The organism is Candidatus Krumholzibacteriota bacterium, from assembly GCA_016931295.1.
Taxonomy (GTDB): Bacteria; Krumholzibacteriota; Krumholzibacteriia; order Krumholzibacteriales; family Krumholzibacteriaceae; genus JAFGEZ01.
Genome location: JAFGEZ010000042.1, coordinates 1 through 57580, shown reverse-complemented (window position 1 = coordinate 57580; position 57580 = coordinate 1). Strand labels below are relative to the sequence as shown.

Here is a 57580-nt window from a genome sequence, read left to right as displayed (position 1 = left end):
GTCACCCTCACCGCCGGCGAGACCTACGTCGCCATCGCCAACGGCGTCCTCGATCCCGCCGCCTTCGCGGCCAACCCCGACGGACGCGACACGGGCTTCACCCTGCTGCTGAAAACCGGCGCCCGCGAGGCCGCCGAGAATCCGACCAAGGTGGAGTTCTTCACCCTGCACGGGGTGACCGACGCGCCGATGGTGGACGTCTACGTCTTCTTCGGCAAGCTCGTCGTCGACGACGCGAAGTACGGGGACATGACCGGCTACCGCTCTCTCGATGCGGCGCACAACCGCGCGCTCGTGCTCGGAAACTACAGCGGCGTCGGCGATTGGAACTTCTCGTACTACGGGCTCTACGACATCGACCTCACCGGCCTGGCCGGCGGCGCGGCCGTCGTCTTCGCCAGCGGGTTCCTCGATCCCGCCGCCAACGGCGACGGCGAGGCCTTCGGCCTCTTCGCGGCGCTGCCCAACGGCGTCGTCGTCGAGTTCCCGCGCAAGGTCTTCTCCGCCGAGCAGGCGGAAGCGGTCCTGTCGAAGGGCGAGCGCCCGCGGCTCGGCACTCCCGAGGCGCATGTCTACGGGCTCGGCCAGAACCACCCGAACCCCTTCAACCCGGTCACCACGATTCGCTTCAGCCTGCCGAGCGCGCAGCGCGTCTCGCTGAAGGTCTACGACGTGACCGGCCGCGAGGTGGCCACCCTCGTCGACGGGAACCGTCCCGCCGGCGAGCACGCCGTCACCTTCGAGGCGACGAACATCGCCTCCGGCATCTACTTCTACCGCCTCAACGCGGGGGAATTCTCCGCCACGCGGAAGATGATCCTGCTGCGGTAGGCCTGAGCGTTCCGGAGCACACGCGAAGCGGGAGGGACGGCGACGTCCCTCCCGCTTTTTCGTGCTCGACGATGAATCCGTGCGAACCGTTCTCTCTCGCAGTCCCGCCGGCCGCAGCGCCCGGCGCTACCGGAAGCGCAACCGGTTGAGCTCGGCCTCCGCCCACCACTCCGGTTCCACGGGGTCCGCGTGCCGGTGCCAGTAGCCGACGAATGACGGCTCGCCGTCGATCACGCGGACGTACCAGTACTCCTTGTGGATGCATCCGCTCGGGCAGTCCCCCGATCCCCGGTAATACAGGTACGAGCGGCCGCCCTCGATCGTGCGCGGAAAGACGTTCGAGCCGTCGCCGCAGATGCCGTTCGGCCCGGCCGTCACGATACCGGGCAACGCGGCGTACCGCTCGCCGAGGGGCACCGGGTGCAGGAAACCGCCGAACCGGAGAGAGCACCAGCCGTACCGGATGATATGGGTATCCATCTCCTCGAGATCGAACTCGTCGTTCAGCGCGTCCCACGCATGGTAGGCGTCCTCTGCGATCGCCTCGCGCGTCGGCTCGTCGACGTGGAGGCTGATAACGCTCGGCTGCCACGGCAGGTGGAACCCCCCGTACCCGAGCATCGGGTAGTTTTTTGCATAGACCGCCGCGATGCCCGCGAGCTCGTCGTGGATCTCCCCGGCCAGTTCCTCGGGAGGTCTGATCCTTCCTGACAGGTAGAGGGCCATGAGGGTCGCCTGTTCGGACGGGAAGGGCTGGATATCGACGACGGCCCCCGGATCATCCCCCGCCGGCTCGGTGCCGGAGTTCTGGCAGCCGAGCATCGAGACGGCGATGACGAACATGACGGCGATCGCGCGATGACGCGGCATTGCTGACCTCCTCGCGTGCAAACAAATCGTCGCTCCGCCCGCGTTCCGGTGGGGATGGCGGCATGTCAATCGGGGAGAACCGGATCGGTTCTTCCCCGCCGGGAATCCAATCCATAATGCACCGTGTTCCGGATTATCTCTATCGCCTCGTCGTACCATCCGGGCGTCTCTTCCCCTCCGTGCCGGCGGTAATGATCGACGCGCGAGAGCCGCCCGTCCATGACGACGGCGTACCAGAGATCGTCGCTGTCCAGGCCCGCTTCGATGTCAACGACGCTCTTGACGAAGACGTAGGCCCGCCCCGTTTCCGTCTCGCCGACATATATGTTCTCGCGGCCGCGGTACGCCGGGGTGTTCACGTACGAATCGTATTCCGGATTTCTCTCCAGGATGACGCGGAGAATGCCGTCCGTCGCCTCGAACGCCCGGGCCGGGGGGACCGGATTGACGACGTCGTCGAACGCGAGATCGACATACCCGCACGAGACGCCGTCCGTCACGGAGACGGAAACCCCGCACGTCTCGTCGAGGCGGTTCAACGGCTCCCACGTGCCGCTTTGGATCGCCGCGAGCGTCCCGGTATCGACGATCAGCCTGAGCTTTCCGGGAACATAGCGAAAGGTATACCGCACGTCACGCAGGTCGCGCCGGAGAAACCTGATCTCCTCGATCTCATGCGAGATCGCCGCGACGAGCCCCGGCGGCGCCGTCGCCTCGTCGGCGAGAAAGGACGCCACCATCCGTGCATCTTCCTCGGGAAACGGCAATCCGGATTGCCCGGTCGCGGTGGGCGACGTTCCCGGATCGGAACACCCGCACGGCAGCCATGCAGCGAGCACGCATGCGACGACGACCATCCTTCGAAGGAGCATCGTGAACATCCTCTCGCGATGGGCGCGGATCATCGCACCCGTTCAGTAATGGTGGATACCATATGGTAATGCATTTCGCGGAAACCATCAACGTCCTTTCTTCGATCGACCTCCCGCGGAGACGCCGATGAACGATTGAACCGTTGCGCTCGAGCGAACGGTTGGGGCATACTTCCCGAATCATGACCACGGCAGACCGCGGTATCGGATCGCTTTTCGCCGGTGACCGCAGGGCGTGCATCGCCCTCGCGGCGATCGCCCTCGCGGCGCGCATTCCCTTCCTCGACGCGTTCGATCTCGTCACGAACGACGGCGTCTCCTACATCGGCCAGGCCCGCGCGCTCGCGCACGGGGCGCTCAAGGCGAGCGTCTTTCCCGTCGGCTACCCCGCCCTCGTCGCCCTTCTGCTGCCGATCGTCAGGGACGGCGTCCGTGCGGCGCAGGCCGTCGCCGCACTGGCCGGCGCCGGGGCCGTCATCGTGTTCTTTCTCCTCTGCCGCCGTTGGCTATCGAGGACGCACGCGTTCACCGCCGCGATCGTCCTCGCCATCACGCCGCTCTTCGTCCGTCTCTCGTCGATGACGATGTCGGAGACGGCGTACCTCTTCTGGATCCTCTTCGGCCTCCTCCTCTTCGCGAAGGAACGCGACCTTTCCGCGGGGCTCGTTTTCGGCATCGCCGCCATCACACGCCCCGAGGCCCTCGCGATCGCCGGCGTGCTCGGCCTCATCAGGATGCGCGCCCCCCGGCGGCTATTCCGGTTCGCCGGCGCCTTCGTCGCCGCCTACGCCGTCAACGTCGCGGTCCAGTCGATCGCGCGGGACCGGCTCGTCCTCTTGACCAAGACCGAATCCTTCGGCTCGAGCGCGGGCTACTGGAAGCTGCGCGAGGCGTGGATCGACTTCAGCGGCCGCGAGGAGGCGATCGCCGATGTCGTCCGCGAGGGCGGGGAGGCGGGGATTCTGCTCACCTGGCTGCGGCGTCTCCCGGCCGAGATACTGCTCCTCGCCCGACACGCGACGCCGGCGGTCTTTCTGCTCGCCCTCTACGGGATATGGCGGCGACGGCGCAACGTCCTCCTCGCCCTCTTCGCCACCTTCCTCTTCTATCCTCTCTTCACCGTGAGGAGCGAGGCGAGGTTCGTCCTCCCCTATATCCCGGCCCTTCTCTTCTTCGCCGTCGCCGGGCTCGAGTCGATCCAAACGAAGCGGGCGGCGCGGATCGCCGCCGCGTGCCTCGCCGTCTCCGTCGCCGCGGGTCTCTACGTCAACCGTGCGCAACTGACCGAGCCCGTCTCGGCCGGCTACGCGTGGACGAAGCCCGCGGCCGCCGCCTTCCGTCCGTCGATCGAGGAGGGCGCCCTCATCGCCGACCGGAAGCCCTTCTTCGCCTTCTATGCCGGCGGCGAATACGTGGAGATCCCCGCCGCGCCCTACGACGACATCCTCGACCATCTCCACGCGCGCGGCGTCGATTACCTCGTCCTGCACTACGAAACGATCGGCAACTACCGCCCCGTTCTCCTCACCCTCCTCTTCGACCAGGCGGTGATCACCGGCGAGCTGCGCTACCGGCAGTTCTTCTTCCACCCCGGCGTCCTCGTCTACCGCCGGAACCCCCTCGCTCCCGACGCGTCGCGTCGCGAACTCGCCTCCCACGGGAACCGGACGATCTACGGCCCGGTCTGGTCCCCGGACGGCGGATCGATCGCCTACCGCGCCTACGACGACACGGGGCGCGGAGAGATCAGGATCGTCTCCCCGCACGGGGGCGAGTCGAGAGCGATTCTGCAAACGCCCGCGTTCGACGATCCGGTCTCGTGGGAACCCGATTCCCGGAGCATCGTCTTCGCCACGATCGCCGGGGGGAACATCGATCTCTACCGGTACGGCGCCGACGGCCGCCTCGAGCGATTGACGACCGACCCTGCCGTCGACCGGTCGCCATCCATGTCGCGTGACGGCCGCACGATCGTTTTCGTCTCGGATCGCTCGGGTACGGCCGCGGTCTGGATGAAGGATCTCGAGAGTGGTGCGCTCGGGATGATCGCCGGCTCGGAAGGAGGCGCCTACCCGGCGATCTCGCCCGGCGGCCGGCACGTCGCCTGGGTACGGATCGACGGAGGCCTTTGCGTGAGCGATCGCGTCGACGGCGGCACGGTCCGCCTTCCCGCCCCGGAGAAGGTCAACTTCGCACCGGCCTGGCATCCCGGGGGAAAGGCGATCGCCGTGACGGCATCGGACTGGGGCTCGACCGACATCTACCTCGTCACCCCCGACGGCGCTCAGGTGGCGCTCCTGACGAAATCGATGGCGAGGGAAGGACAGCCCGCATGGAGCCCCGATGGCCGGGAAATGGCGTTCGTCGTCTTCGACGGAACGCGGATGTCGCTCGTGGCGCGCGCCGGTCTTGATGCGCACGTCGACCGCCTGCTCGATCCCGAGCCGGTGCGCGTCTTCGAGACGGCGGGCGATCGGCGGCGGTGAAAAAGTCGGACCCGTAATCGCGAAGCGACGTCCAGGTTCCGGTCACCGTCGGAAATCGACCGAAACAACCCGTCGCCCGGGACGTATCATTGATGAATGGGGGAACTGCTCACGGACAACGAACGACTCGTCGAGCCCGGACGACCGGTACGCCGCTTCCCGTCGGTTGCCAGTAGAAAGGATTTCGTCATGAGCACCTTCCGTTCCGACGCGGCGTTACTGCTCTCGACAATCCTCGTCGGCGCGCTCGCCGTCTCGTGCTCGCCGGATTATCGCGCCGTCTTCCCCGCCGACCTCGTCGGCGACTATCTCTTCGACTGCAGGGATCACGACGCCGTCTTCCTCGTCCACGTCGAGGAAGCCGCGGGCAGCCTGGTGGCCCTGTTCGATCTCGCGGACGATCCGATCCCCCTCGAACGGGTCGCGCCCGGCAGCCACCTCTTCCGCATGCGCGGGGAATGGATCGGCGAATACGAGCTCGCCTTCGAGCGGGGGGAGGGCGACGGCATCGAAACGCTCGTGATGACGAGAAACGGCGGCGATATCGTGATGCGCGGCGAGCGGACGACCGAGCCGGCCGCCACGCTCCGCTCATACCGCGGGGAGATGCCTTCCCCCTACCGCTACCGGCAGCCGATCGAATGCGGCGACGGCTGGCGCACGTCCGACATCCGCAACTCCGGCATCGACGTCGCGGCGATCGAAAACCTCGTGAACGAGCTCGCCGGGAACCACCCCTGGATGCACAGCATCCTCGTCGTCCGGAACGGCCGGATCGTCCTCGAGGAGTACCTGAACAATTGCGATCCCCTCAGGCTGCACCGCGTGCAGTCGGTGACGAAGAGCGTGACCTCGGCCCTCGTCGGCCTCGCCCTGCGCGAGGGGTGCATCCGGGATATCGACGATCCCGTGTACCGGTACCTGCCCGGGTACGATTCCCTCTTCATTGGCGACAAGCGGAACGTCACGATCCGGCACCTGCTGACCATGTCGGCGGGGTTCGAGTGGAACGAGGGATCGACGTACCATGCCGACCCGGAGAGATGCGATTCGCACATCGCCGGCGCGACCGGCGACTACATCGGGTACGTCCTGGCGAAACCCCTCGCGACGAAGCCGGGCGCCACATGGTGTTACAACAGCGGCTACCCGAACATTCTCGGCCACATCATCGAACGGACCTGCGGGATGAGCATCGTCGAGTTCTCGTACCGGTACCTGCTCGATCCGATCGGCGTCAAGCGGTTCCAGCTCTTCGACATCGCTGGCGAGGACAGGCCGAGCTGCGCGGGAGGCTGCCGGATGACCTCGCGCGACATGGCGCGCTTCGGGCAGCTGTACCTCGACGGCGGCAGGTGGAAGGGCCGGCAGGTCGTGCCGGCCGCCTGGGTGGCGGAATCGATGACGCCCCGCTACGAGACGCCCCACGGCACGGGATACGGCTATTGCTGGAAGACGATGACGAGCCCCGACGGCAAGCACGAGTTCTTCTTCGCGAGCGGCACCGGCGGGCAATACATCGTCTGCATCCCCGACCTCGATACGGTCGTCGTGACGACGGCCCGCTTCGACACCGACCGCGGCGACGCGATCGCCGGCGTGCTTCTCGAGAAGCTCTTGCCGGCGCTGTAGTAAACCGCCGACCTCCGTTCGCCCGTTTCGGGCAGGCGGCGTCACTCCCCGCCGGCCCGGAGCGTGTCTCTCACGAGGGCGGTCTTTTACCGGAGCAGCACCATCTTCCTCGTCTCCTCGAACGCTCCCGTCCTGAGGCGGTAGAAGTAGACGCCGCTCGCCACGCGATCGCCGGCGCCGCTCAGGCCGTCCCACGTCTCGTCGTAGACGCCGGCCCCGCGCTTTTCGTCGACGAGTTGACGGACGAGCCGCCCCGCCGCATCGAATATCTCGAGTTGCACTCGCCCGTCGCGCCTGAGCTCGAAGGCGATGCGGGTCGTCGGATTGAAGGGGTTCGGGTAGTTCTGCGCGAGACGGGTCGCCTGCGGCGGCGCGGGCGCCAGATCGACGGCCGAAGAACCGGTCGCCACCATGGACTGCCAGTCGACGAGCGGATCGGCCGTGTGGGCGATCACCTGGTAATAATAGGTATAGTCGTCGGCCGGCGTCGTGTCGGTATACGCGTAGCGTTCGAGCTGGTAGGCGTCGATCGACGCCACGGTCTCCCACGCGTAGTCCATGACGGGGCTGCGCAGAACCTCGTACCGGGTGACGACCTCCTCGGGAAACGCGTCCACGCGCGAACGGTCCCAGGAAAGAAGAAGGCGTCCGCCCGCGTCGTTCGGCACGTCGTCGACACCGGTGATGCGCGGCGCCGGGTTCCCCCAGTAGCCGTGCCGGTCGATCCGCTGCGCGAACACGTCGTTGCCGCTGTCGAGGATCCGCTGATCCAGCCATGAAAGGATCGGGCTGTAGTCGTTCGTCGTGACCAGATCGATGGATCCCTGCGAGCCCGGCCTGACCGCCACGGGAATGCCCCCGGAGATCCAGTAGTTGATGCCGTCCCCGTCGATGTGCTGGATGAAGATGTCCTGCTGGTAGTTGCGTTCGTCGATCCAGGCGATGTACGAGCCGCCGAAGTAGTCGGGGATAACCCGCGGATAGGTCTGGTTGCCTTCCTGGCTGCAGATGTACGCCCCGTTGCCGCTCCACTGCGGCGTCCCCGCTGAATTGAGCCGCTGGGCGAAGAGGTTGGATCCGCTCGCCGTACCGTGGCTCCACGCGATGATCACGCCGTAGTTCCATGGATCGTAGGCGATGTCGGGCTGGTGCTGGACGTAATCGGTGTAGGTGACGGCGATGCCGTTCGCCGTCCATTGCACCGAGCCGGCCGAGTTGATCCTCTGCGCGTAGATGTTGCTTTTGGGACCGCGGCTGTCCGACCAGGCGATCACCGCGCCGCCGAACCCGTCGCGTGCGATCTTAGGGCTGCTCTGCGAGGAGGCGAGCTCAACGCAGATGCCGGCGCCGTCGATCGCCCACTGCACGACGCCGCTCGAGTTGACGCGCTGGGCGAAGATGTCGCCGTCGAAGTCGTTGCGCTTGTCGTGCCACGTGATGATGACCCCGCCCGTGCCGTCCTCGATCATCTCGGGATACTCCTGGTTGCCCGGGGCGGTGCAAACGGGGATGCCGTTCGCCGCCCACTGCGGGACGCCGTCGGCGTCGATCCGCTGCATGAAGAGGTCCCTGCCGTTCCCCGCGTCCCGCTCGTCGATCCAGGCGACATAGGCGCCGCCGTACCAGTCGGGGGCGATCACGGGATAGAGCTGGTCGTTCGACGCGCTGCAGACCACCGCCCCCGTCACGGCCCACTGGATGGTCCCGTCAGGGTTCACGCGCTGGGCTTTGATGTTGAAATTCAGCATGTGGTTGTCCTGGTAGGCGACGATGACCCCCCCGGCGGCGTCGTGCGTGATCGCGGGGGCCCGCTGATCGACGGCGAGCATCCCGGTGACGTCGACGCCGTCCACGGCCCAGAGCGGGTCGCCGAACGGCCCGAGCCGCTGGAGATAGACCTCGTAGTGGGCGTTGTTGCGGTAGTCCTCCCATGCGACGTACGCGCCGTCGTTCCAGTCGGACACCATGCAGTTGTACGACTGGCTGTTGGGCTGCGCGACGACCGGAACCCCGTGCTCTGCCCACTGCGCGTTCGCGCCTGGAGCGGCGAGGCAGATGAGCAGACATGAGATCGCCGCGGCGAGGTAACGTCTCTTCATCGAAGGACCTCCTTCTCGTGTCGTATTCGTCGTTGTCATGACCGTCTTCCCTTCTCTCCATCGGGTTCGAACGCGCTAGCGCGACAAGACCATCTTTTTCGTCTCGACGAAGTCTCCCGCCCGCAGGCGGTAGAAATAGACGCCGCTCGCCGCGGGGCGGCCGTGGCGGTCGAGGCCGTCCCACGTCTCCGCGTAGGCGGCCGCCGGGCGCCGCTCGTCGACGATGGTGCGTACGAGGCGGCCGGCGACGTCGTAGACGCGAAGCGTAACCACCGCCGGGGCGTCGAGACCGAAACGGATCGTCGTCGAGGGATTGAACGGGTTGGGATAGTTCTGGTCGAGAAAGCTCGCGGCGGGGGCAGACGGCGTGGCGCCGCCGGTGATGTCGTCGCCGCGGATCGTGTCCCCCGCGCTCTCGTTGCCGTGGATGTCGACGGCCGTGACGATGTGGTAGCTCCCCTCCCACCACCGCCAGGTGTCGTCGAAGTACGTGGTCTCCGTCGTCGTCGCGAGGAGCTCGACGACGTCGGCGGCGGCCCGAAGACCGCCCGAAGAACCCGGTGTCGCCTTGTAGATCCCGTAGTGCGAGAAGTCGGGGGCGTCGCTTCCGTTCCACGAGAGATCGAGCCCCTCGGGATCGTAGCTCTGCTGGCCCTCGCCGCTGCTCGGCGGGGCCGGGGAGAGGTTGTCGATCGAGTAGCCCGAATCGACGGGGGATTCCCAGAACCGGGCCTGGTCGATGGCGTGTGCGATCACCTTGAAGTAATGCCAGCCGGCGTCGCCGGGAATCGAGTCATGATGTGTCGGCGCGTCGTACGTGTACTGCGGCGCCTCCGTGGCTTCGAGATAGTCGAGGAACTCCCAGCCGTACGTCATGCCTCCCGCCGTCGTCACGTGGAAGACGGGGCGGTCGGATTCCGTCCGCATCGCGCCGGGCCGGGCGGGATCCTCCGCGTTCTGCAGTTCCCCGATTTCGACGGGCTGTGCGCCCCGCGCGAGCAGCGCGGCGAGTTCCTCGCCGGAGAGCCGTCGCCAGACGGAGTACTGCTCGACCACGCCGCCCCCGCCGCCGTCGAGACGCGAACGGTCGAAGGTCACACGCACCGATCCTCCCTGATCGCCGGCGATATCGTCGACGCCCGTGATCGTCCCCGCCGGCCATCCCCAGTAGCCGAACCGATCGACGCGTTGCGTATAGACGTCGATGTCGTCCCGGTAATCCGCCCAGGTGCCGATCATGCCTCCCCGCCCGTCGGCGCAGAGCCGGGGCTCCATCTGGTTGCCGATGTCGGTGCAGAGCGACACCCCGCCGAGGACCCATTCGATGGTGGAATAGTGCCCGACGCGCTGCGCGTAGACGTCGGGATTGCCGCTCCGGTAGTCGCGCCAGGAGACGATCGCCCCTCCGGCGCCGTCGGACACGATCCGCGGAGTGTCCTGATCCCCCGAAAAGTTGCAGATCACCATGCCGCTCGATCCCCAGCCGGCATTCCCGTTGCCGGAAATCCGCTGCACGTAGATATTGCTGTTGCTGGAGCGGTTGTCTTCCCATGCGACGATCGCCCCGCCCTCGCCGTCGCTCGCGAGGCGCACGTCGTAGACGTCGCCCAGCGTGCCGCTCAGCAGCACGCCGTCGGTCGTCCACAGCTTGGCGCCGGTCGAACTCACCCGCTGCGCGTAGGCCGACCAGTAGGAGACGTGCCGCTGGTCGTACCACGCGATGATCGCCCCGCCGGACCCGTCCGCGACGATCTGGGGAAAGAAGAGGAGGCTGTTGTCCTGGCAAACGGGGGTGCCGTTCGCCGTCCAGCGGATGTCGCCGTCGTGGTCGACCCGCTGCGCGTAGATGTGGACGAAGTTGCGAAGATCGGTCCACGCGATGATCACGCCCCCCTGGCCGTCGGAGCAGATCTCCATCTCGTACTGGTGCTGCGTCGCGTCGCAGACGAGCATCGGCTCGATCCCCCACTTCGTGACGCCGTCGCCGTCGACCCGCTGGGCGTAGAGGTTGCTGTAGGTCAGGTAGTAGTCCTCGTAGACGAGGATGCAGCCCCCCGCGTCGTCGGAAACGATCCGCGGGTTCCACTGGTCGCCGCCGAGGGTCGCGATGCTGCGGGCCCAGAGGGTCGTGCCGTCGCCGTCCACGTGCGCCAGGAAGATGTCGTCGTCGAGCCAGTACTCCTCGCTCTCGTAGACGACGAAGACGCCGCCGGCGCCGTCCGTGCAGATCGACGGCTTGTCCTGGTCGGTATCGGCGGTGGTGACCGGCACGCCGTCGGGGGCCCAGAGCGCCCGCCCGAACTCGTCGATCCGCTGCGCGTAGAGGTCGTGTTCGGTGATCTGCCAGTTGCGGCCGTCCACCCAGACGATAACGGCCCCGCCCGCGCCGTCGGGGATGATCTCCGACGCGTACTGGTAGCCATTCCCGGTGAAGATGTTGATGCCGTTCAGCGCCCACTGCGCGTTGAGCGGCGCCGCCGCCGTGCACAGGAGGATGCAGAGGCAGGCCGTGAAGGCTGCGAATCTACCCATTGATGGGCCTCCTTCTCATAGATGCCGCCGAGGCGGGAGGGTATCTGTCGTATTTTAGACGGATTGAGCCGCGGAAGGATTGTACGCGATAGTCGGGAATTATTCCAGGGGATTATCGAAACGAAGACGCGTCCCGCGCGGACGCTCCGGACCGGAGATGCAGATGATCCGCTTCATGCTGTCCCCTTTCGTTTGGGCAGCTCGGCGCCCTCCCTGAGCTTGAAGGTGATCCCGCCGTCCCCGTCGACGGACTTCTGGTGGTCGACGTCCCCCGACAGGATGTCCTCGGGGATCCCGTCGGGGAAGGCTTTGCAGGTCAGCGGGACCTTCGTCAGGTCCAGGTGGTCGCATCGGTCACAGAGTTCCGAGACCGTGACCAGGTAGATGTATCACCCGCCGAAGACCCGCCTGAGCAGGTCGGTCGTGCGGGCCATTGGGTCCTCTCGGATCTTGCGCTCCTCCTGCCCCAGCACGGTGAAGAGCCCGTCGAGGGCTCTTTCCGTGACATAGTCGTCGAGATCGACGAGCCGGTCCGCGTTCGGGGGAGCGATGCCGTTGTAGGCGTCGGCGATCTGCCCGTAGACGCGCGAGAGCCCGATCTCCCCGATCTTCTCTTCGACGATCGGCCGGAAGCGCTCGCGCAGGGCATCCCCCGTCCTGGCACGGAAGTATTCCGTGGCCGCGGTGTCATGTCCGCGCAGGATGCCGAATGCATCGGAGATGCTCATGCCGGTGATGGCGGTCCAGAAGATATCTCGGGCCTCTCCCGCGGCGAGCTCGGCCGCCCGGTTCATGCCGGCCTCGAGCTCGTTTACCTGCGAGCCGAGTCCGATCGTCCGCAGGGTCGAGGCGGCGGACTGCAATTGATCGGGGATCGCGATGCGGATCAGCTGGTTGCCCAGGTAGCCGTCCACCTTCGATGTCGAGATGACGGTGTTTCCGGTCCCGATCCGCAGGGCCTCCTTGAGGCCGCGGGCGACGGTGCCCTCGTCGAGATCGCCGCCGGAGCCCGCGCCGGAGCCGAGCACCGCGGACAGGTCCTGCTGCAACGCGGCGCAACCGAACGTGAAGACGAGCGCCGCCAGGAGCAGCGACGCTAAAAGACGTTTCGTTGATCTCACGGATCATCTCCCCGGTAGAGTATGGACTATTCCTGCTTCTTCGCGCTGATCCGCCCCGTCCCCGCCCCCGTCACCCGGCCGATGACGGCGGCCTCGAGCCCCGCCGCCCGCAGACTCGCGGCGTAGCGTTCCGCCTGGTCTTCGGGGAGGGCGACGAGGAGGCCCCCCGAGGTCTGCGCGTCGCAGAGGATCATGCGATCGATACGCGAGAGTCCCTCGTCCCAGTCCATGACGGGCGAGACGAATTCGTGGTTGTTGATCGTGCCGCCCGGAATGATGTCCGCGAGCGCCAGTTCCCGAACACCGGGGATGACGGGGACGGCGGCGGCCCAGACTTCGACGTCCACTCCGCTTCCCTCGGTCATCTCCTTGAGGTGACCCATGAGGCCGAAGCCGGTAACGTCGGTGCAGGCATGGGCGTCGAACCCGTCGAGCGCCTCGGCCGCCGCACGGTTCAGGGCGCTCATGACCTCGATCGCCCGGCCTGCCACCGCCGGCTCGGCCACCCCGCGCTTCATCGCCGTCGCGATGATCCCCGTGCCGATCGGCTTGGTGAGGACGAGGGCGTCCCCCGGCTTCGCGCCGCTGTTCCGGAGGACCGTGTCCGGATGGGCGACGCCCGTGACGGCGAGGCCGTACTTGGGCTCGTTGTCCTCGATCGTGTGGCCGCCGATCACCGAGACGCCCGCCTCGGCCGCCTTCTCGAGCGCCCCCTCGAGGATGGCGCGCAGGACGTCGAGGGAGAGCCGCTTGTCGGGGAAGGCGACGATGTTGAGGCCGAAGAGGGGCCTGGCCCCCATCGCGTAGATGTCGCTGAGGGAGTTCGCCGCGGCGATCGCCCCGAAGAGGCGCGGATCGTCGACGATCGGCGTGAAGAAATCGACCGTCTGGACGATGGCGATGTCGTCGGCGATGCGGTAGACCGCGGCGTCGTCGGCCGTCGCCGTCCCGACGAGGACGTTCGGATCGGTCGGGACGGGCAGGCCGGCGAGGACCTTCTCGAGATCCTGCGGGCGGAGCTTGCAGGCGCAGCCGAGACCGTGGGTGAAGCGGGTGAGCTTCACTTCCTCCGTCGCCGCGCCGGGAACGCAGGCCGGCGCCCCGTCGGGGCGGAGCCTGGCCACGGCGGCCGTTACCGTCTCGATCGCCGCGTCGATCTCCGCGGCGGTCGTCGAACGCCCGGTCGTGAAGCGGATCGTCCCCATCGCGTACTCGACGGGCACCTTCATCGCCTCGAGCACGACGGAGACGTCGATCGAATCGGTGTGGCAGGCGGCGCCGGCCGAGGCGGCCACATCCTCCCCGATCTCGTCGAGGAGGGTGTTCGCCTCGACGAGCGGGAAGCTGATGCTGAGGGTGTTCGGCAGACGGTGCTTCCGATCGCCGTTCACCCGCGCGTCGGGGACGGCTGCGAGGAGCCCCTCCTCGAGACGGTCGCGAAGCGTCCGCATGTGCGCCGAGTTCCCGTCGAGGTCGCGGGTGGCCGCGGCCGCCGCCGCGCCGAGCCCGACGATCTCGAGGATGTTCTCCGTGCCGGCCCGCATGTTGGCCTCGTGGTCGGCCCCGTGGATGAGCTTGTCCACCGAGACGCCACGGCGGATATAGAGGGCACCGATCCCCTTCGGGCCGTAGAACTTGTGCCCGGCCACCGAGAGCAGATCCACGCCGAGGTCATCGACCCTCACGGGGATCTTCCCCACCGACTGCGCCGCATCGGTGTGGAAGAGCGCGCCCCGCCCGCGGGCGATTGCGGCGAGCTCGGCGATCGGCTGGATCGTGCCGACCTCGTTGTTCGCGTGCATCACCGAGACGAGAACCGTTTCGGGCGTGAGAGCCGCTTCGAGATCGGCCGGCGAGACGCGTCCCTCGCCGTTAACCGGGAGGGTCGTCACGCGGAAGCCGTTCCGGGCGAGCCAGGCGCAGACCTCGCTCACCGCGGGGTGCTCGACCGCCGAGGTGACGATGTGGTTGCCGCGCGCGCGGGAGGCGAAGACCGCCCCCTTGATCGCGAGGTTGTTGCTCTCGCTGCCGCCGCTCGTGAAGACGATCTCCTCGGGGGCGCAGCCGAGGAGCCCGGCGAGTTGCCCGCGGGCGGCGACGATCGCCTGCTTCGTCTGGACGCCGTACCAGTGCGAGCTCGACGGGTTGCCGAATCGCTCCTCGAGGTAGGGGCGCATCGCCTCGGCCGCCTCGTGCGAGACGGGGGTCGTGGCGTTGAAATCGAGATAGATCGGCGGCACGGTTCGTTCTCCCTTCGTCCGGGCCCGAATGGCGGCGCGCCCGGCGAGGCGGGCACCGCTACAGGATATACGAGTGCGTGCCTCGATGCAACGCCTCCCGTGGATTCGGGGAGCGTCCCGCACCGAAGGCGTTTCCTTCGAGCGACGCGATTCGCCGGCCCCATGGCCGATCGCCCGCGCGGACGCACACCCGGCTTGACAGCGGCACCGCCCTGCGGGACACTGGTAAAGAACTCGTTCAACTGCAATCGGAACGGCACCACGGGCTGGAACGATGCTCCATCACCGAGAAACACGGACGTCTCCATCGCGAACGCCGCGCGCCGCCGCCACGCGGCGATTCCTCCGGCTCATCGCGGCCGCCGGGCTCCTTTTGATCGCGCCGGCCGCCGCCCGTGACCAGGCAGTGCAGCCACCGGTCGCGCTCACTCCGCCGGAACGGGCCTGGCTCGCCGACCACCCCGTCATCCGCATCGCGCCCGACCCGCAGTTCCCGCCCATCGAGTCCTTCGACGACGAGGGCGAGTACGTGGGCATCGCCGCCGATTTCATGCGCATCGTCGAGGAGACGACCGGGATCCGCTTCGAGGTGGTCCGCTGCGACGACTGGGACGACGTCCTCCTGAAGGCGAGAAACCGCGAGGTCGACGCCCTGCCCGCCGCGGCACAGACGCCCGAGCGATCGAACTATCTCCTCTTCTCCGAGCCGCACATCGTCCTGTCCGGCGTGATCATCACGCGGGCCAGGGCGGAAGAGCCCGTCACGCTCGAGGATCTCACCTCGATGAAGGTGTCGATCGTCGAGGGATACGTCTGGCAGGAGTTCCTGGAGAAGGATTTTCCCGGCATCCGGCTCGACCTCACCCCCGATCTTTGGACCTGCCTCAACAAGGTGGCCCTGGGACTCTCCGACGCCACGGTGGCGACCCTCCCCGTGGCCCTCTACTACATCGAGAAGGAAGGGGTGACGAACCTCAAGGTGGCCGGCGAGACCGGCTACTTCACGAGGCTCTCCTTCGCCTCGCGAAGCGACTGGCCGGAGCTGGGCGCCATCGTCAGGAAGGCGCTGGACGGCATCCCGCCGGAACGGAAGCAGCAGATCCTCGCGCGGTGGATCCACGTCCACGACCGCTCGCCGTTCAGGCGGAAGGAGTTCCTTCTCGCGGGGATCGTCGTCATCGGCCTGTTCGCCGTCGTCATCGCCGCCGTCGCGACATGGAACGCCTCGCTCAGGCGGCAGGTGAACCGGCGGACGGAGGAGCTGCGCGTCCAGCTCCGCGAGCGCAAGCTGGCCGACGAGGAGCGCGGGAGACTGCAGGCCCAGCTGATCCAGGCGCAGAAGATGGAATCGGTCGGCCGGCTGGCGGGGGGCGTGGCGCACGACTTCAACAACATGCTCGGCGTCATCCTCGGCCACACCGAGCTGGCCCTGGCCGAGGTGGCCTCGTCATCGCCGATCCGCGAGGATCTGCAGCAGATACACAAGGCGACGCTGCGCTCGACGGACGTCATCCGGCAACTCCTCGCCTTCGCGCGCAAACAGACGATCGCGCCCCGCCCGCTCGACCTGAACGAGGCCGTCGAGAGCATGCTCAAGATGCTTCGCCGCCTGATCGGCGAGGACATCGAGCTGGCCTGGCTGCCGGAGAGCGCCCCCTGCCCGGTCAAGCTCGACCCGACGCAGCTCGACCAGGTACTGGCGAACCTGTGCGTCAACGCGCGGGACGCCATCGCGGGCGTCGGCCGGATCGTCATCGAGACCGCCGCCGTCTCCGTCGGCGAATCCGTCGCCGCGAACCTGCCGGACGTCCTCCCCGGCGCGTACGTCATGCTCTCGGTCAGCGACGACGGCTGCGGCATGGACGAGGCGACCGTTGGGATGCTCTTCGAGCCCTTCTTCACCACGAAGGAACCGGGCAAGGGCACCGGGCTCGGGCTGGCCACCGTCTACGGCATCGTCAAGCAGAACGACGGGTTCATCAACGTCTACAGCGAACCGGGCACGGGAACGACCTTCAAGATCTACTTCCGGCGGCACGCCGGCGATCTCGCCGGAGAGCCGTCCGGCGAAGAGCCGCCCGCCCCGAAGGGCACGGGCGAGACGATTTTGGTGGTGGAGGACGAGGCCTCGATCCTGGCCCTCACCGAGCGGCTTCTCGTCTCGCTGAATTACCGCGTCCTGACCGCGAGGACGCCGGACGAGGCGCTCGCCGTCGCGGACCGCCACGGCGGCGGGATCTCGCTGCTGATCACCGACGTGGTCATGCCGGGGATGAACGGCAAGGGGCTGGCGGAACGGTTGACCGCCTCCGACCCGACCCTGCGCTGCCTCTACATGTCGGGCTACTCGGCCGACGTCATCGCCCACCGGGGAATGCTCGACGCGGGCGTCCACTTCATCCAGAAGCCCTTCTCGACGAGCGACCTGGCCGCCGCGGTCAGGCGGGCGATGAAAAACTGACCAGACGCGGCGGGTCTCCGCGTCACGGTCGCCTTCCCCGGCCCGATCGCCCCGCCCGACGCGCGTTCCGCCTTCCGATCACCGCTCGTATTTCGCCGCCCTCGCTCCCGCCGCCATCAGGGCGCAGAAGAAAAGCGCACCGCCGGGAACGACGACACGGGGGTCCGATCCGCGCAGCACGCCGACGAGGTCCTCGACGAGGGCCTGCGCGTTCCCCCGCGCCCCGGCGAGCAGCAGCGCGTTGACGATGCCGAGCGCGACGAGACCCACGCCGAAGATCACGGCGAAGCGCGTATACCCGATCGTGAAGATCAGGACGTAGGCGCACCCCGAGACGACGAGGGCGGCCATCGTGACGTCGACGATCGCCCCGCGCGCGACGGCCAGGCCGACGGGATCCACGATGCGCGACCCGGCGAGCGACAGCGTGACGGCGAGCCAGAGCGCCGTCACTGCGAGCGGCAGCGCCGCCTTGGCGGCGACGACCCGAGCGTTCCCCACCGGCAGAGACCGCAGGAAACGGTACCCCTCGTCCTTCTCCTCCCGCTGTTCGAGCGAGAGGACGGGCATCATCACGACGATGATCGAGAGTGCGCTGGTGACTCCCGCGCGGAAGACGTCGTTGTCGACGAGGTCGGTCGACCAGACGATCCCGACGATCGCCAGTGCGAACAGGGCGAACCACAGGAAGAAGGAGAGGTCCTTGTTCACGAGTGCGAGCATGCTACTCCTCCGTGACGAGGGCCTTCACGTCCGCGGGCAGATCGAAGATCCCCTCGGGCATCTCCACGTCGTACTCGACCTTCGTGAGCTTGATGAAACGATCCTGCCCCATGACCACGATCCTCGTGACTTTGGCCTGCTTGATGCCGCCGAAATCGGCGTAATCGGATTCGTAGGCCATCAGCGGGACCTTTCCCATCTGCGTCTCCAGGACGCTCGACGTGGCGACGACCAGGTTCGTCTCGACGTCGAAGAACTGCGTGCGGGGGCTTCCCTCCTTGAAGGCGATCTCCACGCGCCAGCAGGGCGTGCCCTCTATCGTATCGAGCCCCGTGCACTCGGCTTTCTCGACGATGTCCCGCCAGTTCCAGATCGCGTCGAAATCGGCGTCGCGCATCATTTCGATCTTCTCGGGCCCCTCCTTGATCTGCGGCCCCGTCATCATCGAGCTCTCCCAGGCGACGTCTCCCGCGATGCCGCGGTCGATCGTGCCGATGCCGGGGATCTCGACGGTCGAGCGGAAGAGCTTCGGACGGGCGTGGTAGATCGTCAGCGTGCCCGAGACCCCCTGGGCGGGGATCTCGAATGTTGCCGTCATGATCTTGCTCTTCACCGCCCGGTAGGCGTCAGCGCTGCCGGTGGCCTCGACGAATCCGTCGAGGATCGCCTCGGCCGGCGGGCAGTCCTCCGCCGCGGCGCGGCCGGTCGTAAAGACGAGCGCGACCAGGACCATGGCGAACAGCGCGAAGACCAGCGCGATCGCGGCGATGAATACCTTCTTCTGCTTCATCTCGTTCTCCTTTTCGTGAGAGAGTGGTCACTCGCCGCCGGCGTCGGCGCCGGAGGCATCCTCCTGTCCCTGCGTTCCGATCCACGCGAGCGCGGCGGCGAGAACGGGATCGGGCGTCCAAAGCAGCGACTCGCGCGTGAGGGCGATTTCCTCGTCGGGGACGACGCCACTGCCCTCGAGATGCTTTCCGTCCGCCGAGACGTAGTCGGCGTAGGCGTACTGGAAGCTGTCTCCGTTTGGCAGCCGCTCGAAGAGCGAGGGGATCGCCGCGCCGGCCGTCCGCGAGCCGAATACGCGCGCCCGCCCGAGGGCCTGGAGCCCGCCGGCCATGAACTCGGCGGCCGACACCGACAGCTCGTCGACCAGCACCGCGACCGGCCCCTCGTAGGGATGTGCCCGCGGCGGGATGACGAGCTTGAGCTCGGTGTCCCTGAGGTGCATCGTGCCGATGTACGCGCCGCGCTCAGCGACGAGCCATCCGCACATCCACACCACCATATCGGCCATCCCGCCCGTGTTGCCGCGCAGGTCGATGACGAGGCCCGGCGCGTCCATGAACCCGGCCATCGCCTCGTTGTACGCCTTCATGATCCGCGGCGGGTCGAGGAAGTTGCAGAAGGTGACGTAGCCCGCGTCGCCGTCGATCCGACGCGACTCGATCCAGACCCGCATCGCCGGCATGTTGCCGAGGGTGAAGGGCTCTCCGCGCCGCGGCACGAGCGGCAGGGACATCTCCCGCGACAGCCCCTCGCCGTCGATGAAGCTAACGACGACCGTATCGCCGATGCCGCCCTGGAGGCGATTGCCGAGAACCGACGCGGTGATCGTACGCAGCCGCTGCCCCTCGTACTCTTCCGCGAGGGCGTCGAGGAGATCCCCGACGGATCTGCCACGGATCGACTCCACGAGCCATCCCGGCCGCACGCCAGCCGCCTCCGCCGGCGATCCAGCGCGAACCGCGGTGACGACGGCCGTCGAGTCGATGGCGCGCAGGGTGAGCCCCGCCTCGGCGTCGGGATTGACGTCGCCCCCCTCGCGCTCGATGCGCGCGTAGAGCTCGCCGGGGACGATCCCGTAATGGGAGAGGCCGAGCCGGCCGAGCAGCGCCCGCATGTGCGATCGCGCCTCGCGGCGCGACGCGCACCCCTCGACGAGCGGGCGAAGGTCGGCCCGCGCCGCGTCCCAGTCGACGCCGCCCATCCCGGGATCCCAGTGGACGTCGCGGACCTTCTCCCACACGAAGTCGAAGGAGGCGACATCGAGAGCCCGGTCCTCGTCGGTGTAGACGGAGGGCGCCGGCCTCGAGGCGCACCCGGCGACGACCGCGACGGCCGCAAGGGCGGCGACGGCCATGCAAAGCGTCCGTTTCATCCTTCTCATTCTCCCTTCTCCAGCCGTTCGATAGCCGTCCGCGTCTCCCCGCGCTCCGGGTTGAGCGAGAGCGACTTCCGGTAGCACTCGACGGCGCGTTTCCCGTCACCGGCCTCCTCGAGGGCTTCGGCGAGGCTGTCCCAGACGTTCCACGACCCGGGATGCTCCTCCGCGTTGAGCTCGAAGACGGCGACCGCCTCGCCGGTCTTTCCGTCGCGAAGCAGCGTGTAGCCCAGCACGTTCAGCGATCTCTCCGAGAAATGGTACTCTTCCGCGGCCGTCTCGCGAAGCTCGCGGTACCGGGCGATCCCCGCCTCGATCCCGCTCTCGCCGATCGCCGCCTCGAGGGCGGCTGCCGCCGACCGTCCCCGCGGCAAAATGAAATCGTGCGAGATCACGAGATCGGTAGCGCCGCCGTCGTCGCCCGTTTCGAACCACGCGACGGTCGACGGATCGTTCCTGAACGGGCGCCGCCCCGCGCCGTCGGCCTCGCCGAGGGGAACCGCTCCCTGTCCCGGCACGTCGAGGGCCATGCCGCCGTCCTTCTCGACGATCCCGACGAGACCACCCACCCCCGGCACGGCGTAGGTGCCCGTGTAGGAGGCGAAGGGGCTCCCCGCGGCGATCGCCGCCGAATCGGCGGCGGCCCGCCCGAGCGTGGTCACCTCGTAGAGGTGCATCGCCGTCACGCGTCCGTCCTCGCCCCTGTCGAAGGAGAAGGAGACGTGCGGAGCGAGGGCGATGCTCCGGCGGCCATCCGGGCCCGGATCGTTCAATTCGACCGTCATCTGCCCGGGGATGTCGACGGCGAGTTGGTCGTTCCGCTCGAGGACCTCGAACTCCGCGTTGCGGAATGCGCCGAAGTTCGCCGTGTAGATGCCCACGAGGGGCGCGAAGGCCGCGTCGGTCTCGGCCGCCTCGGCGGCGAAGCGCGCCCGGAGCTCGCCGACCGCCGCGACGGCCCGATCGACGCACGCGGCGCTGTAGTCGCCGAGCACGGCCGCGGCCTTCTCCCCGCTCCCGCGGGCGCGGAGCCGCCCGGCCTTCGAGAGGACGGCGGCGAGCCCGTCGGCGAAGGACGCCTCGAGCGCGTCGAACCGCTCCCGCACGACGGGCAGACGCCCGTTCCGGTCGGCCGCGACGAGGTCGGCGAGGTCGCGGACGAGCCACCAGTACGAATTCCCGGCGAATCGATCGATCGCCGCCCGCTCGGGCGGCGTCACGGCGACGCCGGCCGTTCCGGCCCGGCCCACGATCTCAGGCAGCCGGTCGGCGTGCGCGAAGAAGGGGATGTAGACGGAGGTCGACGGCACCGAGGCGCACCACCAGAAGACGGGGATCGTTCCGCGCCCCGCCGGGAGCGATGCGACGCAGGAGGAGGCCGTCACGTCGAGATCGATCGAGGGATTCGTCGAGCGGTCGCGGGCGATCCGCATCATCCATCCCTCGTCGACCGAGCCGGCGCGCTCGCCGAGCAGTCCCGCCGAGCACTCCTCGCGCGTTCGCGCGTGCCGTGTCCGCCGCCGCGACTCGATCGAATCGTCCGCGTAGGCCCCCGCGAAATCCACGGGGCCGGCGTCCTCGTCCCACCATCCCATCGCGGCGGCGCGTCCGGCGAGATCGTCCGCGGCGAGATCGTAGTCGTCGCCGATCGTGTAGGCGTTCGAGATCGAGGCGGTCCCCCGCTCCACGCGGCGCGCCGCCCACCGGCGCCCCGCCGTCTCGAGGATCCACGCCTCGCCGGGATCGGCGATGATGAAGGAGTTCTCGTAGGCGCCCTGCGCCAGCGTCAACCCCGGGATCCCCGAGCCGAACTGCCCGTGGGCCTCGAGGACCGCGACGATCGCCTCCAGGGCCTCCCGCGCCGTTCGCCCCCGCTCGAGGCCGATGCGGACGAGGTCCATCCCCGTCGGTCCCGGCTCGGGGCCCTCGTCGCGGACGGCCGCCGCGAGCGCCAGGACGAGTTCCTTCGAGAAGACACCCTCGTTGCCGATCGCCACGCCATGCTCGTTCATCCCCTCCTCGTAGCCCCAGCACCAGTAGGGGTGCGAGCCGACCGTGGCCCAGGTCCTCGGCGCCTGCGGGATCCGGACGCGCCCGAGGTCGATCTCCGAGCCCGCCGGCCACTCGCTCCGCGGATGGAGCGCGAGCGGCGCGCAGCCCGCGGCCGTCCGGTCGCTGTTCTTGGCGAGGATCGTCATGCCGGAGGCCGTCGCGTCCGGCATGGCCACCCACGTGTCGCACGCCCAGAGGTCGGCGACACCGATCATCATGAGAACGAACCCCACGTAGAATCCCAAGGCCACAATCACTGCTTTTCGCATCGTTCCGCCTCCCCGTTCCAGGTCAGTTCGTTATCTCCGATACCGCCGGAACCCGTCCGGTATTCGGCCTAGAATCGAACACGTCGCCTGAAGGCGGCGACGGCGGCGCGGTAGAGCGCCACGTAGAGGACGAGGCCGACCGCGACGATCAGCGACATCCGCCACGCCGTTCCCGCGCCTCCATAGACCGTGAATTCCGCGTTCCTGATTTTCGCCCGCATCAGCATGTAGGCCGCGAGGACCAGCACGATCATCCCCGACGGCAGGATGAGCATGATCGTGCGCACCTTCTCGTTGAGGTTGCTCAGGTAGAGGACCGTGTAGGACGCGCCGACACACAGGAGTCCGGCCACCGCGGCGAAGGCCACGGCGATCCGTGCCGCGTCGACGAAGCCGCGCATCGTCGTGAAGCGGGGCAGCATGGCCGTCACGACCGCCGTCGCGACGACGGCGACGACGAGGGGCGCGGCGAATTTCGCCCGCACGATCTTCCGCGCCCCGAGGGGCAGCGTGAAGAGGAACCGGTACCCGTCGCTCTTCCCCTCGAGCTTCTCGGCGATCGTCGTGCCGAAGAGCACGGCGGCCGTCATTATGCAGCCCGTGAACACGATCCCGCCGGGATCGAGGCCGTCGAGGTGGAGCATGTAGAGGGGCACGAGCGCGTAGGCGATGCCGAGCGCGTAGGCCCACCAGTCCTTCGCAATCATCCACTTCACGGCGTCCCCTTCACGAAGGAGATGAGGATGTCGTCGAGATCGACGTTCTCGATCTTGACGTCGCCGCGGGCCAGGGGCCCGGCGAGGCGTTCTTTCAGGGCGGGGAAATCCCGCGAGATCCCCGACGAGCCGAATGCGCGATCCTCGACGTTGTGCAGCGCCCGCACGACGTCATCGTCCAGGGCGCCCGCCTTGAAGTGGATCCGTTTCCAGCGCGCCGTCAACTCGTCCTTCTCCTCGCTGAGGATGATTTTCCCGCCGACGAGGTAGGTGATGTAGTCGGCCGTCCGTTCGATGTCGTCGGTGATGTGCGAGGAGATGAGGACGCTGCGGTGGTCGTCGGCGATCACGCCCCGGAGCAGTTCGAGCAGGTCCCGCCTGACGACCGGGTCGAGTCCCGCCGTCGGCTCGTCGAGCACGAGGAGCTCGGGGTCGTGCGAGAGGGCGATGGCGAGCGAGAGCTTCACCCGCATCCCCTTCGAGAGGTCGCGCGCCTTCTTCCTGCGGTGCAGTTCGAAGCGGCCGAGGAGCTCGGTGAAGCGGTTCTCGTTCCAGCGCTCGAAGTAGTGGGCGACGAATCGGCCGTGCCAGTCGACGCTCCTGTTCTCGTAGAAGTACTGCGTCTCGCCGACGTAGCCGATGCGGTTCTTGATCTCCTTCTCGTGCTCGTCGTGGCCGAGACCGAAGGCCTCCACCGAACCGGCGTCGGCGCGGATGATGTTCATGACGAGTTTGACGAGAGTCGTCTTCCCCGCCCCGTTCGGGCCGATGAGCCCCATGATGCATCCGGCCGGCATCGCGAGCGTGATGGGCCCGAGCGTGAAGTCGCGGTACCGCTTCTCGAGCGCGTGCAGCGCGAGGATCTGTTCCATCTCCGTCACTCCTTGTGTTCGCGCAGGATCCCGATGACATCGTCGGGGGTGATCCCGAATTTCTCGCCCGTCTTCACGATCCGCCCGATCTCGCCGCGGATCTCCTCGAGCTTCTCCGCCCTGAGCCCCTCGCGGCTGACCTCGGCCACGAATGAGCCGAGCCCGGCGCGGGTCACGATGACCCCCTCCCCCTCGAGGTCGGCGTAGGCGCGCTTGATCGTGATGGCGCTGATCCTGAGCGCCCTGGCCATCTCCCGTATCGACGGCAGGCGTTCGCCCGCCGCGAGGGTGCCGTCCGCGACGGCGTCCTTGACCTGGTCGGTGACCTGCTTGTACAGCGGGTCGGGATTCAGCGGCGAAATGACGATAAACAACTGTTCACTCCTTGCTGTGCATATCGTGTATACACAGTATATGACATAAACACAGTTGTGTCAAGCGGGGAGGTCGCAATTTTTAACGAACGGGAGACGATTCTCTGTAACGCTCAGTATCGCATTATATTACGCGCGATGACGCCCGCGGCGAGCGTGGACCGCCGACTCATGCCCGGACGGCGACATCGGCATTCGTATTTTCCCGTTGACGCCCCCCGGCACCGGTCGCAGTATGATCTCAACCTGCCGAAAGGCGAAGGAGGGGCGCATCATGAGAAAAAGGATCGTGGCCCTGGCATCGGTTCTCCTGCTGGCGGCGGCGTTCGTCGTCACGACCGGGGACGATGCCTGCGCGCAGAAGAAGAAGGGAAGGGGCGAGGCGGGATCCAGGAAGAAGGATACCGAGGAACGGGCGCGGAAGGATGCGGCCGGCCGTGAAGCCGCGGTCGATTCGGCGCAGGGAGCCCGGCGTATCGGGGACGCCGGCGAGCAGGAGAAGCAACAGCGGCGACTCCGGGAACACGCCGGCGATCCGGCCGATGCCCGGGGGGCGAAGAAACGGTACCGTCCGCGGGGGCTCTCCGACGAGCAGATGAGGAAATGGACGGACGGCGCTCCCCCCGGATGGTCCAGGGGCCGGAAAACCGGCTGGGACGGCGCGGGATCTCCCCCGGGGCAGCGCGCGGGCGGCGATGACGCGAAGGTGATGAGGCGCTACCCCGAGCGGGCCGCGGAATGGAACGATCGCGAGAAGAAGGAATGGGACGGCCGTCTCGAGAACGCCCGGGAACGTATCCGCGAGAAGGCGCAGGAGGACGACCGGGCCGCCGGAGAGGACGTGGAGAGCGCCGTCATCTCGATCGAGGAGGCGGCGCAGGCGGGCGTGCCCATCGAGCAGGCCGAATCCGCCGTCGGAACGGCGATCGATGCGGGGATGGACGGACACGGGATCGAGCAGATGACCCGGGCGATGGCCTACGGCGCCGAGCAGGAGGTCGACGCCGGCGAGCTCGGTTCGTTCGTCGAGTCGCGGATCAGGGAAGGCGAACGCGGCGACGACCTCGCCACGTCGATCTACGAGGAGGTCGATCGGCGGCATGCCATGCGGCAGGAGCAGGGCGAGGAGAAGAAGCCCTCCTGGTGGCGGCGGGTCTTCAAACGAAACTAGCGTTCGTTCACGAAATGCGCATGGAAACGCCCGCCGGGGGATATCCCCTGGCGGGCGTTTCGTGTCCATCCTGCGGCGCCGCTGCCGGCGCCGGACCATCTATCAGTCGAACGCCTGGTCGGTCTTCCAGACCTCCCACACCTTGCCGACGAGGCCGGGCCCCGGCTTGAGCGTCTCCTTGCCGGGCTTCCACCCCGAGGGTGTCGCCTCCTTGCCCTTGCTCTCGCGCACGAGCTGGAAGGCCTGCACCTGCCGGAGGGTCTCCCCGACGTTCCGGCCGACCGGGGGCGTGAGCACCTCGTACCCCTGGACGATGCCGTCGGGGTCGATGATGAAACGGCCCCGCGTCTCGACGCCGGCATCCTCGTCGTAGATGCCGTAGACCGCGCCGACCTTGCCGCCGCCGTCGGAGAGCATCGGGAATGGGATCCCGCCCTTCACCATCTTCGACAGCTCGTTCTCGTCCCACATCTTGTGGACGAAGACGCTGTCGACGCTGACGGAGAGGACCTGGACACCGAGTGTGGCGAATTCATCGTTCTTTTCCGCGACCGCGGAGACTTCCGTCGCTCAGACGAATGTGAAGTCGCCCGGGTAGAAGCAGAGCACCACCCACTGACCCAGGTAGTCCGAGAGCTTGACGTTGACGAACGTGCCCTTGTGGTACGCGGGGGCGGTGAAATCGGGGGCCTTCCGGCCGACCTTGATCATACCCATATGCGCATCCTTCTTTCCGGCCGCTTCGGTCGGCCGTTCCTCGATCGGTTCGATCGTCTCGCCGACGGGGCCTCCCGTCGGGCGCGCGCATCCCGCCTTGAACTCCTCTGCCATGTTCACCTCCTTCCATGTGACGCCTCGATTGTAACGATTTCAGACTGCAGGTCAACCGCCTACTTCCATTTTCCCGCCGGCTCGATGCTCACCGCCTGCCCCCCACCGGGAGCGAAGCGCATCGTGAGGACCGTGCCGGCGTCGACGGCGCGCTCCTCGATCGTGTAGCCGAGAGGGTTGGTGTCCCAGTCCGCCTCGGAGGCGTCGGCGTAGATACGCGCCGTGTACGCCGTCCCCTCCTCCAGGAAATCCAGCGGCACGAGGAAGACGCGCGCCCGCTCGTCGGTGAGCCCGCCGACAAACCACGACCGCCCCGCGCGGCGGGCCGTGATGACGAAGTCGCCGATCTCGGCGTCGAGAACGCGCGTCTCGTCCCAGGTGACGGGCACCTCCTCGATGAACCTGAAGGCGGGGTGCCCCTCGTAGTTCTCAGGGAGGTCGGCCGCCATCTGGAGCGGGCTGAAGACGACCACGTACAGGGCGAGCTGCTTTGCCAGGGTCGAGCGCACGCGGAAGCGCCCCTGGTAGCGCTCGTCGAGGGCGAAGATCCCCGGCGTGTAGTCCATCGGGCCGCCGAGCAGCCGGGTGAAGGGAAGGATCGCCGTGTGCTCGGGGGGATTGCCGTCCGACCACGCGTCGTACTCCATCCCGCGCGCCCCCTCGCGGGTCATCATGTTCGGCCAGGTCCGCGAGACGCCGGTCGGCTTGATCGGCTCGTGGGCGTCGATGACGATGCGCCGCTCGGCGGCCTTCTCGACGACCGAGCGGTAGTGGCGCACCATCCACTGCCCGTGGTGGTGCTGCCCGCGCGGGAAGATCCCGCCGGCGTAGCCGGTCTTGACCGCCGGCACGCCGAGGCGCGCGTAGAGATCGAGGGCCTCGTCGATCTGCCGCTCGTAGCCGGGGACGTCCCCGCCGGTCTCGTGGTGACCGATGAGAACGACCCCCTTCTCGCGGCCGTAACGGACGACGGCCTCGAGGTCGAAGTCGGGGTAGCTCTCGGTGAAGGAGTAGGCTCCCTCCTGCCCCCAGCCTTCCCAGCCGGTGTTCCACCCCTCGATGAGGAGCCCCGGTATCCCGTGCCTCGACGCGAAATCGATGTAGCGCTTCGCGTTCGCCGTGGTAGCGCCGTGGCGCGGCCCGGCGGTCCACGTCTCCTGCTTGATGTGCATGCTCCACCAGATGCCGACGTACTTCATCGGGCGGATCCAGGAGGTATCCTCGATCCGGCAGGGCTCGTTGAGGCTGAGGATGAGCGTGCTCTCGGCGAGGCCGCCGGCGCGGTCGGCGAGGAGGATCGTCCGCCAGGGAGTGACGAGCGGCGTGTCCCCGCGCACCCGCACGCCGTCGGGCCAGGGGACGAGATCGGCCTCGAAGCGGCCCGGCGGGCCCGGCACGGCGCGCAGGGTCATCCCTGCGTAGTCGGTGAGGGCCGCCTCGTGAACGGCGAGGTGCGTCCCCGAGGGAGTACGCATCGTCACGGGTGTGTTGCAGGCCACGATCGCCCCGAGCCCGGTCGTCGCGTAGAGCCGCTCGTAGGAGTCCCAGTCGGCCGGGATCCACCAGGCCCTGTTGTCCGAGGCGAAATCGAAGCGGGTGAGCTCGTCGGCGATCTCGATCGATTCGAGTCCCGGCTGGCGCGGGATCCGGTAGCGGAAGGCCGCCCCGTCGTCGTACGCTCGGAAGACGATCTCGAGCCGCCGCCCCGTCTCTGCCGTCTCGCGCAGCACGACGGCGAGCTCGGACGCGCGATCGCGGATCTCGGAGAACTGCCCCCAGACGGGGCGCCATGTCTCGTCGATCGCGCGTCGCGCCGACGACTCGAGGGAAAAGGGCCCCGCGAAATCCGGCGCGCCGCGCAGGCGGAATCCCATCGCCGACGGGCGGATGATCTCCTCTCCACGGAACGAGACGGCGTATCGGGGCAGCCCCTCCTCCAGCGTGAAGACGACGGCGACCGATCCATCCGGCGAGCGCAGCTCGAGCGGCGCGGCGGCGGCCGGATCGCCTCCGGCGCGGGGAGCGGGCGCCGCGGGCACGCAGGCGACGGCGGCTGCGGCAGCCGCGCAGTCGAGCGTGGACGGCGCGGCGAGAGCCGCGAGAACGGCGACCACGGCCGCCAGGGCGTCACGTCTCATGTTGTCCCTCCGGGATCGTGTACGTCGCGGCGACGGCGACAAGGCCGGCGACGGCGAAGGTCATGAACCGGGCGGTGATCACTGCCTCCATCCCCGTCGCGATCCAGAAAACGGTGAAGAGGAGCCCCGCGAGGATCGTGGCGAGGGCCGCCCGGCCGTGGTATCGCTTCCAGAAGAGCGTGCAGAGGATCACGACGGAGAAGGTGCCGCCGATCCCCGCCCAGACGAACCCGACGATCGTGTAGATCAGCTTCGACGGCGAGAGGTACGCGAGAACGAGAGCGACGGCGGCGAGGAGCGCCGTCACGAGCCGCGAGTGCCGGAGACCGTCTCCCGCGTCGCGGCCGCGGCGGCGGAGCGCCGGCTTGACGATGTTCTCGCTGAGTTCCGAGGCCGAGAGGATGAGGAGCGAGTCGGCCGTCGAGATCATCGCGGCGATGGCGCCGGTGATGAGGACGGCGGCCACGGCCGGCGGGAAGATCCGGAGCATGACGGCGGGCATCACGTACTCGGCGTCCTCGAGCCCCTCCGGGCCGAAGAGGGCGATGCCGATCCAGCCGATCGAGAGGGCGCCGATGTAGGCGAGCACCGTCCAGGCGATCCCGATGTTCCGCCCCCGCCGCGCCTCGCCGGGATCGCGGATCGCCATGAAACGCATCGAGAGCTGCGGCTGGCCGCCGAGATAGCCGAAAAACCACGAGACGCCCCCCATGATCGCCGCCCCCGCGGCGAAGCCCGATGCGGCGCCCGTCCACGAGCCGTGCCCCGCCCCCGCCGCGACGATCGCCTCGGGGATCGACCGGGCGAAGACGTCCGGGGCCTTCGCGATGACGGCAAGACCCACGAGGGGACCGACGACGAGCGCGGCGATCATCACGATCGCCTGGACGACGTCGGTGTAGACGACGCTCCGGAATCCCCCGTAGACGGTATAGGGAACGATGATGACGGCCGTCACGAGCATCCCGAGACGGGGGTCGAGCCCGAAGATCGAATGCAGCGTCTTCCCGCCGCCGAGGAACTGCGCCCCCACGTAGAAGAAAAAGAAGAAGACGATCGTGAGCGAGCCCCACACGCGGATCGCCTCGCCCGCGTCCCCGTGGCGCCGGGCGATGTACCCGGTGAAGGTCGTCACCTCGTAGCGCTCCGCCTCGTCGCGCAGGCGCCATGCGATCGCCGCCCACGCGACGACGATCCCGGCGACACAGCCGACGGCCGTCCAGACGCTCGCAAGCCCGGTGGCGTAGGCGAAGCCGGGCAGGCCGAGGAGCGCCCAGGAGGACTCTCCCGTCGCCCGTTCGGAGAGCGCCGCCGCCCAGCCGGGCAGGCAGCGGCCGGCGATCGAGTAGTCGCAGGCGTCCTGCACCTTGCGGCCCTGGTAGAGCCCCCACGCGACGAGCAGCGCGAGGTAGAGGATCATGACGACGAGTATCTGCGCGGTGTGTTCTTCCATCGCTCCTCCCGTGTCTTCAGGGCGCCCGGCGCAGTACGTTGCACCCGAATGCGCCGCCGGAGCGGGCCGGTTCGAACCGCTCGACGAGCGCGCCGTCGATGCAACCGGCATGATCCGGCCTACACCGGAACCATCCTCGCATCTGTGCGGATATGCATGTGCGCGGGGCGTATCGTCCGCCGGACGCGCGACGCGCCGACGATCATACCCGTCCCGGCCGGGGAAGGCAATGTTCGATCAGGCTCCTGACCGAGTACTGCGGTTGTCACTCTCCGCCGACACGCCACTCGGCGATCTTGCCGTTGCGGACGACGGCGCGCCACGACGCGGGGATCTCCCACGGCGTCGACTGCGGAACGCCCTCGCGTCCGGCGCCCTTCGCGCGGCCCCGGATGTCGAAACGGTCGGCGGTGCCCTCGATCTCGTCGATCTCGATGCTGTAGGCGGAGACCATGTGGAAGTACTTGTCCCACGCCTCCTTCATCGAACGCTTGCCGCGGATCGTCTTGCCGAGCGCGTCTACGAAGAGGTGGTCGTCGGTCAGGAGTTCGGAGAGATCGTCCACGCGTCGCTCGTTGAACAGCCGAACGAAATCGCGGACGATGCTCTCCGTGCGATCGTTCGCCATGCTGACCTCGATGGCGCGCGCCTCGCGGACGAGACGGCGGGGCCGACGCGGGCACGCGCGGCTGAGGAAAACGATACGAGAGGATTCTAGCACAGTTTCCGCGAAAAGGAAACCCCCCGGGGCCGCCGCCGGGGGAATCCGCACGGGAAAGGCCGCCGCGCGCCGGCCGTGCCGCCCCGGAAGCGGCGGCCCCGCGCCCCCGTCATTTCCTCAGCGCCGCCTTCGTGAGCAGGTAGTCGGGCACCTCGGTCTCGAAATCGATATCGTCGATGATGAACTCCGTGCCGTCCCCGCGGGCGAGGGCGTCCTTGAAGACCATCCGCCGCGGATACCACCGGCCGTCCGTCCGGAAGACCTCGGTGATCCGCGTCGTCTTGAGGAGCTTGCCGCTGCGGGCGAACCGCTCCTCTCGGAGGGCGAGCCAGCGCTCCTCGTCCACCCAGATCTTCCGCGAGTGGTATGCGACGTCGGGAACCTTCGCCGTCATCTCGACGACCCAGCAGGCCCGCCCCTCGATCTCCTCCTCGCCGACGACCGCGGCGTCGTACTTCTCGACGAGCTCGGTGTTCTCCGTGACGTCCTCGTAGGAGAGGTCCGAGCCCATCACCGACTGCCGGAGCAGGTGCCCGGAGATGGCGATGATCCGGTCCTCGGGCTCGGGGGCGTAGTTCCACAGCTTGTCGCCGAGCCGGAGCATCTTCTTGCCCCGCTCGCGCGCAGGCGAGAGGTACTCGACGAAGGAGTTGTCCTTGCCCTTGCGCCACGAGCGGGAGGTGATCGTGCGGGTGCCGCTCCGCGCGTGGACGATCATCGTCGAGCGCGTCACGGCGTGGTCGACGTACATGTTCTCGTCGATCCGGGCGAGCACCTCCTCGCCGGTGGGCCTGTCGGCGGCAGCCGCCGGGTTGCACGCGAGAAGGAGAAGGACGGCGGCGGTCAGCGCGTGTCTCATGTCTCGAGCTCCTTGAACAGTTGCGCGGTCTGTCTCCTGAAAACGCCTATCCCCGACACGGCCGTGCCGACGAGCGTGGCGCCGAGGCCCGGCAGGAAACCGATGAACCAGCCGAGACACGTCACCTGCGCCCGGACGACGCTCGCCATGAGCACCGATGAGGATTCCATCATGCCGGACATGTCGATCCCCACCTCCTGCAGGTACCAGGAGGCGCCGAGACCGATCGCCGTGCCGAGCATCGCGCCGACGAGTCCGATCAAGGCGGCCTCGACGAGCTGCGTGGCGAAGACGTGCCCCTTCGACTCGCCGATCGCGAGCCGCACGCCGAACTCCCCGTAGCGGCGGATCCCCGACATCAGCCCGGCGTTCCAGAGGACGATCGACATGACGACGAAGAAGATCGCGAGGATGATCGTGATCCGGTACTCGGCGAGGTCGAGCAGGGCCCCGAGCCCGTTCTGGTCCCGCAGGGTGATCATGACCGGCGTGCGGTCCGCGGCCGGATCGCTCCCGGGCTTCCGCGCCGCCGCGTTGAAGGCCGCGGCGACCGCCTCCGCCCGCTTGGCATCGAAGACGGTGTTGGGAAAGAATCCCAGGATCTCCCCCGCCATCCCGGACATGTCGAGGGCGTACTGCGCGTCCCCGATATCGACGATCATCGAGTTGCGGTCGAGGGCGGCGACGCCGAACCGCACCGTGCCGGCGACGAGGAAGTTGTGTATCGCCATCGCCCCGGTCGAGGTGGCCCCGACGAGCGTGGCGGTCTCGCCGATTTCCACCTCGAGCTGCCTGGCGAGATCGTCGGAGACGAGGATCTCCCCCGGGCGCTCCGGCAGACGGCCGCGCACGAGGGATGCCCCGAGGTTGAGCCGCCCGGGCTCGCGTGTGTTCGCGCCGAGAAGATCCGCCGCGATCCCGAAGACGGGTCCCTGGCTGCGCGTCTCGCCCAGCGAGTCTGGAACGTCGAGGAGACCGCCGAACTTGATCCGTGCCGTCCATTCGAGATCGGGGTACTCGCGCCGCAGCGAGGCGATAAGGCTGTCGGCGCCGTCGATGGCGAGATCGTTGGGCAGCTGCGAGACCAGTTCCCGGTAGCCGCGGGTGACGACCTTGACGTGCCCCGTGTCGAGCTGGGCGTACGAGCGCACCGCCTCGTCCATGAACCCGTGCATGAGGCAGGTCATCACCACGGTGAGGGCCGCCCCGATCGTCACGACGACGATCGGGAAGAGGCTGCGGTGCCGGTCGCGCAGGAGCCCCTTGAGCAGGAACCTCGTCATGACGCCTTCCCCCTCAGCGCATCGGTCGGTCTCATCCGCGAGATCTTCGACGCGGGCAGATAGGAGACGATCGTGACCGTCACGAGGACGATCAGGGTCGTCGCCACGACGAGCCGCAGCCCGTAATAGGGATAGAGGGCGGGCGGGATCGCGATCCCCCAGTCGCCGGCCATCTCGGGCATCGGAAGCCCCCGGACCCGGCTGAGCCACAAAAGCGGCACCCCGTAGACCGCGCCGAGAAGGAGGGCGAGCACGCCGTGCATCGCCCCCTCGAGGGTGAAGAGGCCGACGACGGTGGCCCGCCTCATGCCGAGCGCGACGAGCGTGCCGATCTCCCTGCGGCGGCGCCAGATCGCGAGCACCTGCGTGTCGAAGACGGCGAGAAGCCCCATGAAGAGCAGGAGCCCGTAGACGATGTTGGCGCTGTTCGACTTCATCCGGATCAGCTCCTCGATGTCGGCGAGGAGATCGTCGAGATCGTGGAAAGCCCACCCCCCGCCGGCCTCCGGCGGATCGGCGACGCCCGTGCCGATGACGGCGACGCTCGCCTCGCCGGGAGCGCGGAACATTTCGCGCATCCGCTCGAGGGGCAGCCAGATCTGCCCCACGTCCACCGACGGCGAAGCGGCCTGCATGATCTGGACGATCCGGATGTCGTCCGCGTCGAAGGTGCCCCCCGCGTCGCGCCAGCGGACGGTGACGTAATCGCCCACTCCGAGCCGCGTCTGCCGGGCCATCTGCTCGCCGATCATCGCGGGGATCGCACCGCCGCCGTCGGCGGCGAGGAACCGCGACGGGATATCGATGATGCGCTGCCCCGGATCGATCCCGCGGAGCACGACGCCGCGGATCCGCCCCTCGGGAAAGATCGCGCCGGTGGCGACGAGCATCGGCGTCGCCTCGCCGCGGTCGACGAGCGCGGCGACGGCGGGCGGAAGCGGCCCGTGAGCGTCCTCGAAGGTGAGGGGATCGTACGGGTCGTAGGCCTCGTGCCAGTACATCCCCCCGCCGATCTCGAAGTCGATCCGGGCGTCCTTGGCGTAGCGCGCCATCCCCTCCAGCACTCCCTGCACCCAGATGATGAGGACGAAGACGAGCGAGAGGACGATCGCGTTGAGCCAGGTCCTCAGCCCCACTCCCAGGATGTTCCGCGTGGCCAGCCTCGGGATCAGCATGGCGTCCTTTCCGTCACGTCGACGGCGTCGTCTCGACGTCCTCGACGACGCGCCCGTCGTTCAACGTGATCCTGCGCCGCAGGTAGCGGATGACCTTCTCGTCGTGCGTGGCGAAGACGAAGGTCGATTGGAGCTCCTCGTTCAGCTTCACCATCATCCGGAGGATGTTGTAGGAGTTCTCGGCGTCGAGGTTGGCCGTCGGCTCGTCGGCGAGAACGAGTTCCGGCTCCTTCACCATCGCCCTGGCGACGGCCACCCGCTGGCTCTCGCCTCCGGAGAGCTGCGCCGGGCGCGATTTCGCCCGTTCGGCCAGCCCGACCCATTCGAGGGCCTGCATCACGAGGCGGCCCCGCTTGCCGCCCGGCATACCGAGCAACAGCAGCGGCAGCTCGACGTTCTCGAAGACGTTGTAGGCGGGCAACAGGTTGTATGTCTGGAAGATGAAGCCGATGTGCTCGTTGCGCAGCCGCGCCGACCCCGCGTGGTCGAGGGCGGAGGTGTCGAGGCCGAGAACGGTCGCCGTGCCGGTGGTGGGGTAGTCGAGCGCGCCGACGATGTTGAGAAGCGTCGTCTTCCCCGAGCCGCTCGGTCCGACGAGTCCGAGGAACTCCCCGCGCGCCACGTCGATCGTGACGTCGGAGAGGGCGTCGAAGCGCCCCCTCCCCACCGGGTAGGACTTGCCCAGGCCTTCCGTCCTGATCAGCGCGCCGTTTTCCATGCTCGGTCCCTTTCGTCGAATCGACGGTTCATCGCCCGTCCCGTCAGTGGTTGTATATCAGGACGACCTGGCCTCCCGTACCGGACACCGGCGTCTCCCGGGCGAGAAGCGCAGCGCCGGCGTCGGATTCCCGGTAGTCGAAGAATATCACGTCCAGTTCGATGCGGTCCCACGCCCTGCGCCATGCGAAATGGGAGGAGAACCGCTCCGTCTCCCACGAAAAATAGCCGATGAAGGTGAACGCGTCGAGTATCCCCGCTTGGTAGGAGAGCATGCAGGCCGAATAGTCCGCGTCGATGTCGCTTTCGCCGATCTCCTCGGCGATCGAGACGGCCATGTGCTCGGCGAGCACGAAGAGGCCGTTGCCGACGGGAACGGTGTAATCGATCCCGACCGTTCCCGACTGCCGCCAGCGGAAGGGGAGCGGATCGCTGTCGTACCTGCCGAGGACCGCCTCGAACCACACCCCCGCCTCGACGTCCCAGCGCCCGTCGAGGGCGAGGCGGTGCTCGCGGAACTCGCCGAGCATCATCCCCGAGCCGTCGATGACGCGCGTGTGGACGCTCGCCGCGAGCTCCCCGCTCCCGGCTGGCACCTGCAACCGCCCGCCGAACTCCGGCTCGGTTTTCTTTGAGGGGAAGAGCTCGAGCCCCTTCGTCTCGTCGTTCCCGTAGAGCCCCCAGAGCCAGAGGCCGACGTTGGCGTCGGAGGTGTACCGGAAGCGCGCCCCGTAGACGCCGTCGGTGAGGGCGAGCGGGTCGCGCGGATCGACGCGGTCGAACCACATCAGCGAGCGGAGGAGCCTGGCCGGGCCGAAGTTCACCTTCTGCAGGCCGACGCGCGTCTCGGTACGGCTGGTCGCGTAGCGCAGCTTCAGCCGGTAGAGTTCGGCGTCGAATTCGTCGTCCGGAGCGGGGTCTCCGTCCATCGCGCCGAGATTGGCCAGCGCTTCGAGATCGAGGAGCCGCCCGCCCGACTCGATCGACACGGAAAGCGAGGGGATGTAGCGCAGCCCGCCGTTCCACGACCGGTCGCCCCCATCCCGCGCGTCGAGATACCAGACGGAGAGCTGGCCCCGCAGGCCGAGCGCGAGGACGCCGTCGCCCCGGGCTCTTTCCCACCGGGGCGCCGCCGCGGCCGGAGCGGCGACGAAGGCCGCGGCGAGGATCGCCGCAGGAAGGACCGCCGCGCGGCCAGCACGAACGTGCGAACGGCGAGGATTGCATCGCATTTCGTAACCACTCCCGCGAGTCATCCGTTCAGCCGCCAGAGGGCGGCGTTCAACGCGGTGGCGAAGGCCACCCAGGCAAGGTAGGGGATCATCAGGGCTCCAGCCCACGCGGAGACGCGAAAGAAGAGAATGGTGGTGGCGACGATGGCCGCGAGGAGGAGCAGTATGTCGACGAGCCCGGCGAGGGGACTCCGCAACCCGAAGAAGAGGAACGACCAGGCCCAGTTGAGGGCGAGCTGCGCACAGAAGAGGACGAGTGCGGCCCGCGCCGCAGGCGCGTCTGGCAATCGCCGCCAGACGAGCCATGCGGCGAATCCCATCATCAGGTAGAGGGTCGTCCAGACCGGCGCGAAGACCCAGGCGGGCGGATTGAAGGAGGGTTTCGCCAGCGCCGGGTACCACTCGCGCGTCCCGGCGCTCGTGGCGATGCCGGCCGTGATCCCCACGATCTGCGGCGCGAGGAGACAGATGACGAGACGGATCGAGTTCGTCACGGCGCACCTCCTTCCGCTCGCCGCATCGGCGGCGAGAACCCCGTTGCCTGGAGCGCGATCGTGACGACGATCGCCGCCAGGAGCAGCAGCATGACGGCGAGGGCGAGCCGGCGCGCGCTCGCGCCTGCGTTCCCCGCGCCGAGGACGGCGCCGGCCGCGGCGAGTTCCGTCGCCTCGGCCAGGCCCCACCCGAGGAGCAGCCCGGCGCCGAGTCGGAGGATCGAGTAGAGGGCGAGCGCCTGGACCGCCCCGAGCCCCGCGCCGACGGCGAGACCGAACCGCGCACCGGCACGCGAACCGAAGACGGCGGCACGCCTCATCAGCCAGAAGAGCAGCCCGGTCAGGAGAAGAAAGGCGAGATATCCGAGGGGGATCCGCCGGAAGGCCGTCTCCGCGTCGAGAAGCGCGGGTTGGCCGCCTGCGTAGATCCGGGCGAGGAGCCCCGCGTGGAAAAGGACGTCCACGGCGAGGAAGGCCACCCAGGCGAGCAGTACGAGCCCGACTGTTCTGCCGGCCGATACGTCCGGGAGGACGCCTATCGCCGCCGCCGGCGCACCGTGTCGTTCCATCGATTCCTCCCTGTCGAATCAGCGCCCCGCGCGGGACGCTCCATGGTCGGGGGATTCGTAGCGCAGGTGCCATGCGGGCACTCGCCACCCGATCCCCGCGCCTGTCAGGGCCCCGAGGGCGGAGCCTGACGCCGTCCAGAAGGCCATGATCCCGATCGTCTCCCCCGTCGTGTTCCCGCAGTCCCCCGTGTCGCAGATCTCATCCATGAACCACTCGAAGACGATGCCGAAGGCGATGCCGGCGATGCAGCCGGCGATCGCTCCCGTCCTCGCGCCCTTGCGGAGCGCGTTGCCGCGCACCCAGATGGCGTCGATCCCCTCGAGCGGAACGATGCGTTCCTCTCCGGCGGAGAAGAGGTAGAGCGAATCGAACCGGCTGCCGACGAGGCGTCCCTCGAGGAGCGGCCCGCCCACGGTCTCGATGCGCAGGGAGTCCGCCAGGCGGAACCCGCCGAACGCGGCGAGGCGCATGTCGAATACGACCCGCTCCCCCGCCGCCACCGGCATGGAAAGGGCAAGGCCCGCGGTGCAGGCGAGCAGGAGATGTATCGTCCGGTGTCGCGTCACCGATGCTTCCCTCCTATTACGTCCCCGTGACGCCCAGACCGCTGGATACGGCCGCGACGAGAACGAAGAAGAGCACGGCGGCGGCCGCGCCGGGATACGATCCGAGCTGGAATCCGCCGTAGAGATCGATCTCGCTCTCCCCGTCCCTGACGCGTACCTGCTCCAGCCCGAGGGTCGCGCCGAACCAGTCGTCGTAGCCCACGAGGAGACGCGCCGTCGCCGCGGGCCCGTCGATGGCGTAATCGTCGTCCCACGACTTGACGGCGAGCGAGAGCCCCGGCGCGACGTCCGCCGACCAGCCGCCGCCGAGGCGCACGCGCAGCCGGGCGGCGATGCCGAGGGCCGTCTCCTCCTTCATCGTCGCGTAGACGGCGCCGCCGAGGGCGAATTGCTCGCCGAGATTCCACATCGGCCCGACCTCCAGGATGACCTGGTAGTCGAAGGGCTCGCCGGCGCGCGCGTCCTGGACCCGGTCCAGCCGCCACTGGATCCCGTACTCGGTGACGATGAATACGTCGCAGTCCGGCCGCGCGCCGCCGCGCCAGCAGACGCCCGCTCCCGCGACGGGAACGGCGGCAGCCGCGGCGAACGCGATCGCGACGGCCGTCGAGACGGCAATCTGCCCGGCCGTCGTTCTCACCCGCCACCCGCTTTCATCGTCGCCGCGAAGTCGCGGACGGCCGCCTCGTCGAAGCGCGAGACGCTCTTCTCGATCTTCGCGATTTTGCGGACGATCCCCCGCTGCAGGAAGTTCATCTTCGAGAAATCGAACTCGCCGCCGAAGAGGCCCGCCGCGGAGGCATGCCGCCGCAGGCCCTCCGGGTAGGCCGCCTCGAACTGGCTTCGCGCCTCCTCCCCCTCCTGCATGTGGCAGACGAAGAGGCCGAGACGCACGCCGAGGAGCGCCTCGCGGTGCCGCTCGCAGTACTTCCGGATGCCCTTCTGCACCTTCCCCGCGTGGATCGAGCTTCCGACGACGACGGCGTCGTAGCCGTCGGGATCGACCGCCTTCCCTCGTTTGAGATCGGCGATCACCGTCTCCGCGCCGAGCTCGCCGGCGAGCAGGCGAGCGGCCTTCTCCGCGCAACCGTGCGCGGTCATGTAGACGATCAGCGTTCGCATGCGTCCTCCCGTCGCCCGGCGGCGAGGCGCCGGGCGCTCGTCATTCCTCTTCCTCCTTCGCGCCGAGCGGCTGTTCGATGAGCAGCCCGGCCTGCACCTGGATGCCCGAGGAGAAGGGATAGATGCTGTCCCTTCCATTCACGATTCCCAGGTAGCGGAGATCGCACTGCAGCCCGAACATGTCGCTCAGCTTGAAAACGACCGAGGCGCCCGGCATCCAGACCCACCGGAAGGGCTCGGGATCGCAGCCGAGCTCCGAGCATGGCTCATCGATGCCCTCGACCGGCTTGTCGGACCACTTCGTGATGCCGACGCCCAGCCCCAGCCAGAAGGAGTGTCCCGCCGACGACCGCCCGATCCGGCGCTGGTAGTTCACCGCGACGGTCTTGAGCGTGTACTTCCAGTCCTCGAGGTTCCAGAACACGATCTGTCCCTGGTTCGTCGGCTTGACGGTGGCCGAGTGGTAGAAGAACTCCATCGACCACCGCCCCCGGTCATCGCCGGTGAGCACCGAACTGAACGCGAACTGCCCCCCGTAGACACCGCCGTAGGACACGTCGTACTCGACACCCATCCCGTCCCACCAGTATTCTTCCGGATTCTGGTTATCGTGGTGCCCGAGGTAAAGGAGCACGCCCTGGGCGTTCGCGCGCCCCGGCGCGAGCCCGGCGGCGGCGCACGCGAGGCAGCAGACAACGATCGCAATCCTGCGCATCACATACCTCCCGGTCACTGCCCGGCGGACCGCCCGGACGATCTCATTCCGGCTCGACCACGACGGCCGTCCCGTAGCAGATCACCTCGGTGACGCCGTCGGTGACCTCCTCGGCGTCGTAGCGGATGCCGACGACCGCGTTGGCCCCCACTTCGGTCGCATGCTCGAACATCAGGTCGAAGGCGCGGTCGCGCGTCTTCTCGCAGAGCTCCTGGAAGAGCGTGATGTCGCCGCCGAAGATCGTCTGCAGATCGGCGCCGATCCGGCCGAAGATCGAGCGCGATCGCACGGCGAGGCCCCGCACCACGCCGAGATGCTTCGTCACGCGATAGCCGTGTATCTCGAACGACGTCGAGGTCATCGGGTGCTTCATGAGCGCTCCGAATTTCGCCTCGTGCCGTTCGCCGGGCGACATCTTCCCGTAGCACTCGAGGCACGTCCCCTCGAACCGGAAATAGTAGTCCGACGGGTATTCCTTTCCGCAGATCCCGCACTTCATCACGTGTCGTCCTTTCGCCGGGGTCCGGTTTCGGAGCGCCGGTCTCTCCGCGCCCGCCGCCCGTACTACCCGTCCCCGCGGCCCGGTATTCGGATCAGGGGGCCACCGGATCGCCGACGAGGCGGTAGCGGCCGTTCACGTAGGCCACGAGGGGTATCCGCTCGAAGGAGATCCTGCCGTCCGTAACGTGCCCGGCATCCGCGCGCTTGGCCGAGACGCGTCCGATGAACATGTCGTGCGCGCCGAGGGGCACGACCTTGAGCACTCGGCATTCGATGTTGACCGGGCACTCGGCGACGATCGGCGCCTTCACGGTCTCCCCGTCGAGCGGCGTCAGCCCGGCGAGGGCGAACTTGTCCTTCTCGCGGCCGGACACGGTCCCGCACGTGACGACGGCGTCGAGAAGATCCGGCGTGGGGATGTTCACCGTGAAGCATCCGCTCTCGCGGATCATCCGGTGGGAGTGGCGCTCGGGGCGGATCGAGACGTTGATCGTCTCGGGGTCGGAGCAGCCCACGCCGCACCAGGCGATGGTGATGACGTTTCGTCCGAGCGTCTGGTGGCCGCACCCGACGAGGACGACGGGAACCGGCGCGAGGATGAAGGAACCGGTGAACGCGGTCTTATCGTTCATGCGTCCCTTTCTCCGGGGGGCGATCGACGAGAGGCGCGGCGCCTGACCGATGCCCGCCCGGCGTGACGGTGGTGCGTGAGAATGGACCGGGCCGCTTGCAGGGAGGGTACCATGCCCGGCTACCGGACGCAATCGGAAGCGTTCCGGAGGCGGCGGGTCGCGCTGCCCGCCGGGCGGCGAGCGTTACCTGAAGAGCCCCTTGATCGCCCCCCAGCTCGATTCAACGGCGCCGGTCAGGACGTACGGGGGCGGCAGGCAGGTCCGTCTCGCGAGCACGCTGTCGGGCGAGTAGTTCACGTAGTGTTCCCAGAAGACGTAGAGCCGCTCGCGGTTGAAATCGGGCGCGCAGCTCGATGCCTCGTACGCCTCGAGCTCGATTCGCGTCACCTCGTGCGTCTCGACGAAGAGATACTGCCTGCAACACCATGCCGTGCTGTCGCAGCACCCCTTGAAGAGCACGCTGGCGCCCGAGGCGAGGTCGCCCGTCCAGACGTCGATGACGGCGTCGTTGACCGACGGCTGCATCGGCGTCACGTTGTCAGGGTAGATCAGGCGGAAGTGCGCGCCCGACATTCCGTTCGACCCGGGGTAGAGCACGACGTAGAGGTCGATGACGGCCCGGTCGCCCTCGAACGCGCAGCTGGCATTGTAGCGCCGCGTGGAGTCGGCGAAGAGGCTGACGTAGGCGCATCTGGCCGGCGCGACGTCGGCGAGCAGCCACGCCGCCGAAAGGAGGATGCAGACCCCCCGTCTCATACGCCCCTCCACAAACCGGAGCGCGGGCGCTCACCCGCCGCCTACTCCCCGACGATCAGGACGATGTTCCTTACGCGCAGCGGCTCGGGGTCGGGTTCGAACAGCGGCCAGTAGCACAGTGTCGCGACATCCGTGCCGGTCTTCCTCGCCAGGTAGGTCCATCGCTGCTCCTGCGGCGAGCCGCACAGTGTGTCCGTCGATGCGATGGTGTAATCGACGAGCAGGGCCATCTCGTCGTCGAATGCCCTGGTGAATTCCCACCCGTACCCGCAGGAGGCGAGGCAGGCGAGCAGGGACACCTCGAAATTGCGGCCTCGCGTCGCGCGGATCGTGTCACCGGCCGCGATCACGGGATCGGGCTCGACGATGCTCCGCGTCGACCCGTCGCATCCGGCGGTTGCGCACGCGGCGATCGCCAGCAACGCGACGACGGCGATCCTCGTCATGACGCACGCTCCATTCCCTCGATGCGCATCGAGATACCTCATGTGATGTGGAGTCTGCGTACAGTATACGCCTCATCGCCCCGGATTGCAAGATCCCCCGGTGACCGCCCGGCGGCGGCGCGCCGCACGAAGAACGGCCCCCGGGACATGCCCGGGGGCCGTGAGGTCAACGTGGACAGGGACGGCCGCGTCAGCCGTTCGAGGGCAGCTCGAGCCCGTAGTTCTGACGCTTGTCCGCCTTCTTGAGCTGGAAGGCGAGGAAGATCGAGATGATCCCCAACGCCACCAGCATCAGGATCGGGATCGTGTAGTTGTAGGTGGCGATCTCGCCGGTCACGCGCAGCCGGTCGATCTCCGCGCCGATCTTCTCGACGCTCATCCCCTCGGCGATCAACGCCTCGCGCTTCGCGTGTATCTGGGCGACGACGTCGGGGTTGACCATGTCGAGGACCTTGCCGATGCCCCAGTAGAAGGCCGAGAGGCCGTAGTTCTGGATGGTGAACATCGTGGCGTAGGCCGTGCCGAGGCGGTTCTCCGCGACGATCTTTGCCAGCGAGGGCCACATCGCCGCGGGCACGAGCGAGAAGGCGACGCCCAGCGCGAAGAGCCCCGTGTAGCCGAGGAACACGCTGTTCAGCACCGACAGTGTGATGTGCGCGTAGATCAGCAGGATCGAGCCGAGGATCATCAGCGACGCCGCCCGGCCCTTCCTGTCGACGAGGCTGCCGAAGAGGGGCGTGAAGAGGATCGTGCCGAGCGGGATCAGCCCGCTCACCTTCGGCCCGTTGTGGAAGTACGCCGAGACCTTCTCGAGGAAGGTCATCGAGGACGTGTCCGGCATCGCGAAGGTGAAGCCGAACTTGTTGACGAGCAGGTCGGGGGCGTACTGCAGGAACGGGAACACCGCCGAGTAGAACGCGACGCACAGCAGGGCGATGTAGATGAAGGAGCTGTCGGTGATGAGCTTGACCAGGTCGGAGAGCTTGAACTTGTCGTCCTCGGCCGCCTCGCCGGTGAGGCCCATCTGGCGATCGAGCTTGATGTCGAATGTGAGGTAGGCGAGGAAGAGCAGCGTGCCGACGAGGATCACCGAGGCGGCGGTGACGAGCGCGACGTCGATGCTGCCGCCGGCGAAGTCGAGGCTGTAGGAGATCGCGATGAAGCTCCCGAGCCGGCCGACCACGAGGTTCATCCCCATGGCGAAGGCCAGTTCCTTCCCCATGAACCACTTGACGATCGTGCGGCTGATCAGCACGCACGTCGTCTCCAGTCCTATGCCGAAGAGGATTCGTCCGATCATCATCGAGACGAGCATCGATTTCGTGCTCGTCCCGAAGTACCCCTTGCTCCCGAGGGCGACGACGTAGGCGCCGACGGTGGCGATGACGGCGAGGATGACGCCGACCTTGCGGATCCCCCAGCGATCGAGGGCGATGCCGCCGAGGATGATCATCAGCGCGAGGTTCGCCCACGTCGTCGAACTGATGAGCAACCCGAACTGCGAGGACGAGAAACCCAGCTGGCTCTCGAAGAGCCCCTTCAGCGGTCCGAGCCCATCCTGGAACCAGTACGTCCCGAACATCAGTACGCTGATCATGAACAGGACGGTGAACCGTACCGCCTTGGAATCCTTGATCAGTCTCTTTGCCTGTTCCATCGAATCCTCTCTGTTTGAGAACGACCCTCGGCAAGCGCCCGCCGCCGCATCCCGGCGCCCCGCCCGGGCAGACGGAACACGCGGCACCCGCTGCAGCGCAACGGATTGTTAAGTATGGGTAAAAACGGTCTCCGTGGCCAGTACGAATTGCGCGGCCACCCCGGTGCGATCGCCCCGGGCGCTTCGAACCGAAGGCCGCGCGGGTGGCTGGACGATTCTCACCGGCGTGCCTCGACGGAGATGGAAACGATGCGGCCTTCCAGCCGCTCGTCGAGGCCCGGTTCCGTGTAGACCTTCTCCGAGACGATCGTCACCTCAGCGAAACCCGCCTGCCGGATCGCGCCGAGGTAATCATCTTTCGGCAGCGCGCCCGCAATGCAGGCGGCCCAGGCGTCGAAGCTTCGCCTGACGTCCTCGGGCAGTTCCCCGTCCGTGACCAGATCGGAAACGAGCAGACGGCCGCCAGGCCTGAGCACCCGGTGGATCTCCCGATAGCATCGTTCCTTGTCGACCGAGAGGTTGATGACGCAGTTGCTGATGACGACGTCGACCGAGGCATCGTCGACGGGCAGTTCCTCGATCGTGCCGAGACGGAACTCGACGTTCCCGTAGCCGTGCTTCTCGACGATCTCCCGCGCCCGCTCGACCATCTTCTCGGTCATGTCGACGCCGATGACCCGGCCCGTCGTTCCTACCCGTTTCGCGGCGAGAAAGGCGTCGATCCCCGCGCCGGAGCCGAGATCGAGGGCGACCTCGCCTTCCCTGAGCCCCGCCAGGGCCGTCGGATTGCCGCACCCGAGTCCGAGCGCGGCTTCCTCGGGAATGCTCGCGAGCTCGGCGGCCGAATACCCCACCGCCCTCGACTGTTCCACCGTGTCGCACGAGCCGCTGCAGCAGGAACAACCGGTCCGCTCGCCCCCGGCGATCTCGCCGTAGCGTTTCTTCACGAAATCCCTGACGTCGCCGTTGTCGTTCATCGTCGCGCCTCGCATTCGATCATTCCATGGCCCTATTTCTCGATCCGCCGCCAGATCTCGTCGACGGAGAATTGCCTGCCATCGATGTCGAAGGCTCCCCGATGGTACCACAGGTCTCCCTCGATCCGGGTGGTGAACCGGAGGCTGCGGCCAGCCAGGAACCCTATCGAGTGATACTGGACGAGTTCGGTGTAGACACCGTCGCGCAGGACGTACGTACCGCCCCCCGCGAAGAGATCGCCGTCGGCGCCGCGACTGCCGAAGGCGAAATGTGTGTCGGAGAGGATCTTGACGGGCGGAAGCTGGTCGTGAGTGGTGTCGACGGCCGGATAGACCATCTCCCACGTGCCGACGAGGGGATTCGACGTGTGGGCGCACCCCGCCGCCAGGGCGAGCGCGCAGGCGAGGCAGGCGATCGTCTTCTTTCCCATGTCATTCCTCCTGTCGGCCCCGGCGGGCTATTCGTGATGGAAATAGAGCTGCTCGAACCGGTCGACGAGCGCGCGCATGTCGGCGATGTGGCCCTTCTCGACGGTCTGCTTCGACTTCATCGCCGAGATCAGGAGACGATGGAGCACCGTCACCTGCTCGACGTACGCGTCCTGCGCGGGTCCCGGCGCATCCGCCGGCTTGACCCGCTGTGTCATGAAGTACTGCGCGACGATGTGCTGCAGTTCGCTCGCGTGCGTCTCCTTGTTGTCGATCCACCGGACGAGCTGGTTGTAGTTCACCGGCGTTTCGTCGGAAAGTGCCCTGATCATCGCCATCGATTTCTCGATCGTGTCGATGTGCTCCCGGATGAGCTTGATCCGCATCCCGTCGTCGTAGATCCCGCACGGGATCTCGCAATGGGCCGCCGCTCCGTTCGCCCCCAGGCACAACACGAGGCAGACGACCACGGAAACCGCCATGTTTCGCATGAATTCCCCTTTCGATGGATGGAACCGCCGAGATGGAAGTCTACGCGCTCGAAACCCCCATGGCAAGCGGGAATTGCGGAGGCGTTTCTAGGCGTCGGCCGCCGCGCGCCCCTCGCGGACGAACCGGATGACGCCGGCGACCACGTTTATCAGGCAGACGAGCATCCAGGCATACTGGATGCGGTGCCTCCCGGCCGCGTTGAAGGCGTATGAGAGATAGGCGGCGAAGAGGGCGTTCACCATGAAGATCGAGAGATTTGTCCACCGGGGGTGCCGGAGGATGAACCGCGCGGAGAGGAGGTTGACGGCCGCGACGGCGAAGTGCGCGGTCCCGGCGGCGACGCTCATGTTCTCGAGGGCGTCGAAGCCGCCGGCCATGAAGGCCACCGCGCTGAGGATCGACACGATCCGGGGATTCTTTTTGATGCTGAACATGGATGAAAACACCTCCCGCCGCGAACGGGGAACGGCCTTCCCTTTCATGCTGCAGGGGTCTTCCTGCAGTAGCTCGCCCGTATCCAGTTCCAGTTCAGGATCACATGGAGCAGCGCCACCAGGGCGAGGAGGATACCCCCGCCTCCATGCAGCACTTCATATGTTTCGTATGACAACCTTCCATGAATCAACCCTGTCACGACCTGGTTGACGAAGAGGATCCCGAAGATCGGATTCACCATCTTCAAGGCGCTGTTCCTTTTCATGATTCCCCTCCTGTCCGGAGCGGCATCCGGCGATACCGCGATGATATGACCTTGTCAGAGCACACGACACTGCTGCAGCCTTTTCAGCATATCTTCCCGGACGCCCGATCTCAAGAGTTTCCGTGCAATCGCAGCGGCATCATGCGCTATAATACATACACGATTTACCATCGCCCCTGGAGGAGGTTCGAAGCGATGAGGACGATTGCGGCATTCGCCGCGTTGCTCGCCTTCTCGGTGCCGTCGTATGGCGGCGACTACGAGGGTTGCCCCTCGACCTGGGGCGTCAGCTGCGGGGGGTTGCGGCTCTCGATCTGCCCCGCGGGGGATTTCGAGAACATCGGCGAGGGCTGCGGCGGCAACGGAGACTTCATCTGGGTGGAGATCTACGACGGGGAAGGTCGCCCCATCCAGGGCGTTCCCGTCACCGACTACTGGTTCGGGGCGGTGGACCCCGCCGAGGAGCTCGTCCTCTGCGCGAGTCCCTTCACGGCCGATTCCGTCACGGGCGCGAACGGACGGACGACCTTCTCGGGCCCGGTCGCCGGCGGCGGTTGCGTGGCGACGGCGGGATTGTGGCTCAGCGTCAGGGGCACGATCCTCCTCGACGAGCCGGCCTGCATGACGCCGCACATCGAGTACATCACCATCGTGAGCCCCGACCTGAACGGCGATCTCCGCGTCGATCTCTCCGACCTCGCCGTCTTCGGATTCAGCTACCACACGAACGCCGGCGAGCCTGGATACTCTCCGTGCTGCGACTTCAATGACGACGGCATGATCCAGCTCATGGATTTCGCGTATTTCGGCGAGCATTACGGGCACGCGGGGCAATAAGCAGAAATGCCCTCATGGCGGAAATCCGGCCGGAGTGCATTCCGACTCCGTCGGCATTCGATCGGACGGCGGGATTCCACGTCCAATCCGTGAGGGATTTGATTTCGCTCCACGAGGACTGCTCGATACCGACCTTGATATCGGCATCGACGACCAGGACGGCACTCGAGATATCACAGGATGCATAGCGGTGAATCCTGTCGGAATAGCCAGGATATTTCATCCTATTTCCATTCTCCAGACTTTGATTTGGAGCCATATACAATCGGCTCGCTCGATCCGGTCGCTGTTCCGCCGCTACACACGCCGCCGGGAATTTTGCCGTATCGTTTTCAGGAATTCAAATGGATCGACGAATGATCGAGTTAATCATGCTCTCGAGCAGCATCGGCCCGGCGGACGGCAAAAGGGCCCTTCCCGAAGGAAGAGCCCTTGCAAGAAAACGGTTGTCTCCGCTGACTACTCGATGAGGCTCTTGATCGCACCCCACGTCGAGGTCTCTGTACCGATCGAGTAGTCGGGGCCGATCGTGATCGAGCCGAAGGGCTCGACGTCGGTCACCCAAACGTTGACGCCGACCATCTGGAATCCCCACTGCACGTGGCGAGCGGGATCGTTGACGGTGTTCAGGCTGACCGTGAACGGTCCGATCTCCGTCAACGGGATCACCTGCTCGTTGAAGGAGGAATAGTCGGGCGCGTAATCCTTGACGAACGCATAGACGACGTGGGCGTCCGTCAGGCTGTACGCCAGCACGTTACCGGTGAAGGTCACGGTCTGCCCCGCGTACGGTCCGGTCACTTCGGCGTATCCATTGGCTTCCATGATCTTGTTGCCGGGCGCGCCGGGACCACCGCAGTTGGGCGGCACGGCTCCGCCGACGCACTGGTACCAGTACTCGTTCGGATCGCCGATCGTGTTGGGGCCGAGGGTCAGATCGTACCCGTCGTACACGGCGGTCAGATCGGCGAAACCCCACGGCTGGCCGAACTGGTATGCGCCGTCTCCATCAGGCGCGGGAAGATTGTAGACGTTCATGAAGCCGAGGTTGAGCACGGCGGAGTCCACCGTGACGCCGACCTGGGCCAGAGCCGCTGCCGGAAGCAGTAGTGCCACACAGATCGCAATAGCGAATTTCCTCATCGCAAACGCTCCTTGTGATTGGGAAAGGATGAACAACGAAAACCGGTGAATTTACACGAGTGCCCGCAAGAACCGCTGCCGCGAGAATCCCGCGCCTTGCGTAGCGCACGGAATTTAATCGGAATCATTATACACTACTTCATGCGGTCATGTCAATGTGATAGATATCCCTCTCCCCATGCTGCGATTAAAACGACGACGGGGCCGTCCAGCTCATGGACTTCGCGTATGCAGCGGCTACGGCAAGTCGTTTAGCTTCATGATGTAGACCAGCTTCGCGTACGGCGGGATGTGCGTGCCCTCTCCCGCCACCTTCACGACTGCCGACGTCCCGGCGGTGACCAGCCCGCTTACCCTGGCGACGGTGCCGGCGGTCACCGCATGCGTATGCGTCGCCGTGCCGCCGGTGGCGCCGATCTCCTCGTACGCGCCGGTCCCCATGACGAAGCGGTCGGTCAGATCGGGCGTCCCCATCGTGCCGTCGCAGATCGCCCACCCCGGCGGGGGCACGATCGTCTTCGCCAGCGAATCCGTCTTCAGTTCCCGCACGTAATCCGCCGTCGGCGCCCAGGCGACGATCGTCCCCTTGGGAACGCCGTACGGAGCGGCGGGCACCCTGAAGGAGGCCGTGGCCGGATTCAGCAGCGCCCGGGTATTCTCCCATGCCCGATCGAGTGTGGCCCAGTACGGTTTCAGGGTCAGCTCGATCGGGGCCACGGAGAACTGGATGCTGTCGTTCTTGACCTTCTCCAGGAATTCGGCGATATCGTCGAATCCCCGCAGCACCAGGACGCCGGCCCCGTCATGACCGCCCGAGGTCGCCTCGAGGAGCAATTCCACGTCGGACGATCCCAGCACCTTCTTCTGCTGAAGGCGGGTGCCCGCATCGGCGCTGAAATTGCCGAATGCGCCCTTGAATGCCGCCGAGAAGGTCGACGCCTTCGTCGAGCCGTCCTTCCTGAGCTTTCCCTGGACGGCGATCCGCAGACCGTACGTGATCGCGCTGACGTAATGGGATCCGTAGCTCGAGACGAACGTCAACAGGGCCTCGTCGCGATCGGCCACCCCCTCCGATGCCGGAGGGCCCGACCAGTGCCGCGCAGCCGCGGGAAGCCGGTCGGCCTCGCCGGAATGCTCGAGGAGCGCATAGATCGTGTGATAGGACTTCTGCTCCGTCCTGGCCGTCTCGAAGGCCGCGTTGGCGCTCACGAGACCGTAGCTCGCCTTGAAGTACGCGCTCAGCACCTGGGCTTCCTCGGATTCGCGCAGCGACTCCCGCAGAATCGCCGTCTCCTCGATCACATCCGACGACTTCGGCAGGGTGAAGAACCGCCCGGACGCTTGCACCTGGACATCGAAAGCCCGATAGGGCGCCAGCAGCGGGCGGAAGGGATCGCTCAGGTCGATGCCGTCTCCCAGCGCGACACCCGGCTCGTCGAGGTACCGCGGGTTGATCGCATAGGATGACAGCGTCAGATAGTAACGGTTCGCCGCGACATCGCCGCCGGTCGCCATCGACACGTACCCGGCACGGCGACTGTCAGTCGTTTCCGTGCACGAGAACATGCACGCGACCGCGAGCACGGCGCAGCACCAGATCCACACACGCTCAGATCTCATGGCAATCCCTCCCCGGATCCATGAACAGCCCGGGATCCGTACGCAATGATGAGAAACGAAATGTTGTCTGTAGGTCAGCAGCCCCTCGGATCCCGATCACGGTAGCACACGATGGCGGCATTCGCGAAAACAAATCGGCGATATGACAATATAATAGTGTAATAAATACTTTACAGGAAGCCGCTAACTCGAAACCCGGCATGCTGAATCCAATGCCTCATTCAACCACGGAAAATCTGCCTTCCGCGGTCACCGTCTCCTTCGTCCGCTCGTCGGTCACCTCGACGCTCAGGCGGAAGGCGCCCTCCCAGAGCTCCCCGGTGTCGATCTCGATCCGTTCCCGCTGGGTACGCCCGTAGGCCGACGTCCTGAACCGCGAGGAGATCACCGTGCCGGCGTTCACGAGGCGGAGGCCGGACCGCCTCTTCTCCAGGGGCGTGATCGAGTACTCGACAGAGTAGAAGGCGACGTCCCCGTCGTCGGTGTCGAGGCCGTAGATCTCGTAGTAGACCTCGATGGCGCCCGGCCGTCGATAGGCGCGCATCGGATGCGGGACGACCCGCAGCGTTCCCCGAACGAAGGTGTCGCCATCCCCCGCGGGCCCGATCGAGCTCGCGAACAAAAGGTCGCTGATATCGAGCGACTCCCCCACCATGCGGATGTTCCGGCTCGAACGGTAGCAGCCGTGCCCGCGCGAGTAGCCGTCCCTCGCCTCGACGCAGATCCGGTAGTATCCGGGGTCCACCGAGAAGGTGAACTGCGCGGGGATGAGAGCCGGCGCCTCGGGGTCGAGTTCCTTGAAGGAGAGGCGGGAGGTCTTCCGGGCCGAGACCACATCGCGCATCTCCCGGTCGAGGATGGTGACGAGGAGCTCGAAGGAGGCGCGGTGCTCCCACTCCTCCTCGCGGAAGGTCAGCTCGCTCGTCGGAATCTCGACGTTCACCTCCGTGCGGACCACGCCGCTTCCGCCCCGGAAACAGCAGACGTCGTGGTAGAACCTGATCGGCTCGTTGTCCAGGTCGTAGGCGTGGACGAAGCGGTCGTCCTCGACGGCGGCGTAGAAGTTGTTCAGCTCCTCGACGTCGGTGTACTCGAGATCGAGGACGTTGCCGGGGTTGTAGTTCAGGTACTCGTTGAGCGCGAACCACCCTTCGCTCGCGAGGAGCCCGAGCCCCCCGGGCGAGTACTGCGCGTGGAACTCCCGCATGTTGCGATCGATCGTGTTGATCTCCATGAGGTACGTGCATTCGCCGTCGAGCTTGACCTCCTCGAAGGGCACGACGATGTCGATCCGGTTGTAGAACCAGACCTCGCCGGGCATCTTGAACCGGAACCAGTCGAGCCGCTGCTCGACGGAGACGAGGTTGCCGTCGACCGCGTGGATGTAGTCGGGCTCGCCGAAACGGATCAGGGTCTCGCCCCGGCCGTCCACGAAGGGGAACCGCGCGCTCGGGTATTGCTTCCGGGCCTGCTTGGCGCGCTCCTCGTGCTCGACCCTGCGCTCGTTTTTCGCGGTGGCGGGGGTGGGATCGTGCAGCTTCCAGAAGATCGCGAGCCACCGGTCGCGCTCCGCGCGCGTCGCGAGCCGCAGGTACTGCCGCTTCTGCTGGTCGTTCATCAGGAAGCGGAGTGCCTCGTAGTTCTCGCGCTCCCACCGGTCGAGCCGCTCGTAGCGGCCGATCTCGTCGAAGAGGAGGGCGGCGGGTTCGTCCCCGGCGCGGGCGCGGATAGAAATGAAGGGCAGGAGAACGAGGCAGACGAACGGTATGAGTCTCTCGAATCGCAACGGGATATCCTCGACAAAGCCGGCGGGGCCGCGATCTGTCATCCCGTCAACAAGTGTATCCCTGAACGCCCGGTTCGTCCAGTCGTACGGACCCGATCGTCAGTCCTGCAACCGTTCCTCGAGATATTCGCGCAGCTGCGCGGGGAGTCTCCGGATCGCCCGGCGCGGCAACCCGTCGACCGCCGCGCCGTTCTCCACGAGGATCCGGACGACATCCAGGGTGAACGGGTAATTGTGCCGATCATGCGCGAGGAGGGCCGTTGAGAGCGCCGAGAAGTACAGCTCCCGGTCATGGTCGTAATCGAGCGTTGCGCCGCGCTCCACGAGCAGCCGGACCATCTCCGGACCCGCCCCGTAGTAGATCGCGTCGATGAGCGGCGTCTGAGACAGTTCTCTCGTGGCATCGACGTCCGCGCCCTCGTCGAGGAGACGCCGGACGCCCTCGACATCCCCCTGGACCGCCCTGCGGTGGATCTCGCTTCCGATATCGGCCGGCGCCAGGCCGTCCCACATCACCTCGACGACATCCATCGCCTTGTCGGGCTCATAGTCGGCCAGGGTCCAGCGGATCTCGGCATCGTCGATCTCGTAGCCGGGCGGCTCGATCTTCCAGAGCTGGTCGGTGCCGAAATCCTCGAAGGTGAGCACGATGTTGACCGACCCGATCGGGCCCAGCCAGCTGGCGCCGGTATGCAGGACGTAGGTGAACCAGTTGTCGTGCATCGTGTCGAAGGAGTGCCTCCCGCGGTAGACGTTCCGGATCGCCTTCAGCTCCCCCGCCTCGAAACGGACGTCCTTGCAGTACCACGCCGACGGCCGGCGGTCCCCGTTCTCCAGTATCCGGACATCGACCCTTTGCCCGTCGACGTAGGATTCGAACGAATCGAACAGTTCCGGCGAGGACTCCCCTCCCCCGTGGTTGGGGAACCCGATCGTCACGTCGATCGGCGGTCCTTCGTTCTTGAGAAAGAAGACGCATTCGACGAGCGCATGCTTCCTGAAGATGCGCGCATGCACGTGCTCGGCGACGAGCCGCACCGAGGGGTGCTCGTCCATCGGCTGGATCGTGCCGCCGACATGCATGATCGCCGAATCGTCCGCGATCGCGGGACCGTGGAGGCAGAGGAAGAACAGCGAGACGCCCACAACGAGCTTCGACATGCCTGACCTCGGCGTCATGGTCCTATTGTTCAATTCGCTTTGGCGAAAACGAAGGCCAGGAGCATCAACGCCGCCACGACGATGACCGCCCTGATGATCTTCGTTCTTCCGGATGCCGGAACGACGATTCGCCCGCGGTCTCCTCTCATGGAGACATAGGACGGATTCGCCGCTCCCGGGCGAAAGACGTTTACTTCCCCCGTCACCCGGTCCCTGCTGATGATCGTGTCGCTGAACCTGGTCATTCTCGGCACGCTGCCGTAGAGCTGTTTCCAGGCATCGATCGCGTGGTTGGCGACCGAGAGAGGTGAGACGGGACCTGCGTCCGGCGGATCCTGCCGGTTCTCCGCGAGTCGCCGCGCCCGCGGGCGATCGAAGCGCAGGGGCGCGCTGCACTCTTCGCATACGAGCCATCCCGTATGCTGCGCGGCCTGTTGCTCGATGTAATGCATGAGGGACTCGCCGCCGCTCGGGTCCGCCTGGTGGATACACGAGAGTCCGCCACGAAACGCCAGTTTCCAGTAGTGCGTGGTGAGCACGACTTCCCTCGTCGTCAGCGAGTAGCCGTCGGAGAAGGCCATCGGCTTGTTGCAGATGTCGCAGACCGGCATTTTCTCATCCCTCCCTCATGCACGATTCGTCCGGGAAAACATCAAACACCTGCCGCGACGGGATCGAAGGTCGCCGTGACCGTTTCGCCGCCGCAGCCCGGGCACCGGCCTTCTCCGAGAGCGGCGGCATTCGGACCGCCGTACGCGACTTGCTTGGCCTGCGAGAGCGCTCCGCCCTCGCCGGACAGCAGCACGATGCCTTTCGCCTGGTCGTTGTATTCGCCGCAATTCGGGCAGGCGATGCTGATGCCATCCCTCGCTCTCCGAAACGCCTCGGTGCGTTCCAGCCCCCTGTTCGCGACCAATGCTTCCTCGAGAACGAGGACGAGCGCATGAACGTCCCCGAGTCTGAGCGTGATGCTCTGCCTGCCGAGAACGGCTTTCCGCGAGAACTCGGAGAACGACCGATCGGGGAGATTCTCATCCTGGCCGCCGGCGAATTCGGCGACGATCTTCTCGTATTCCTGCTGAACGTTCCCTGTCAGCGACAACGGGGAGTCGAGTCTCTTCGCGTTGATGTGGTCCGCCAGTTTTCTCAGGGAAGCGGCCGACGACAGATACCCGGCCGCCCGGTAGATGTAATAGAGCCGCATCGCGGCCTGCCATGCGTAGTCATCGGCTCGCCGCGGGTTTTCCAGGCACGCCAGGAAACGGGTGATGGCCGCTTCGAGGTTTCCCCGTTTCATTTCCAGTTGACCGAGCAGGCAATCGAGACATGACCGGTCGTAATCGTTCGGCCCCGCCTTCATGGCCTCGGTGAACACCCGGTAGGCCGCATCGTCATCGCCGCCGTTCCAGTACTCGGCTCCATCCTCCAGTCTCAACCCTTCTGGATCCGACGGAGGAGAATGGTCCACAGACCCGAAGTTCCGGTGCGTGTACTCTCTGGATATGAACGGCAGCAGCAGATCGCCCAGGTAGAACGTGCGTTCCGCCCGCAGGAATCTGAATTGCACGAGGAACGCCGCGAGCAGGCTCCCGGCGAGGACGAGGATGCCGCGACCGCTGAACCGCCCGTCAGACAAGTCGGTATCGAGGATGATCATGAACAGGTACGTCGATACCAGAACGACGAAGATGCCGACCAGCCCCCACGTACTCGGGCTCCTGCGAACGATCTTCGCCTTGATCATGTATCCGATCATGACGACGATGAACAATATCCCGTAGGCCAGAACCACGACTGCTCCTCAATGAGAACGGGTTGCGTTCACCCTGTATCCGGCACACGGCGCCAACGCCGCCGGAGGATCCTGCCCTGCATGGTAAGCATACAATGCGTGCCTCATTCAAGAGGAGTGTCGCTTCGAACCTGTTACGCTACTTCTTCTTTCTTGTCGGAAATCGTCCCGATGATGCTGCCGAATGTTGGATACCACACTTCAAGCCGTGCCAGGCAATTCCTTTTCTTCTCTGCCATCACAGAATTTCCATATGATATCCCTGACCCATATGGCGACGATGATAGCGATAAATCCCACGACAGCAGCAAAAGAAAGCCGGAGCGTTGATTGTGGATTACTAACAACATTGCAGATAATCAGGAGAACGATGTGAAGAAAGATCCCGACAAGGGGATATGCATACAGTTGACCTGCATTCCGACCGGCCCCGAGAGTAAACAGAATGGAAAATGCCCAGATATCTATACTTATGATAGACAGACAAATACTCTCACTCGCGGTAGCCACCCATTTCTTTACGTCCGTCCTGATATTTCTCATGTAACGGGAATTGGCCACCTGGGAAATGAGCTGATTGATACTCAGCAAGAGATCTTCATCTATCTCTACCCTACCATTCTCATCGATCAGAAGTAATTTTGTTCCTTCTTTGAGTTCAAGGCGCTCCACCACATTGTTGTTAAGTTCATCAATCAAGCCGTCCCGTTCCCGTAGTGCTGGTGAATACGGATCGCTGTTCTGGTCTTTCTGTGGGATTCTCTTGAGAGTGGCGTCCACATATTCACGGAACTGTATTCCACTTTCGAGTTCGGCATTACGGATCGTATCGCTTTCCGAAATACCTGCTACGAGTTGGAGGAGGGGAAGAAGCAGTCCGATAAGAACGGGAAGGAGCACGGGCATCCAGTAGGGCAAGCGATAACGAACGCTCATGAAATTCCTCCTCATTCGATGACCACGTCAGATTCCGGCATGACCAACACATTGATAGGTGATGGCTGGCGCGTCGTGGCCTTGCCATCGGAAATACAACGTATCCATGTCTTCAGGTTAGTACGCCCGCAGGTGTCCGGCTATTCTACCACATGTATGCACGGAACGTGAAGCAGGAACTTGCGTAATGCCTTGCAGATAGTGTCAATGGTAATTGACAGTGATAGCCTGCGATGGTTTGCCGTATATTCTGATCATCCCCGCAATTCGCACGAATACACATGATTGCCGAGCCACGAAAACGCCCCCGCCGGTCATCCCGGCGGGGGCGTTCGATCGAGATCTCTTTTCCTGCCCGGCGGCCCGGACAGGTGGCCCGGCGGGCCGGCTGGCCCGGGAACCTACCCGCACTTGCTGAAACCGCAGGTGCGGCAGACCGAGCAGCCGCTCTCGTGCTCCATCACACCGCCGCACTCGGGGCAGAACCCCGCCACCCGCTCGAGGTAGCCGGTGGACATGGCCTGCACCTTCTCCCCCACCGGGGTCTTCTTCTCGAGCATGTAACGCTCGAGCGCCCGCGCGATGGCGTCGCTGCAGGAGAGGATCATCCCGCCCTTCTCCCAGCCGGGATTCGGGCAGCGGATCCCGCGGAGCTGCTTGATGACCTCTTTGGGATCGAGCCCGGCGCGGAGCGAGAGCGAGATCAGACGGGCGATCGCCTCGGACTGCGAGGCCGAGCAGCCGCCGGCCTTCCCCATCTGGGTGAAGACCTCGAAGGGGCCGTGCTCGTCCTCGTTGATCGTCACGTAGAGATTGCCGCATCCGGTGGTCATCTTCCGCGTCTGGCCGTTCGTGATCGAGGGGCGCGCGCGCGGGGCGAGCAGCGTCTCGGCGTCCTCCGCCTCTGCCGCGCCGCCCGCGGCGGCGCGGTTCACCGAGCCGATGTTGAGCACCTGCTCCTCGCGCGAGCCGTCGCGGTAGATCGTGACCCCCTTGCAACCCGACTCGTAGGCGAGGCGGTAGACCTGCTCCACGTCCTGGCGCGTCGCGCTGTTCGGGAAGTTCACCGTCTTCGAGACGGCGTTGTCGGTGTACTTCTGGAAGGCCGCCTGCACACGAACGTGCCACTCGGGCGAGATGTCGTGGGCGGTGGAGAAGATCCGGCGCCACTTCTCCGGCACCTCCTCGAGCCCCCGCACCGTCCCCTCGCGCGCGATCTTCTTCATCAGCTCGTCGCTGTAGAAGCCCTCGCGCCGGGCGATCTCCTCGAAGAGGGGATTGACCTCGACGAGCTCGTCGTTGTCCATGACGTTGCGGATGAAGGCCACTGCGAAGAGGGGCTCCACGCCGCTCGAGCAGGAGGCGATGATGCTGAGCGTGCCGGTGGGCGCGATGGTCGTCACGGTGGCGTTGCGCATCTTCGCGCCGCCCTCGCGGTCGAAGACGCTCCCCTTGAAGTTGGGGAACGTGCCGCGCAGCTCGGCGAGCCCGGCGCTCGCCGAGCGGGCCTCGCGCTGGATGAACCCCATGACCTCCTCGGCCACCTCGAGGGCGTCCTCGGAGTCGTAGGGGATCTCCATCCCGACGAGCATGTCGGCGAAACCCATGACGCCGAGGCCGATCTTCCGGTTTCCGAGGGTCATGTCGCGGATGCTGTCCAGGGGATAGCGGTTGACGTCGATCACGTCGTCGAGGAAGCGCACGGCCGTGTGGACCGTCCTGCCGAGCTTCTCGAAATCGATCTTCGCCGTTTCGTTCTCCACGCGGATCATCCTGGAGAGGTTGATCGAGCCGAGGTTGCAGCTCTCGTAGGGAAGGAGCGGCTGCTCGCCGCAGGGGTTGGTGCTCTCGACCTGCCCGATGTGGGGCGTGGGGTTCTCCGCGTTGATGCGGTCGAGGAAGACGATCCCCGGCTCGCCGTTCCGCCATGCGAGGTCGACGATCATCTCGAAGACCTTGCGCGCCGAGATGCGGTCGACGACGTCGCTCCCGTGGGGATTGACGAGATCGTAGTCCTCGTCCTTCTCGACGGCCGCCATGAACTTCTCGGTGATCGCCACGGAGATGTTGAAGTTGTTGAGCCGCGTGTTGTCCTTCTTCGCCGTGATGAAGTCGAGGATGTCGGGATGGTCGACGCGCAGGATCGCCATGTTGGCGCCGCGGCGCGTGCCCCCCTGCTTGACCGTCTCGGTGGCTGCGTCGAAGACCGTCATGAACGAGATCGGCCCGCTCGAGATCCCCTTCGTCGTCTTGACGCGGTCGTTTCTCGGTCGGATGCGCGAGAAGCTGAAGCCCGTCCCGCCCCCGCTCTTGTGGATCAGCGCCGTCTGCTTGATCGTCTCGAAGATGCTCTC

General features: G+C 66.6%; 53 protein-coding genes. 6 read left to right on the top strand and 47 right to left on the bottom strand.

The window, feature by feature from the left end; translation table 11 throughout:
- Positions 1-831, top strand: an 831-nt coding sequence (locus tag JW876_11080) for a T9SS type A sorting domain-containing protein (GenBank protein MBN1886050.1), incomplete at its 5' end; no start/stop codon positions are given.
- A 126-nt stretch (positions 832-957) separates the two neighbouring features.
- Here JW876_11080 and JW876_11075 read toward each other — a convergent pair.
- Complete coding sequence (locus tag JW876_11075; GenBank protein ID MBN1886049.1) at positions 958-1701, bottom strand: hypothetical protein; 744 nt, start codon at positions 1699-1701, stop codon at positions 958-960.
- A 65-nt stretch (positions 1702-1766) separates the two neighbouring features.
- Positions 1767-2573, bottom strand: coding sequence for a hypothetical protein (locus JW876_11070; protein ID MBN1886048.1), 807 nt, complete (start codon positions 2571-2573; stop codon positions 1767-1769).
- Positions 2574-2755: 182 nt separating this feature from the next.
- Between JW876_11070 and JW876_11065 the strand changes: the two genes are divergently transcribed.
- Together JW876_11065 and JW876_11060 are read left to right on the top strand one after the other, a co-directional pair.
- The gene (locus JW876_11065; protein ID MBN1886047.1) at positions 2756-5059 is read left to right on the top strand and encodes a PD40 domain-containing protein; all 2304 of its coding nucleotides are present in this window, start codon (positions 2756-2758) and stop codon (positions 5057-5059) included.
- A gap of 189 nt (positions 5060-5248) precedes the next feature.
- The gene (locus tag JW876_11060) at positions 5249-6691 is read left to right on the top strand and encodes a serine hydrolase (protein MBN1886046.1); all 1443 of its coding nucleotides are present in this window, start codon (positions 5249-5251) and stop codon (positions 6689-6691) included.
- A gap of 86 nt (positions 6692-6777) precedes the next feature.
- Here JW876_11060 and JW876_11055 read toward each other — a convergent pair whose 3' ends face one another.
- The 4 genes from JW876_11055 to selD all read right to left on the bottom strand — a co-directional run bounded on the left by JW876_11055 (position 6778) and on the right by selD (position 14683).
- Complete coding sequence (locus tag JW876_11055; GenBank protein ID MBN1886045.1) at positions 6778-8790, bottom strand: T9SS type A sorting domain-containing protein; 2013 nt, start codon at positions 8788-8790, stop codon at positions 6778-6780.
- A 75-nt stretch (positions 8791-8865) separates the two neighbouring features.
- Positions 8866-11322: a T9SS type A sorting domain-containing protein gene (locus JW876_11050; protein ID MBN1886044.1), complete on the bottom strand. Its 2457-nt coding sequence runs from the start codon at positions 11320-11322 to the stop codon at positions 8866-8868.
- Positions 11323-11711: 389 nt separating this feature from the next.
- Positions 11712-12443, bottom strand: a complete 732-nt coding sequence (locus tag JW876_11045; GenBank protein MBN1886043.1) for a DUF4197 domain-containing protein — start codon at positions 12441-12443, stop codon at positions 11712-11714.
- 26 nt (positions 12444-12469) lie between these two features.
- Positions 12470-14683, bottom strand: a complete 2214-nt coding sequence (gene selD / locus JW876_11040; protein ID MBN1886042.1) for a selenide, water dikinase SelD — start codon at positions 14681-14683, stop codon at positions 12470-12472.
- 274 nt (positions 14684-14957) lie between these two features.
- Here selD and JW876_11035 point away from each other — a divergent pair, with 274 nt between their 5' ends.
- On the top strand, positions 14958-17144 hold the full coding sequence (locus JW876_11035) for a transporter substrate-binding domain-containing protein (GenBank protein ID MBN1886041.1): 2187 nt from the start codon (positions 14958-14960) through the stop codon (positions 17142-17144).
- Positions 17145-17222: 78 nt separating this feature from the next.
- On the opposite strand, the gene JW876_11030 is transcribed toward JW876_11035, so the two are convergent.
- The 7 genes from JW876_11030 to JW876_11000 all read right to left on the bottom strand — a co-directional run bounded on the left by JW876_11030 (position 17223) and on the right by JW876_11000 (position 24314).
- Positions 17223-17867 (bottom strand): ABC-2 transporter permease, encoded by a 645-nt coding sequence (locus JW876_11030; GenBank protein MBN1886040.1) that lies wholly within the window; start codon positions 17865-17867, stop codon positions 17223-17225.
- 1 nt (position 17868) lies between these two features.
- Positions 17869-18657 (bottom strand): hypothetical protein, encoded by a 789-nt coding sequence (locus JW876_11025; protein ID MBN1886039.1) that lies wholly within the window; start codon positions 18655-18657, stop codon positions 17869-17871.
- A gap of 27 nt (positions 18658-18684) precedes the next feature.
- Positions 18685-20028, bottom strand: a complete 1344-nt coding sequence (locus JW876_11020) for a hypothetical protein (GenBank protein ID MBN1886038.1) — start codon at positions 20026-20028, stop codon at positions 18685-18687.
- A gap of 5 nt (positions 20029-20033) precedes the next feature.
- Positions 20034-22298, bottom strand: coding sequence for a C69 family dipeptidase (locus JW876_11015; protein ID MBN1886037.1), 2265 nt, complete (start codon positions 22296-22298; stop codon positions 20034-20036).
- A 122-nt stretch (positions 22299-22420) separates the two neighbouring features.
- On the bottom strand, positions 22421-23068 hold the full coding sequence (locus tag JW876_11010; protein MBN1886036.1) for an ABC-2 transporter permease: 648 nt from the start codon (positions 23066-23068) through the stop codon (positions 22421-22423).
- Positions 23065-23940 (bottom strand): ABC transporter ATP-binding protein, encoded by an 876-nt coding sequence (locus JW876_11005; GenBank protein ID MBN1886035.1) that lies wholly within the window; start codon positions 23938-23940, stop codon positions 23065-23067. The genes JW876_11010 and JW876_11005 overlap by 4 nt, the downstream gene beginning before the upstream one ends.
- Before the next feature lie 5 nt (positions 23941-23945).
- Positions 23946-24314: a GntR family transcriptional regulator gene (locus tag JW876_11000; GenBank protein MBN1886034.1), complete on the bottom strand. Its 369-nt coding sequence runs from the start codon at positions 24312-24314 to the stop codon at positions 23946-23948.
- A gap of 274 nt (positions 24315-24588) precedes the next feature.
- On the opposite strand from JW876_11000, the gene JW876_10995 reads away from it, so the two are divergent.
- The gene (locus JW876_10995; GenBank protein MBN1886033.1) at positions 24589-25485 is read left to right on the top strand and encodes a hypothetical protein; all 897 of its coding nucleotides are present in this window, start codon (positions 24589-24591) and stop codon (positions 25483-25485) included.
- A 102-nt stretch (positions 25486-25587) separates the two neighbouring features.
- On the opposite strand, the gene JW876_10990 is transcribed toward JW876_10995, so the two are convergent.
- The 26 genes from JW876_10990 to JW876_10865 form a co-directional block, all read right to left on the bottom strand.
- Complete coding sequence (locus JW876_10990; protein ID MBN1886032.1) at positions 25588-25956, bottom strand: redoxin domain-containing protein; 369 nt, start codon at positions 25954-25956, stop codon at positions 25588-25590.
- 99 nt (positions 25957-26055) lie between these two features.
- Complete coding sequence (locus JW876_10985; GenBank protein MBN1886031.1) at positions 26056-26316, bottom strand: redoxin domain-containing protein; 261 nt, start codon at positions 26314-26316, stop codon at positions 26056-26058.
- Positions 26317-26375: 59 nt separating this feature from the next.
- On the bottom strand, positions 26376-28454 hold the full coding sequence (locus tag JW876_10980) for a glycoside hydrolase family 97 protein (protein ID MBN1886030.1): 2079 nt from the start codon (positions 28452-28454) through the stop codon (positions 26376-26378).
- Positions 28444-29907, bottom strand: a complete 1464-nt coding sequence (locus tag JW876_10975; GenBank protein MBN1886029.1) for a sodium/proline symporter — start codon at positions 29905-29907, stop codon at positions 28444-28446. The genes JW876_10980 and JW876_10975 overlap by 11 nt, the downstream gene beginning before the upstream one ends.
- Before the next feature lie 265 nt (positions 29908-30172).
- Positions 30173-30535 (bottom strand): nuclear transport factor 2 family protein, encoded by a 363-nt coding sequence (locus tag JW876_10970; protein ID MBN1886028.1) that lies wholly within the window; start codon positions 30533-30535, stop codon positions 30173-30175.
- A 202-nt stretch (positions 30536-30737) separates the two neighbouring features.
- Entirely contained in the window at positions 30738-31487 is a 750-nt protein-coding gene (locus JW876_10965) for an outer membrane lipoprotein-sorting protein (GenBank protein MBN1886027.1), read from the bottom strand.
- Positions 31484-32770: an ABC transporter permease gene (locus JW876_10960; GenBank protein ID MBN1886026.1), complete on the bottom strand. Its 1287-nt coding sequence runs from the start codon at positions 32768-32770 to the stop codon at positions 31484-31486. The genes JW876_10965 and JW876_10960 overlap by 4 nt, the downstream gene beginning before the upstream one ends.
- On the bottom strand, positions 32767-33945 hold the full coding sequence (locus tag JW876_10955) for an ABC transporter permease (GenBank protein MBN1886025.1): 1179 nt from the start codon (positions 33943-33945) through the stop codon (positions 32767-32769). Before JW876_10955 ends, JW876_10960 begins: the two co-directional genes overlap by 4 nt.
- A 13-nt stretch (positions 33946-33958) precedes the next feature.
- Entirely contained in the window at positions 33959-34663 is a 705-nt protein-coding gene (locus tag JW876_10950) for an ABC transporter ATP-binding protein (protein MBN1886024.1), read from the bottom strand.
- 43 nt (positions 34664-34706) lie between these two features.
- On the bottom strand, positions 34707-35894 hold the full coding sequence (locus JW876_10945) for a hypothetical protein (protein MBN1886023.1): 1188 nt from the start codon (positions 35892-35894) through the stop codon (positions 34707-34709).
- Positions 35895-35914: 20 nt separating this feature from the next.
- The gene (locus tag JW876_10940) at positions 35915-36388 is read right to left on the bottom strand and encodes a tryptophan-rich sensory protein (protein MBN1886022.1); all 474 of its coding nucleotides are present in this window, start codon (positions 36386-36388) and stop codon (positions 35915-35917) included.
- Entirely contained in the window at positions 36385-36957 is a 573-nt protein-coding gene (locus tag JW876_10935) for a hypothetical protein (protein MBN1886021.1), read from the bottom strand. The genes JW876_10940 and JW876_10935 overlap by 4 nt, the downstream gene beginning before the upstream one ends.
- Positions 36958-36975: 18 nt before the next feature.
- Positions 36976-37524, bottom strand: a complete 549-nt coding sequence (locus tag JW876_10930) for a hypothetical protein (protein MBN1886020.1) — start codon at positions 37522-37524, stop codon at positions 36976-36978.
- A 16-nt stretch (positions 37525-37540) separates the two neighbouring features.
- Positions 37541-38164 carry a hypothetical protein gene (locus JW876_10925; protein MBN1886019.1) on the bottom strand — a complete coding sequence of 208 codons (624 nt, stop codon included), beginning with the start codon at positions 38162-38164 and terminating at the stop codon, positions 37541-37543.
- Positions 38161-38646 (bottom strand): flavodoxin domain-containing protein, encoded by a 486-nt coding sequence (locus tag JW876_10920; GenBank protein MBN1886018.1) that lies wholly within the window; start codon positions 38644-38646, stop codon positions 38161-38163. The genes JW876_10925 and JW876_10920 overlap by 4 nt, the downstream gene beginning before the upstream one ends.
- 40 nt (positions 38647-38686) lie before the next feature.
- Positions 38687-39361: a hypothetical protein gene (locus tag JW876_10915; protein ID MBN1886017.1), complete on the bottom strand. Its 675-nt coding sequence runs from the start codon at positions 39359-39361 to the stop codon at positions 38687-38689.
- Positions 39362-39404: 43 nt separating this feature from the next.
- Positions 39405-39734, bottom strand: coding sequence for a YbjQ family protein (locus JW876_10910; GenBank protein ID MBN1886016.1), 330 nt, complete (start codon positions 39732-39734; stop codon positions 39405-39407).
- 220 nt (positions 39735-39954) lie between these two features.
- Positions 39955-40494 carry a flavin reductase family protein gene (locus JW876_10905; protein ID MBN1886015.1) on the bottom strand — a complete coding sequence of 180 codons (540 nt, stop codon included), beginning with the start codon at positions 40492-40494 and terminating at the stop codon, positions 39955-39957.
- Between the two features lie 183 nt (positions 40495-40677).
- The gene (locus JW876_10900) at positions 40678-41250 is read right to left on the bottom strand and encodes a hypothetical protein (protein ID MBN1886014.1); all 573 of its coding nucleotides are present in this window, start codon (positions 41248-41250) and stop codon (positions 40678-40680) included.
- 41 nt (positions 41251-41291) lie between these two features.
- Positions 41292-41696, bottom strand: a complete 405-nt coding sequence (locus tag JW876_10895) for a protease inhibitor I42 family protein (protein ID MBN1886013.1) — start codon at positions 41694-41696, stop codon at positions 41292-41294.
- 190 nt (positions 41697-41886) lie between these two features.
- Complete coding sequence (locus JW876_10890) at positions 41887-43353, bottom strand: MFS transporter (GenBank protein ID MBN1886012.1); 1467 nt, start codon at positions 43351-43353, stop codon at positions 41887-41889.
- 218 nt (positions 43354-43571) lie between these two features.
- A complete protein-coding gene (gene arsM / locus JW876_10885; protein MBN1886011.1) occupies positions 43572-44330 on the bottom strand; it encodes an arsenite methyltransferase in 759 nt (252 codons plus the stop codon).
- A 32-nt stretch (positions 44331-44362) separates the two neighbouring features.
- Positions 44363-44761, bottom strand: a complete 399-nt coding sequence (locus tag JW876_10880; protein MBN1886010.1) for a hypothetical protein — start codon at positions 44759-44761, stop codon at positions 44363-44365.
- Positions 44762-44788: 27 nt separating this feature from the next.
- A complete protein-coding gene (locus JW876_10875) occupies positions 44789-45250 on the bottom strand; it encodes a superoxide dismutase (protein ID MBN1886009.1) in 462 nt (153 codons plus the stop codon).
- Between the two features lie 87 nt (positions 45251-45337).
- A complete protein-coding gene (locus JW876_10870; GenBank protein MBN1886008.1) occupies positions 45338-45685 on the bottom strand; it encodes a hypothetical protein in 348 nt (115 codons plus the stop codon).
- Between the two features lie 44 nt (positions 45686-45729).
- Positions 45730-45951: a hypothetical protein gene (locus tag JW876_10865; GenBank protein ID MBN1886007.1), complete on the bottom strand. Its 222-nt coding sequence runs from the start codon at positions 45949-45951 to the stop codon at positions 45730-45732.
- Between the two features lie 195 nt (positions 45952-46146).
- Between JW876_10865 and JW876_10860 the strand changes: the two genes are divergently transcribed.
- Positions 46147-46788, top strand: a complete 642-nt coding sequence (locus JW876_10860) for a hypothetical protein (protein ID MBN1886006.1) — start codon at positions 46147-46149, stop codon at positions 46786-46788.
- Positions 46789-47247: 459 nt separating this feature from the next.
- Here the strand turns inward: JW876_10860 and JW876_10855 are convergent, their stop codons facing one another.
- From JW876_10855 to JW876_10820, 8 genes are all read right to left on the bottom strand, one after another.
- Positions 47248-47931: a hypothetical protein gene (locus tag JW876_10855; GenBank protein MBN1886005.1), complete on the bottom strand. Its 684-nt coding sequence runs from the start codon at positions 47929-47931 to the stop codon at positions 47248-47250.
- 237 nt (positions 47932-48168) lie between these two features.
- Positions 48169-49551 (bottom strand): hypothetical protein, encoded by a 1383-nt coding sequence (locus JW876_10850; protein ID MBN1886004.1) that lies wholly within the window; start codon positions 49549-49551, stop codon positions 48169-48171.
- 217 nt (positions 49552-49768) lie between these two features.
- Positions 49769-51337: a GWxTD domain-containing protein gene (locus tag JW876_10845; protein ID MBN1886003.1), complete on the bottom strand. Its 1569-nt coding sequence runs from the start codon at positions 51335-51337 to the stop codon at positions 49769-49771.
- 99 nt (positions 51338-51436) lie between these two features.
- Positions 51437-52498 (bottom strand): hypothetical protein, encoded by a 1062-nt coding sequence (locus JW876_10840; GenBank protein MBN1886002.1) that lies wholly within the window; start codon positions 52496-52498, stop codon positions 51437-51439.
- 29 nt (positions 52499-52527) lie between these two features.
- Complete coding sequence (locus JW876_10835) at positions 52528-53109, bottom strand: hypothetical protein (GenBank protein MBN1886001.1); 582 nt, start codon at positions 53107-53109, stop codon at positions 52528-52530.
- Positions 53110-53150: 41 nt separating this feature from the next.
- Positions 53151-54242: a hypothetical protein gene (locus JW876_10830; protein ID MBN1886000.1), complete on the bottom strand. Its 1092-nt coding sequence runs from the start codon at positions 54240-54242 to the stop codon at positions 53151-53153.
- A gap of 249 nt (positions 54243-54491) precedes the next feature.
- Positions 54492-55226 (bottom strand): hypothetical protein, encoded by a 735-nt coding sequence (locus JW876_10825; protein MBN1885999.1) that lies wholly within the window; start codon positions 55224-55226, stop codon positions 54492-54494.
- Between the two features lie 401 nt (positions 55227-55627).
- On the bottom strand, positions 55628-57580 hold a 1953-nt coding region (locus JW876_10820), incomplete at its 5' end, for a vitamin B12-dependent ribonucleotide reductase (GenBank protein ID MBN1885998.1).

What these genes read in the sequence shown, in the direction of transcription:
- JW876_11075 (MBN1886049.1), bottom strand. Translation starts at nt 1,701, where the DNA reads ATGCCGCGTCATCGCGCGATCGCCGTCATGTTCGTCATCGCCGTCTCG.
- JW876_11070 (MBN1886048.1), bottom strand. Translation starts at nt 2,573, where the DNA reads ATGCTCCTTCGAAGGATGGTCGTCGTCGCATGCGTGCTCGCTGCATGG.
- JW876_11065 (MBN1886047.1), top strand. Translation starts at nt 2,756, where the DNA reads ATGACCACGGCAGACCGCGGTATCGGATCGCTTTTCGCCGGTGACCGC.
- JW876_11060 (MBN1886046.1), top strand. Translation starts at nt 5,249, where the DNA reads ATGAGCACCTTCCGTTCCGACGCGGCGTTACTGCTCTCGACAATCCTC.
- JW876_11055 (MBN1886045.1), bottom strand. Translation starts at nt 8,790, where the DNA reads ATGAAGAGACGTTACCTCGCCGCGGCGATCTCATGTCTGCTCATCTGC.
- JW876_11050 (MBN1886044.1), bottom strand. Translation starts at nt 11,322, where the DNA reads ATGGGTAGATTCGCAGCCTTCACGGCCTGCCTCTGCATCCTCCTGTGC.
- JW876_11035 (MBN1886041.1), top strand. Translation starts at nt 14,958, where the DNA reads ATGCTCCATCACCGAGAAACACGGACGTCTCCATCGCGAACGCCGCGC.
- JW876_11030 (MBN1886040.1), bottom strand. Translation starts at nt 17,867, where the DNA reads ATGCTCGCACTCGTGAACAAGGACCTCTCCTTCTTCCTGTGGTTCGCC.
- JW876_11025 (MBN1886039.1), bottom strand. Translation starts at nt 18,657, where the DNA reads ATGAAGCAGAAGAAGGTATTCATCGCCGCGATCGCGCTGGTCTTCGCG.
- JW876_11020 (MBN1886038.1), bottom strand. Translation starts at nt 20,028, where the DNA reads ATGAAACGGACGCTTTGCATGGCCGTCGCCGCCCTTGCGGCCGTCGCG.
- JW876_11015 (MBN1886037.1), bottom strand. Translation starts at nt 22,298, where the DNA reads ATGATCGGTGTCGCCGACCTCTGGGCGTGCGACACGTGGGTGGCCATG.
- JW876_11005 (MBN1886035.1), bottom strand. Translation starts at nt 23,940, where the DNA reads ATGGAACAGATCCTCGCGCTGCACGCGCTCGAGAAGCGGTACCGCGAC.
- JW876_10995 (MBN1886033.1), top strand. Translation starts at nt 24,589, where the DNA reads ATGAGAAAAAGGATCGTGGCCCTGGCATCGGTTCTCCTGCTGGCGGCG.
- JW876_10990 (MBN1886032.1), bottom strand. Translation starts at nt 25,956, where the DNA reads ATGTGGGACGAGAACGAGCTGTCGAAGATGGTGAAGGGCGGGATCCCA.
- JW876_10985 (MBN1886031.1), bottom strand. Translation starts at nt 26,316, where the DNA reads ATGGCAGAGGAGTTCAAGGCGGGATGCGCGCGCCCGACGGGAGGCCCC.
- JW876_10980 (MBN1886030.1), bottom strand. Translation starts at nt 28,454, where the DNA reads ATGAGACGTGACGCCCTGGCGGCCGTGGTCGCCGTTCTCGCGGCTCTC.
- JW876_10975 (MBN1886029.1), bottom strand. Translation starts at nt 29,907, where the DNA reads ATGGAAGAACACACCGCGCAGATACTCGTCGTCATGATCCTCTACCTC.
- JW876_10970 (MBN1886028.1), bottom strand. Translation starts at nt 30,535, where the DNA reads ATGGCGAACGATCGCACGGAGAGCATCGTCCGCGATTTCGTTCGGCTG.
- JW876_10965 (MBN1886027.1), bottom strand. Translation starts at nt 31,487, where the DNA reads ATGAGACACGCGCTGACCGCCGCCGTCCTTCTCCTTCTCGCGTGCAAC.
- JW876_10960 (MBN1886026.1), bottom strand. Translation starts at nt 32,770, where the DNA reads ATGACGAGGTTCCTGCTCAAGGGGCTCCTGCGCGACCGGCACCGCAGC.
- JW876_10955 (MBN1886025.1), bottom strand. Translation starts at nt 33,945, where the DNA reads ATGCTGATCCCGAGGCTGGCCACGCGGAACATCCTGGGAGTGGGGCTG.
- JW876_10950 (MBN1886024.1), bottom strand. Translation starts at nt 34,663, where the DNA reads ATGGAAAACGGCGCGCTGATCAGGACGGAAGGCCTGGGCAAGTCCTAC.
- JW876_10945 (MBN1886023.1), bottom strand. Translation starts at nt 35,894, where the DNA reads ATGCGATGCAATCCTCGCCGTTCGCACGTTCGTGCTGGCCGCGCGGCG.
- JW876_10935 (MBN1886021.1), bottom strand. Translation starts at nt 36,957, where the DNA reads ATGGAACGACACGGTGCGCCGGCGGCGGCGATAGGCGTCCTCCCGGAC.
- JW876_10920 (MBN1886018.1), bottom strand. Translation starts at nt 38,646, where the DNA reads ATGCGAACGCTGATCGTCTACATGACCGCGCACGGTTGCGCGGAGAAG.
- JW876_10915 (MBN1886017.1), bottom strand. Translation starts at nt 39,361, where the DNA reads ATGCGCAGGATTGCGATCGTTGTCTGCTGCCTCGCGTGCGCCGCCGCC.
- JW876_10910 (MBN1886016.1), bottom strand. Translation starts at nt 39,734, where the DNA reads ATGAAGCACCCGATGACCTCGACGTCGTTCGAGATACACGGCTATCGC.
- JW876_10905 (MBN1886015.1), bottom strand. Translation starts at nt 40,494, where the DNA reads ATGAACGATAAGACCGCGTTCACCGGTTCCTTCATCCTCGCGCCGGTT.
- JW876_10900 (MBN1886014.1), bottom strand. Translation starts at nt 41,250, where the DNA reads ATGAGACGGGGGGTCTGCATCCTCCTTTCGGCGGCGTGGCTGCTCGCC.
- JW876_10895 (MBN1886013.1), bottom strand. Translation starts at nt 41,696, where the DNA reads ATGACGAGGATCGCCGTCGTCGCGTTGCTGGCGATCGCCGCGTGCGCA.
- JW876_10890 (MBN1886012.1), bottom strand. Translation starts at nt 43,353, where the DNA reads ATGGAACAGGCAAAGAGACTGATCAAGGATTCCAAGGCGGTACGGTTC.
- arsM (MBN1886011.1), bottom strand. Translation starts at nt 44,330, where the DNA reads ATGAACGACAACGGCGACGTCAGGGATTTCGTGAAGAAACGCTACGGC.
- JW876_10880 (MBN1886010.1), bottom strand. Translation starts at nt 44,761, where the DNA reads ATGGGAAAGAAGACGATCGCCTGCCTCGCCTGCGCGCTCGCCCTGGCG.
- JW876_10875 (MBN1886009.1), bottom strand. Translation starts at nt 45,250, where the DNA reads ATGCGAAACATGGCGGTTTCCGTGGTCGTCTGCCTCGTGTTGTGCCTG.
- JW876_10870 (MBN1886008.1), bottom strand. Translation starts at nt 45,685, where the DNA reads ATGTTCAGCATCAAAAAGAATCCCCGGATCGTGTCGATCCTCAGCGCG.
- JW876_10865 (MBN1886007.1), bottom strand. Translation starts at nt 45,951, where the DNA reads ATGAAAAGGAACAGCGCCTTGAAGATGGTGAATCCGATCTTCGGGATC.
- JW876_10860 (MBN1886006.1), top strand. Translation starts at nt 46,147, where the DNA reads ATGAGGACGATTGCGGCATTCGCCGCGTTGCTCGCCTTCTCGGTGCCG.
- JW876_10855 (MBN1886005.1), bottom strand. Translation starts at nt 47,931, where the DNA reads ATGAGGAAATTCGCTATTGCGATCTGTGTGGCACTACTGCTTCCGGCA.
- JW876_10850 (MBN1886004.1), bottom strand. Translation starts at nt 49,551, where the DNA reads ATGAGATCTGAGCGTGTGTGGATCTGGTGCTGCGCCGTGCTCGCGGTC.
- JW876_10840 (MBN1886002.1), bottom strand. Translation starts at nt 52,498, where the DNA reads ATGTCGAAGCTCGTTGTGGGCGTCTCGCTGTTCTTCCTCTGCCTCCAC.
- JW876_10835 (MBN1886001.1), bottom strand. Translation starts at nt 53,109, where the DNA reads ATGCCGGTCTGCGACATCTGCAACAAGCCGATGGCCTTCTCCGACGGC.
- JW876_10830 (MBN1886000.1), bottom strand. Translation starts at nt 54,242, where the DNA reads ATGATCAAGGCGAAGATCGTTCGCAGGAGCCCGAGTACGTGGGGGCTG.
- JW876_10825 (MBN1885999.1), bottom strand. Translation starts at nt 55,226, where the DNA reads ATGAGCGTTCGTTATCGCTTGCCCTACTGGATGCCCGTGCTCCTTCCC.